The organism is Streptomyces daghestanicus, assembly GCF_020521275.1.
Classification (GTDB): Bacteria; Actinomycetota; Actinomycetes; order Streptomycetales; family Streptomycetaceae; genus Streptomyces; species Streptomyces griseoviridis.
The window spans coordinates 115,343-171,221 of the sequence record NZ_BNDX01000009.1; the positions used below are offsets into that span (position 1 = coordinate 115,343).

The 55,879-nt window shown below is 73.9% G+C and carries 50 protein-coding genes and 1 pseudogene (2 of these 51 cut by a window edge); 35 read left to right on the top strand and 16 right to left on the bottom strand.

Annotation, left to right across the window (positions count from 1 at the left end; all coding sequences use genetic code 11):
* The 9 genes from Sdagh_RS18620 to Sdagh_RS18660 all read left to right on the top strand — a co-directional run.
* Positions 1 to 751, top strand: partial view of a phytoene desaturase family protein gene (locus tag Sdagh_RS18620; protein ID WP_189418099.1) — the 3' portion only. It extends 659 nt beyond the left edge of the window; only the last 751 of its 1,410 coding nucleotides appear in the window; its start codon lies beyond the left edge, outside the window; the stop codon is at positions 749 to 751.
* Positions 748 to 1,278: an O-acetyl-ADP-ribose deacetylase gene (locus tag Sdagh_RS18625; RefSeq protein ID WP_189418101.1), complete on the top strand. Its 531-nt coding sequence runs from the start codon at positions 748 to 750 to the stop codon at positions 1,276 to 1,278. The genes Sdagh_RS18620 and Sdagh_RS18625 overlap by 4 nt, the downstream gene beginning before the upstream one ends.
* A 157-nt stretch (positions 1,279 to 1,435) precedes the next feature.
* The gene (locus Sdagh_RS18630; protein WP_190077194.1) at positions 1,436 to 3,031 is read left to right on the top strand and encodes an ABC transporter substrate-binding protein; all 1,596 of its coding nucleotides are present in this window, start codon (positions 1,436 to 1,438) and stop codon (positions 3,029 to 3,031) included.
* 20 nt (positions 3,032 to 3,051) lie between these two features.
* On the top strand, positions 3,052 to 4,020 hold the full coding sequence (locus tag Sdagh_RS18635) for an ABC transporter permease (RefSeq protein ID WP_189418530.1): 969 nt from the start codon (positions 3,052 to 3,054) through the stop codon (positions 4,018 to 4,020).
* A gap of 130 nt (positions 4,021 to 4,150) precedes the next feature.
* A complete protein-coding gene (locus Sdagh_RS18640; RefSeq protein ID WP_190077202.1) occupies positions 4,151 to 4,963 on the top strand; it encodes an ABC transporter permease in 813 nt (270 codons plus the stop codon).
* A 131-nt stretch (positions 4,964 to 5,094) separates the two neighbouring features.
* Entirely contained in the window at positions 5,095 to 6,024 is a 930-nt protein-coding gene (locus Sdagh_RS18645; RefSeq protein ID WP_189418527.1) for an oligopeptide/dipeptide ABC transporter ATP-binding protein, read from the top strand.
* On the top strand, positions 6,017 to 6,763 hold the full coding sequence (locus tag Sdagh_RS18650; RefSeq protein WP_190077193.1) for an ABC transporter ATP-binding protein: 747 nt from the start codon (positions 6,017 to 6,019) through the stop codon (positions 6,761 to 6,763). Before Sdagh_RS18645 ends, Sdagh_RS18650 begins: the two co-directional genes overlap by 8 nt.
* Positions 6,764 to 6,879: 116 nt before the next feature.
* On the top strand, positions 6,880 to 10,770 hold the full coding sequence (locus Sdagh_RS18655) for a glycoside hydrolase family 2 TIM barrel-domain containing protein (protein ID WP_190077192.1): 3,891 nt from the start codon (positions 6,880 to 6,882) through the stop codon (positions 10,768 to 10,770).
* 38 nt (positions 10,771 to 10,808) lie between these two features.
* Entirely contained in the window at positions 10,809 to 11,669 is an 861-nt protein-coding gene (locus tag Sdagh_RS18660; RefSeq protein ID WP_189418109.1) for a DUF72 domain-containing protein, read from the top strand.
* Here the strand turns inward: Sdagh_RS18660 and Sdagh_RS18665 are convergent.
* Complete coding sequence (locus Sdagh_RS18665) at positions 11,644 to 12,009, bottom strand: ArsR/SmtB family transcription factor (protein WP_189418110.1); 366 nt, start codon at positions 12,007 to 12,009, stop codon at positions 11,644 to 11,646. The two genes, Sdagh_RS18660 and Sdagh_RS18665, sit on opposite strands and share 26 nt — an antisense overlap.
* An 83-nt stretch (positions 12,010 to 12,092) precedes the next feature.
* Between Sdagh_RS18665 and Sdagh_RS18670 the strand changes: the two genes are divergently transcribed.
* From Sdagh_RS18670 to Sdagh_RS18685, 4 genes are all read left to right on the top strand, one after another.
* Complete coding sequence (locus tag Sdagh_RS18670) at positions 12,093 to 14,024, top strand: heavy metal translocating P-type ATPase (protein WP_190077201.1); 1,932 nt, start codon at positions 12,093 to 12,095, stop codon at positions 14,022 to 14,024.
* A 67-nt stretch (positions 14,025 to 14,091) separates the two neighbouring features.
* Positions 14,092 to 15,564, top strand: a complete 1,473-nt coding sequence (locus Sdagh_RS18675; protein WP_189418536.1) for an AlkA N-terminal domain-containing protein — start codon at positions 14,092 to 14,094, stop codon at positions 15,562 to 15,564.
* Between the two features lie 9 nt (positions 15,565 to 15,573).
* Positions 15,574 to 16,068 (top strand): methylated-DNA--[protein]-cysteine S-methyltransferase, encoded by a 495-nt coding sequence (locus Sdagh_RS18680; protein ID WP_190077191.1) that lies wholly within the window; start codon positions 15,574 to 15,576, stop codon positions 16,066 to 16,068.
* 290 nt (positions 16,069 to 16,358) lie between these two features.
* Positions 16,359 to 16,505 (top strand): hypothetical protein, encoded by a 147-nt coding sequence (locus Sdagh_RS18685; RefSeq protein WP_190077190.1) that lies wholly within the window; start codon positions 16,359 to 16,361, stop codon positions 16,503 to 16,505.
* Between the two features lie 110 nt (positions 16,506 to 16,615).
* Here Sdagh_RS18685 and Sdagh_RS18690 read toward each other — a convergent pair whose 3' ends face one another.
* Together Sdagh_RS18690 and Sdagh_RS18695 are read right to left on the bottom strand one after the other, a co-directional pair.
* Positions 16,616 to 16,990 carry a VOC family protein gene (locus Sdagh_RS18690; RefSeq protein WP_190077189.1) on the bottom strand — a complete coding sequence of 125 codons (375 nt, stop codon included), beginning with the start codon at positions 16,988 to 16,990 and terminating at the stop codon, positions 16,616 to 16,618.
* A 67-nt stretch (positions 16,991 to 17,057) separates the two neighbouring features.
* Positions 17,058 to 17,552: an NUDIX domain-containing protein gene (locus Sdagh_RS18695; protein WP_189418114.1), complete on the bottom strand. Its 495-nt coding sequence runs from the start codon at positions 17,550 to 17,552 to the stop codon at positions 17,058 to 17,060.
* A gap of 121 nt (positions 17,553 to 17,673) precedes the next feature.
* On the opposite strand from Sdagh_RS18695, the gene Sdagh_RS18700 reads away from it, so the two are divergent.
* Positions 17,674 to 18,825 carry a glycerate kinase gene (locus Sdagh_RS18700; RefSeq protein WP_226535420.1) on the top strand — a complete coding sequence of 384 codons (1,152 nt, stop codon included), beginning with the start codon at positions 17,674 to 17,676 and terminating at the stop codon, positions 18,823 to 18,825.
* Positions 18,826 to 18,990: 165 nt separating this feature from the next.
* Here the strand turns inward: Sdagh_RS18700 and pssA are convergent, their stop codons facing one another.
* The 9 genes from pssA to Sdagh_RS18745 form a co-directional block, all read right to left on the bottom strand.
* Positions 18,991 to 19,773 carry a CDP-diacylglycerol--serine O-phosphatidyltransferase gene (gene pssA / locus Sdagh_RS18705; RefSeq protein ID WP_189418541.1) on the bottom strand — a complete coding sequence of 261 codons (783 nt, stop codon included), beginning with the start codon at positions 19,771 to 19,773 and terminating at the stop codon, positions 18,991 to 18,993.
* Between the two features lie 70 nt (positions 19,774 to 19,843).
* Positions 19,844 to 20,500, bottom strand: a complete 657-nt coding sequence (locus Sdagh_RS18710) for a phosphatidylserine decarboxylase (RefSeq protein ID WP_189418116.1) — start codon at positions 20,498 to 20,500, stop codon at positions 19,844 to 19,846.
* Between the two features lie 173 nt (positions 20,501 to 20,673).
* Positions 20,674 to 21,879, bottom strand: coding sequence for an acyl-CoA dehydrogenase family protein (locus Sdagh_RS18715; protein WP_190010560.1), 1,206 nt, complete (start codon positions 21,877 to 21,879; stop codon positions 20,674 to 20,676).
* Between the two features lie 4 nt (positions 21,880 to 21,883).
* Positions 21,884 to 22,390, bottom strand: coding sequence for a MaoC family dehydratase (locus tag Sdagh_RS18720; protein ID WP_189418122.1), 507 nt, complete (start codon positions 22,388 to 22,390; stop codon positions 21,884 to 21,886).
* Positions 22,391 to 22,395: 5 nt separating this feature from the next.
* Entirely contained in the window at positions 22,396 to 23,358 is a 963-nt protein-coding gene (locus tag Sdagh_RS18725) for an HpcH/HpaI aldolase/citrate lyase family protein (protein WP_190077188.1), read from the bottom strand.
* Positions 23,355 to 25,406 carry an ethylmalonyl-CoA mutase gene (locus Sdagh_RS18730; protein ID WP_190077187.1) on the bottom strand — a complete coding sequence of 684 codons (2,052 nt, stop codon included), beginning with the start codon at positions 25,404 to 25,406 and terminating at the stop codon, positions 23,355 to 23,357. Before Sdagh_RS18730 ends, Sdagh_RS18725 begins: the two co-directional genes overlap by 4 nt.
* Positions 25,407 to 25,416: 10 nt before the next feature.
* Complete coding sequence (ccrA, locus tag Sdagh_RS18735) at positions 25,417 to 26,754, bottom strand: crotonyl-CoA carboxylase/reductase (protein WP_189418543.1); 1,338 nt, start codon at positions 26,752 to 26,754, stop codon at positions 25,417 to 25,419.
* 313 nt (positions 26,755 to 27,067) lie between these two features.
* Complete coding sequence (locus Sdagh_RS18740; RefSeq protein ID WP_189418545.1) at positions 27,068 to 27,868, bottom strand: TetR family transcriptional regulator; 801 nt, start codon at positions 27,866 to 27,868, stop codon at positions 27,068 to 27,070.
* A 139-nt stretch (positions 27,869 to 28,007) separates the two neighbouring features.
* A complete protein-coding gene (locus Sdagh_RS18745; RefSeq protein ID WP_190010558.1) occupies positions 28,008 to 29,813 on the bottom strand; it encodes a 3-hydroxyacyl-CoA dehydrogenase family protein in 1,806 nt (601 codons plus the stop codon).
* Positions 29,814 to 30,167: 354 nt separating this feature from the next.
* On the opposite strand from Sdagh_RS18745, the gene Sdagh_RS18750 reads away from it, so the two are divergent.
* A complete protein-coding gene (locus Sdagh_RS18750; RefSeq protein ID WP_189418132.1) occupies positions 30,168 to 30,743 on the top strand; it encodes an adenylosuccinate lyase in 576 nt (191 codons plus the stop codon).
* 204 nt (positions 30,744 to 30,947) lie between these two features.
* On the opposite strand, the gene Sdagh_RS18760 is transcribed toward Sdagh_RS18750, so the two are convergent.
* Together Sdagh_RS18760 and Sdagh_RS18765 are read right to left on the bottom strand one after the other, a co-directional pair.
* Positions 30,948 to 32,516, bottom strand: coding sequence for an alpha/beta hydrolase (locus Sdagh_RS18760; protein WP_190077186.1), 1,569 nt, complete (start codon positions 32,514 to 32,516; stop codon positions 30,948 to 30,950).
* Between the two features lie 148 nt (positions 32,517 to 32,664).
* Complete coding sequence (locus Sdagh_RS18765) at positions 32,665 to 33,696, bottom strand: Rv2578c family radical SAM protein (protein ID WP_189418547.1); 1,032 nt, start codon at positions 33,694 to 33,696, stop codon at positions 32,665 to 32,667.
* A 171-nt stretch (positions 33,697 to 33,867) separates the two neighbouring features.
* Here Sdagh_RS18765 and Sdagh_RS18770 point away from each other — a divergent pair, with 171 nt between their 5' ends.
* The 9 genes and pseudogenes from Sdagh_RS18770 to Sdagh_RS18810 all read left to right on the top strand — a co-directional run bounded on the left by Sdagh_RS18770 (position 33,868) and on the right by Sdagh_RS18810 (position 46,396).
* Entirely contained in the window at positions 33,868 to 34,311 is a 444-nt protein-coding gene (locus Sdagh_RS18770) for an SRPBCC family protein (protein ID WP_189418137.1), read from the top strand.
* A gap of 162 nt (positions 34,312 to 34,473) precedes the next feature.
* On the top strand, positions 34,474 to 36,867 hold the full coding sequence (locus tag Sdagh_RS18775) for an MFS transporter (RefSeq protein ID WP_190077185.1): 2,394 nt from the start codon (positions 34,474 to 34,476) through the stop codon (positions 36,865 to 36,867).
* A gap of 156 nt (positions 36,868 to 37,023) precedes the next feature.
* A pseudogene (locus Sdagh_RS18780) lies at positions 37,024 to 39,496 on the top strand (fused response regulator/phosphatase).
* 57 nt (positions 39,497 to 39,553) lie between these two features.
* Positions 39,554 to 40,279, top strand: a complete 726-nt coding sequence (locus tag Sdagh_RS18785; protein ID WP_189418141.1) for a class I SAM-dependent methyltransferase — start codon at positions 39,554 to 39,556, stop codon at positions 40,277 to 40,279.
* A gap of 490 nt (positions 40,280 to 40,769) precedes the next feature.
* Positions 40,770 to 41,603, top strand: coding sequence for a M55 family metallopeptidase (locus Sdagh_RS18790; protein WP_189418143.1), 834 nt, complete (start codon positions 40,770 to 40,772; stop codon positions 41,601 to 41,603).
* Positions 41,596 to 42,900: a M20/M25/M40 family metallo-hydrolase gene (locus Sdagh_RS18795; protein ID WP_189418144.1), complete on the top strand. Its 1,305-nt coding sequence runs from the start codon at positions 41,596 to 41,598 to the stop codon at positions 42,898 to 42,900. The genes Sdagh_RS18790 and Sdagh_RS18795 overlap by 8 nt, the downstream gene beginning before the upstream one ends.
* A 6-nt stretch (positions 42,901 to 42,906) precedes the next feature.
* Positions 42,907 to 44,871: a prolyl oligopeptidase family serine peptidase gene (locus tag Sdagh_RS18800; RefSeq protein WP_189418145.1), complete on the top strand. Its 1,965-nt coding sequence runs from the start codon at positions 42,907 to 42,909 to the stop codon at positions 44,869 to 44,871.
* The gene (locus Sdagh_RS18805) at positions 44,868 to 45,791 is read left to right on the top strand and encodes a S66 peptidase family protein (protein ID WP_189418146.1); all 924 of its coding nucleotides are present in this window, start codon (positions 44,868 to 44,870) and stop codon (positions 45,789 to 45,791) included. Before Sdagh_RS18800 ends, Sdagh_RS18805 begins: the two co-directional genes overlap by 4 nt.
* Before the next feature lie 44 nt (positions 45,792 to 45,835).
* Positions 45,836 to 46,396, top strand: coding sequence for a GNAT family N-acetyltransferase (locus tag Sdagh_RS18810; protein WP_189418147.1), 561 nt, complete (start codon positions 45,836 to 45,838; stop codon positions 46,394 to 46,396).
* 13 nt (positions 46,397 to 46,409) lie between these two features.
* On the opposite strand, the gene Sdagh_RS18815 is transcribed toward Sdagh_RS18810, so the two are convergent.
* The gene (locus Sdagh_RS18815) at positions 46,410 to 46,757 is read right to left on the bottom strand and encodes a VOC family protein (RefSeq protein WP_189418148.1); all 348 of its coding nucleotides are present in this window, start codon (positions 46,755 to 46,757) and stop codon (positions 46,410 to 46,412) included.
* Between the two features lie 69 nt (positions 46,758 to 46,826).
* On the opposite strand from Sdagh_RS18815, the gene Sdagh_RS18820 reads away from it, so the two are divergent.
* Positions 46,827 to 47,282, top strand: coding sequence for a phage holin family protein (locus Sdagh_RS18820; protein ID WP_190077184.1), 456 nt, complete (start codon positions 46,827 to 46,829; stop codon positions 47,280 to 47,282).
* 13 nt (positions 47,283 to 47,295) lie between these two features.
* Here Sdagh_RS18820 and Sdagh_RS18825 read toward each other — a convergent pair whose 3' ends face one another.
* A complete protein-coding gene (locus Sdagh_RS18825) occupies positions 47,296 to 48,246 on the bottom strand; it encodes an LLM class F420-dependent oxidoreductase (protein WP_190077183.1) in 951 nt (316 codons plus the stop codon).
* A gap of 581 nt (positions 48,247 to 48,827) precedes the next feature.
* On the opposite strand from Sdagh_RS18825, the gene Sdagh_RS18830 reads away from it, so the two are divergent.
* From Sdagh_RS18830 to Sdagh_RS18875, 10 genes are all read left to right on the top strand, one after another.
* Positions 48,828 to 50,684, top strand: coding sequence for a transketolase (locus Sdagh_RS18830; protein ID WP_190077182.1), 1,857 nt, complete (start codon positions 48,828 to 48,830; stop codon positions 50,682 to 50,684).
* The gene (gene ligD / locus Sdagh_RS18835; protein ID WP_190077181.1) at positions 50,681 to 51,619 is read left to right on the top strand and encodes a non-homologous end-joining DNA ligase; all 939 of its coding nucleotides are present in this window, start codon (positions 50,681 to 50,683) and stop codon (positions 51,617 to 51,619) included. The genes Sdagh_RS18830 and ligD overlap by 4 nt, the downstream gene beginning before the upstream one ends.
* 85 nt (positions 51,620 to 51,704) lie before the next feature.
* A complete protein-coding gene (locus tag Sdagh_RS18840) occupies positions 51,705 to 52,085 on the top strand; it encodes a gas vesicle protein GvpO (protein WP_189418157.1) in 381 nt (126 codons plus the stop codon).
* A gap of 57 nt (positions 52,086 to 52,142) precedes the next feature.
* Complete coding sequence (locus tag Sdagh_RS18845) at positions 52,143 to 52,565, top strand: gas vesicle structural protein GvpA (RefSeq protein WP_189418159.1); 423 nt, start codon at positions 52,143 to 52,145, stop codon at positions 52,563 to 52,565.
* Positions 52,562 to 53,332 carry a GvpL/GvpF family gas vesicle protein gene (locus Sdagh_RS18850; protein WP_189418161.1) on the top strand — a complete coding sequence of 257 codons (771 nt, stop codon included), beginning with the start codon at positions 52,562 to 52,564 and terminating at the stop codon, positions 53,330 to 53,332. The genes Sdagh_RS18845 and Sdagh_RS18850 overlap by 4 nt, the downstream gene beginning before the upstream one ends.
* A 5-nt stretch (positions 53,333 to 53,337) precedes the next feature.
* Entirely contained in the window at positions 53,338 to 53,601 is a 264-nt protein-coding gene (locus tag Sdagh_RS18855) for a gas vesicle protein GvpG (RefSeq protein WP_189418163.1), read from the top strand.
* The gene (locus tag Sdagh_RS18860) at positions 53,598 to 54,257 is read left to right on the top strand and encodes a DNA primase (protein ID WP_190077180.1); all 660 of its coding nucleotides are present in this window, start codon (positions 53,598 to 53,600) and stop codon (positions 54,255 to 54,257) included. Before Sdagh_RS18855 ends, Sdagh_RS18860 begins: the two co-directional genes overlap by 4 nt.
* Positions 54,254 to 55,489, top strand: coding sequence for an SRPBCC family protein (locus Sdagh_RS18865; RefSeq protein ID WP_190010547.1), 1,236 nt, complete (start codon positions 54,254 to 54,256; stop codon positions 55,487 to 55,489). Before Sdagh_RS18860 ends, Sdagh_RS18865 begins: the two co-directional genes overlap by 4 nt.
* Positions 55,486 to 55,845 (top strand): gas vesicle protein, encoded by a 360-nt coding sequence (locus Sdagh_RS18870; protein ID WP_190010546.1) that lies wholly within the window; start codon positions 55,486 to 55,488, stop codon positions 55,843 to 55,845. The genes Sdagh_RS18865 and Sdagh_RS18870 overlap by 4 nt, the downstream gene beginning before the upstream one ends.
* Positions 55,842 to 55,879 carry the beginning of a GvpL/GvpF family gas vesicle protein gene (locus Sdagh_RS18875; RefSeq protein ID WP_189418172.1) on the top strand. 745 nt of this gene lie beyond the right edge of the window, so only the first 38 of its 783 coding nucleotides appear in the window; the start codon lies at positions 55,842 to 55,844; its stop codon lies off the right edge, out of view. The genes Sdagh_RS18870 and Sdagh_RS18875 overlap by 4 nt, the downstream gene beginning before the upstream one ends.

Genomic DNA, 55,879 nt, shown 5'->3' on the forward strand with positions numbered 1-55,879 from the left:
CTCCGACGCGCTCACCGCGTACCTCACCGACCTCGGCGGCGCCGTGCACACCGACTACGAGGTCAAGCGGCTGGACGACCTGCCGCCCGCCCGCGCCTACGTCTTCGACACCTCGCCCACCGCGCTCGCCCGCATCGCCGGCTTCGGCCGGGCCTACGACGGCTACCGGTACGGCCCCGGCGTCTTCAAGATCGACTACGCGCTGGACGGCCCCGTCCCGTGGACCGCGCCCGAGGCCCGCGCCGCCGGCACCGTGCAGGTCGGCGCCGACAGCGCGGAGATCGGCACCGCCCTGCACGACGCCTCCCGCGCGGGCCGCGCGCCCGAGAAGCCCTTCCTGATCACGGTGCAGCCCAGCGTCGTGGACCCCACCCGCGCCCCGGCCGGCCGGCACGTCTTCTGGGTGTACGGCCACGTCCCGAACGGCTGGACCGGCGACCTCACCGAAGCCGTCGAACGCCAGCTGGAGCGGTTCGCCCCCGGCTTCCGCGACCGGGTCCTCGCCCGCGCCACCGCCGGCCCGCCCCAACTGGCCGCCCGCAACGCCAACTACGTCGGCGGAGACATCGCCTCCGGCGCGGTCTCCGGCCTCCAGGCCCTGCTGCGCCCCCGGCCCACCCTCTTCCCCTACGCCACCCCGCACCCGGCGGTCTTCCTCTGCTCCTCCGCGACGCCCCCCGGCCCCGGGGTACACGGCATGTCGGGACACAACGCGGCGAAAGCCGTCTGGCGAAGGCTGAGGCAGACATGACGGACCCGACCGGACCCGCGCCCGCGCTCACGCTGGCCCAGGGCGACATCACCCGCGAGCACGCCGACGCGCTCGTCAACGCGGCCAACTCCTCCCTGCTCGGCGGAGGCGGCGTCGACGGGGCCATCCACCGGCGCGGCGGCCCGGCCGTCCTCGCCGCCTGCCGCGACCTGCGCGCCTCCCGGTACGGCAGGGGCCTGCCCACCGGACAGGCGGTCGCCACCACCGCCGGCGATCTGGACGCGCGGTGGGTCATCCACACCGTCGGCCCGGTGTACGGCGCTCCCGGTGCCGATCCGTCCCTGCTCGCGTCCTGCTACCGCGAGTCCCTGCGGGTCGCCGACGAGCTCGGCGCCCGGACGGTGGCCTTCCCCGCCATCTCCACCGGCGCCTACGGCTGGCCGCTGGACGAGGCCGCGCGCATCGCCGTGGCGACCGTCCGGGCCACCCCCACCCGGGTCGAAGAGGTCAGGTTCGTCCTCTTCGACGACCGGGCCCACGCGGCGTTCGCCGCACAGCTGGACTGACCGGCCGACCGCGCCCCTCGCGCACGCCCTCTCACCGGCTCCTCCCGCCCGCAGGTGCGCTCCGCCCCCACCTCACGCTTTAATTGCGACTGATGCGCAACAGCGCAGCCATCTCAACAGATGCTTGGATCGCCATGTCGACAAGGGTGGGGGACACATGAGGACCCGTCGGATACGAGGCGCCGCCGTCGTGGCCGCGCTGGCCGTGGGCGCCGGCGCCTGCTCCGCGCCGGGAGGCACCGACGGCGCCGGCGCGGACGGGAAGGCGGGCGGGTCCGTCGTGATCGGGGTGGCCTCCGAACCGGACACGCTCAGCCCGCTGCTCGGCTACGGCAAGGACGGCAACTCCAAGATCTTCGACGGGCTGCTCGCCCGCGACACCGACCTGCGGCTCAAGCCCGCGCTGGCGAAGGCCCTCCCGGAGATCGGCGACGGCGGGCGGACGTACACCTACCGCCTGCGCGAGGGCGTGGAGTTCAGCGACGGCGAACCGCTCACCGCCGACGACGTGGTCTACACGTACGAGACGATCCTCGACCCGGCCACCAACACCACCGCGCGCAGCGAGCTGGACGCCGTCGAGAGCGTCCGGGCGGACGGCGACCACACGGTGGTGTTCAGGCTGAAGTACCCCTACGCGCCGTTCGCCGCGCGCACCGTGCTGCCCGTCGTGCCCGAGCACGTGGCGGGCCGGCAGGACCCCAACACCGGCTCCTTCAACACGAAGCCGGTCGGCACCGGCCCGTACACGCTCGTCGACTGGCGCAAGGGCGAGAGGCTCACCTTCGCGGCCAACCCGCACTACTGGGGCGGCGCACCGGCCGTGAAGTCCCTCACCATGGCGATCGTCGCCGACGACAACGTCCGCGCGACCCGCCTGCGCTCCGGCGACCTGGACGGCGCGGTCCTGCCGCCCGACCTCGCCGCGACCTTCGCCGACGACCGCGGCAGACGCACGTACGAGGCGAAGACCTACGACTTCCGGGCCGTCACCCTCCCCACCGCCGGCCCGGTCACCGGGGACCGGGCGATCCGCCGGGCGCTGGACGCCGCCGTGGACCGCCGGGCCATGGTCGACCGCATCCTCGACGGCGCCGGCCTCCCGGCGTACGGGCCGCTGCCCGCCGACGACCCCTGGTACACCGAGGACATCGAACGCGACCAGGACCTCGGTGCGGCCCGCCGCCTCCTGGACCGGGCGGGCTGGAAGGAGGGCGGCGACGGCGTCCGCGCCAAGGACGGACGGCGGGCCGCGTTCACCCTCTACTACCCCTCCGGCGACAAGGTCCGCCAGGACCACGCCCTCGCCTACGCCTCCGACGCCAGGAGGGCCGGCATCGAGGTGAAGGCGGAGGGCGCCACCTGGGAGGTCATCGAACCCCGGATGGGCCGGGACGCCGTCCTGGCCGGCTTCGGCAGCGTCGGCGACCCCGACTTCGGCCTCTACACCCTGCTGCACTCCTCCCTCGCCGGCGACGGCTTCAACAACATGGCCCGCTACGACGTCCCGGCCGTCGACAAGGCCCTCGACGCCGGCCGCCGCGGCCAGGACCCCGGCACCCGCCGCACCGCCTACGACACGGTCCAGCGGGCCCTCGTCGACGACCCCGGCTACACCTTCCTCACCCACATCGACCACCTCTACGTCCTCGCCGACCGCTGGGACGGCCCCAGCACCCAGCTCGAACCGCACGAGCACGGCTTCGCCAGCGGTCCCTGGTGGAACGTCGAGGAGTGGCGGCCCCGGGTATGAGCGCGCTCCCCTGGGGAGCGATGGCCCGGCTGACGGGGCGGCGGGCGCTGTCCGCCGCCCCCGTCCTGGCCGGCGTCACCTTCGGCGTCTTCGCCCTCGCCGCCGCCTCCCCGTTCGACCCCGTCAAGGCGTACGCCGGCACCGCCGCGCTCGGCGCCGACCAGGAGACCCTGGACCGGCTCCGCGCCAACCTCGGCGCCGACGAGCCCTTCGTCACCCGCTGGTGGGAGTGGCTGACCGCCGCGCTCGGCGGCGACCTCGGCCACTCCGGCGTGCTGCGGCAGCCGGTCGCCCAGGTCATCACCGAACGCCTCGGCTGGTCCGCGCTGCTGTGCGCGACCGCCTTCACCGCCGCCGTGCTCACCGGCACCGTGCTCGGCGTGCTGGCCGCCCGGCGCCCCGGCTCGCTCCTGGACCGGGCGGTGACCTCCCTCGCCTACGTCCTGGAGGCGGCCCCGGTCTTCTGGACCGGGCTGCTCGCCGTCTGGCTGTTCGCCCTCGAGTGGCCCCTCCTGCCGGCCGGCGGCCTCACCGACACGGCCGCCGGACACGTCACCCCCGCCCAGGTCGCGAGCCACCTCGTCCTCCCCGCGAGCGTCCTCGCCGTCTCCCAACTGCCCTGGTTCACCCTGTACGTCCGCCAGGGCGTCGGCGACGCCCTCGCGGAGGACCCGGTGCGCGGCGCCCGCGCCCGCGGCCTCGGTGAAGCCACCGTGCTGCTCGGCCACGCCCTGCGCTCGGGACTGCTGCCGGTGCTCACCCTCATCGGCTCCCGCGTGCCCGAACTCATCACCGGCGCCCTGCTGGTGGAGACCGTCTTCAGCTGGCCCGGCATCGCCTCGGCCACCGTCGAGGCCGCCACCGCCGTCGACTTCCCGCTGCTCGCCGCGCTCACCACCCTCGCCACCGCCGCCGTCCTCGCCGGAAACCTCCTCGCGGACCTGCTCTACGGACTCTTCGACCCGAGGGTGAGGCTCAGTGACCTCTGAGACCCCGACGACCAGGACGACCACCACGACCAAGACCACCACGACCACCACGACCAAGACGACCAAGGCGACCGCGGCTGCCGCCGGCGCCCTCACGGCGGCGGCCCGCGGTGGTGCCCGCCGCCGCACCCTGCGCCTGCGCGTCTCCGCCACGCTGCTCGCCGCGGCCGTGCTGGCCGTGCTGCTCGTCCCGCCGTTCGTCCGGCTCGACCAGCAGGCGGTCGACCTCGCGGCCGAGCTGCTGCCGCCGAGCGCCGCCCACCCCTTCGGCACCGACGACGTCGGCCGCGACCTGCTGCTGCGCTGCGTGTACGGGCTGCGCGTCTCCCTGCTGGTCGGGGTCGCGGCGGCACTCACGGCGACCGTCGTCGGCACCGCGGTGGGCGCCGCCGCCGGGGCGCTGGGCGGCTGGTTCGACCGGTGCGTCATGCGGCTGGTCGACGCCTTCTCCGCCGTACCGCACCTGCTGCTCGGGGTGTTCATCGTGGCGCTGTTCCGCCCCGGGGTGGGGCCGGTGGTCGTCTCGGTGGCGCTCACCCACTGGCTGTCCACCGCCCGTATCGTCCGCGCCGAGGTGCTCTCCCTGCGCTCCCGGCCCTATATCGACGCCGCCGTCTCCGGGGGCGCGTCCCGGTGGCGGGTGACGGTACGGCACCTGCTGCCCGGGGTGCTGCCGCAGGCCGCGCTGGCCGCCGTACTGATGGTGCCGCACGCCATGTGGCACGAGTCGGCGCTCTCCTTCCTCGGGCTCGGCCTGCCCACCCACCTGGCGAGCCTCGGCAACCTCATCCAGGACGCCCGCGGCTCCCTGCTCACCGGGCAGTGGTGGCCGACCCTCTTCCCGGGCCTGTTCCTCATCGTCCCCACCCTCGCCGTCGCGGGCCTCGCCGGGGCGTGGCGGGAGCGGATCAACCCCCGCCGCCGATCGGAGCTGATGCTGTGACGCCGCCCCAGCCACCCCAGCCGTCCCCCTCACCCGCGCCGGACGCGCCGGACGCGCCGGACGCGCCGGACGCGCCGGACGCGCCGACCGCCCCCGTCCTCTCCGTCCGCGGCCTCACCGTGCGGTTCCTGATGCCCGGCGGACGGCGCGTCGCCGCCGTCACCGACGTCCGCTTCGACGTGCGGCCCGGCGAGTGCCTCGCCCTGATCGGCGAGAGCGGCTGCGGCAAGTCCGTGCTGACCTCCGCCCTCCTCGGCCTGCTCCCCGGCAACGCCCGCACCACCGGCTCCGCCCTCCTCGGCGACCTGGACCTGCTCACCGCCGACGAGCGCACCCTCGCCCGCACCGTACGGGGCCGCCGGATCGGCCTGGTCCCGCAGAGCCCGGCCGCCCACCTCACCCCCGTCCGCACCGTCCGCTCCCACCTGTCGGAGACCGTCGCGGCCCTGACCGGCGTCCGGGGCCGTACCGCCCGCCGCGCCGCCGCCGAGGCCGCCGCCGCCCGTGCCGCGTTCCCCGCAGGGCACCTCGACCGCCACCCGCACGAACTGTCCGGCGGCCTCGCCCAGCGCGCCGCCACCGCCCTCGCCCTGGTCGGCGACGCGCCCCTGCTGCTCGCGGACGAGCCGACCACCGGCCTCGACCGCGACCTGGTGGACCACACCGTCGACGCCCTGCGCCGCCACGTCGACGCCGGTCCGGACGGCACCGGCCGGGCCCTGCTGATGATCACCCACGACCTGGCCGCCGCCGCCCGTGTCGCCGACCGCGTCGCCGTCATGTACGCGGGCCGCGTCGTCGAACTCGCCGACGCCGCCGCCTTTTTCGGCGCTCCCGGCCCCCGCCACCCCTACAGCCGGGGCCTGCTCCAGGCCCTGCCCGACCGCGCCTTCACCCCCATCCCCGGCCTGCCCCCGGAGCTGACCGACCTGCCCGCCGGCTGCGCCTTCGCCGCCCGCTGCGCCCGCGCCACCGACCGCTGCGCCACCCCGCCGGGACCCGCCGACCCGGTCGCCTGCCACCACCCGCACCCCGCCGCCCCGGAGGCCACCCGTGCTTGACCTGCGCTCGGTCACCGCCGGATACACCCGGGACGCCCCCGTCCTGCGGGACGTCTCCCTGACCGTCGCGCCCGGTGAGGCGGTCGGCCTGCTCGGCCCCAGCGGCTGCGGCAAGTCCACCCTCGCCCGGGTCGCCGCCCTGCTGCACCGGCCGGACGCGGGCACCGTCACCGTGGACGGCGAGCCGGTACGCCGCTGGCGGCACCGCGCGCCGCGCGACCTGCGCACCGCCTTCGGCGTCGTCTTCCAGCAGGCCCGGCAGGCCGCCGACCCCCGGCTCCGGCTGGCCGACCTGATCGCGGAGCCGCTGCGGGCCACCGGCCGCCGCGCCGAGGTGGCGCGGCGGGTCCCCGAACTGGCCGCCGCGGTCGGCCTCACCGGCGATCTGCCGGCCCGCCGCCCGCACGAGGTCAGCGACGGCCAGCTCCAGCGGGCCTGCCTGGCCCGCGCCCTGGTGCTGCGCCCGCGCTGGCTGGTGTGCGACGAGATGACCGCGATGCTCGACGCCTCCACCACCGCCGCGCTGGTCGCCGTGGTCGAGGAGTACCGCGCCGCCACCGGCGCGGGCCTGCTGGCGGTGGGCCACGACCGGGTGCTGCTGGAGCGCTGGTGCGACCGCACGGTCGACTGGGCGCCCGGCTGGACGGCCGCCGGGGCGGCCGACGGGACGCGGAACCAGTCTCCTCAAGACCCCACACATTCCGACAGGGTGATTGATTCGGTTGTGTCCGGGTCCTAGGGTGACCGTGTTTCAGTAACCGCTCCCTCACCGGCAGTCGCCATGCCCCACCACCGCAACTGCCGTTCGCGCACCGTGCGTTGAGCCGCCCCCCGAATCAACGGAAGGCCACGGTCATGCCGCACCCGCCTGTTTCCCCCGCCGCGCCGCCGGTCGTCAGCCGCCGCCGGCTGCTGGAGGGCGGCGCCGCCGTCCTCGGCGCGCTCGCCCTGTCGTCACCGGCCGCCCGCGCCGCCGCCCCCCGCGCGGCCGGCCCCGACGCCGCCCCGGAGTGGAACGACTTCGGTGTCTTCCGGGTCGGCACCGAGCCGCCGCACACCACCCTCATGCCGTACCGGGACGTCCGGCAGGCCCTCGCGGCCGACCGCACCGACTCCCCGTACCGCCTCTCCCTCGACGGCACCTGGAAGTTCGCCTACGCCGACCGCCCCGAGGACCGGGACGCGGACTTCCACCGCACCGACCTCGACGACGGCGACTGGGGCACCATCCCGGTCCCCTCGGTCTGGCAGCTGCACGGCCACGACCGCCCGATCTACCTGAACATCACCTACCCCTACTGGGGCCCCAACGGCCGGGGCGAGGAACCCCGCCCCCCGGCCGCGCCCACCCGGCACAACCCCGTCGGCCAGTACCGCCGTACCTTCAGCGTCCCCCGCGACTGGTCCGGCCGCCGCACCTTCCTCCACTTCGAGGGCGTCAAGTCCGCGCACTACGTGTGGATCAACGGCGAACTCGCCGGGTACGACGAGGACTCCTACACGCCCTCCGAGTACGACATCACCGACCACCTGAAGCCCGGCACCAACCAGATCGCCGTCGAGGTGTACCGCTACGCCGACGGCGACTGGCTGGAGGACCAGGACATGATCCGGCTGAGCGGCATCTTCCGCTCGGTCCACCTCTACTCCACCCCCGCCGTGCACCTGCGCGACTTCCGGCTGGACACCCCGCTGAACGACACCTACGACGACGCCGAACTCGCCGTCACCGCGCACGTCCGGGCGTACGGCGGCGCCGACGCGGGCCGGTACACCGTGGAGACCCAGCTCTACGACACCCGCGGCCACGCCGTCTGGTCCCGGCCGCTGACGGCCACCGCCGACCTCGCCACGGCCGCCGCCGGCCAGGACGTCACCGTCCGCTCGGCCAAGGCCGTCCCGGCGCCGAGACTCTGGTCGGCCGAGCACCCGTACCTCTACACGGCCGTGCTGCGGCTGCGCGATCCCTCGGGGAAGGTGACCGAGACCCTCTCCCACCGGGTCGGCTTCCGCGAGTTCGCCCTGCGGGACGGCCTGATGCGGATCAACGGCAAGCCGGTCTCCCTGCGCGGCACCAACCGCCACGAGATGCACCCCGACCGCGGCACCGCCCTCACCCGCGAGGACCTGGTGCGGGACATCACCCTCATCAAGCGGATGAACATCAACAGCGTCCGCACCTCGCACTACCCGAACAACCCCCTGTGGTACGAACTCGCCGACGAGTACGGCCTCTACCTCGTCGACGAGACCAACCTGGAGACCCACGGCATCCGCGAGGAGTACCCCGGCTCCCACCCCGAGTGGACCGCCGCGTGCGTGGCCCGCGCCCAGAACATGGTGCACCGCGACAAGAACCACCCCTCGGTGGTCATCTGGTCGCTCGGCAACGAGGCCGGCACCGGCTCCGCCTTCACCGCCATGCACGACTGGATCCGCTCCTACGACCCCACCCGCGTCATCCAGTACGAGGGCGACGACCGCCCCGGCATCAGCGACATCCGCTCCGAGATGTACGACACCCCGCAACGGGTCGAGCAGCGGGCGAAGGACACCTCCGACACCCGGCCGTACGTGATGATCGAGTACGCCCACTCGATGGGGAACTCGACCGGCAACTTCAAGAAGTACTGGGACGTCGTCCGCGCCCACGACGTCCTCCAGGGCGGCTGGATCTGGGACTTCGTCGACCAGTCGCTGACCTGGCCGGTCCCCGACCGCATCCTGCTGCGGGAGACCGGCCCCGGCCGGCTGCGCGGCGAGGTCGTCAACCCCAGCGGCACCTTCGACCCCGGCGCCGGCCTGTCCGGCGGCACCCTCTTCGCCCGTGATCCGGGCCTGGACCTCACCGGCTCCCTCACCCTGGAGGCGTGGATCACCCCGCGCTTCCTCGGCTACCACCAGCCGATCGTGGCCAAGGGCGACACCCAGTACGCCCTGAAGCAGAACGGCGGGACGCTGGAGTTCTTCCTCTACTCCGGCGGGCAGTGGATCACCGCCACCTGGGCGCTGCCGGACGACTGGACCGGCCGCGAGCACCATGTCGCCGGGGTCTTCGACGCCGGCGCGGGCACCCTCGCCCTGTACGTCGACGGCACGGTCCGCGCCACCCGCGCCACCACCCGGCGGCCCGAGGTGAACACCGCGCCGCTCGGGCTCGCCACCGACGCCGACAACCCGACCCGCGAGTTCAGCGGCACGATCCGCCGCGCCCGGGTCTACGCCCGTGCCCTGACCGCCGCCGAACTCGCCGCCGACGACCGCTCACCCGGCGACGACGGCGTGCGCTTCTGGTTCGACGCCGCCACCGCCGGCGCCGACCGGGAACGGCCCGAGGGGAAGACCTTCCTCGCGTACGGCGGCGACTGGGGCGACAACCCCAACGACGGCGCCTTCGTCGCGGACGGCCTGATCACCGCCGACCGCCGCCACACCGGCAAGGCCGCCGAGGTCAAACGCGTCTACCAGGCGATCGACGTACGGCGGCGGTCCGGCGGCCCCGGCGCGGTGACCCTGGTCAACGAGTACCTCTTCACCGATCTGCGCGAGTTCGGCGCCCGCTGGGAACTGGTCGCCGACGGCGAGGTCGTCCGGCACGGCCGGCTGACCCGCGACCAGCTCGCCGTCGCGCCCCTGAGCAGAAAGGACATCACCCTCCCGGTCCGGCTGCCGGACGGCCCGGCGCCCGGCACCGAGTACTTCCTCCAGCTCTCCTTCACCACCAGGGAGGACCTCCCCTGGGCGAAGGCAGGCTTCGAGGTGGCCCGCGTCCAGCTCCCCGTCGACGCGGCCGTCCCCGCCGTCACCCCCGTACCCCTGGACCGGGTGCCGGCCCTCGACCTCGACGAGGACGACGACGAGATCACCGTCGACGGCGAGGACTTCACCGTCACCGTCGACCGGCGCAGCGGCCTCATCACCGCCTACCGGGCGCGCGGCATGCGGCTGCTCACCTCCGGCCCCGTGCCCAACTACTGGCGGGCGCCCACCGACAACGACCACGGCAACGGGCAGCACACCCGCAACCGGACCTGGCGCGACGCGGGCGCCCGGCGCGAGGTCACCGGCGTCCGGGTCCGGACGACCGGCGACCGGGCCGTCGAGATCGAGGTCACCGGCACCCTGCCGACCACGACGGAGTCCGCGTACACCACCACCTACACGGTCTTCGGCAACGGCGAGATCAAGGTCGGCCACACCCTGCGCCCGGGCGCCGCGAACCTGCCGTACATCCCGGAGGTCGGCAGCCTGCTGTTCCTGCCGCGCCGCCTGGACCGGCTCCACTGGTACGGGCGCGGCCCCGAGGAGAACCACTGGGACCGCAACACCGGGACCGACGTGGGCCGGTACTCCGGAACCGTCGCCGGGCAGTGGTCCGGGTACATCCGCCCGCAGGAGAACGGCAACAAGACCGACGTCCGCTGGGTGGCGCTCACCGACCGCTCCGGTGCCGGACTGCTCGCCACCGGCGAACCCCTGCTGGAGGTCAACGCCTCCCACTTCACGCCCGAGGACCTCTCGGCCGGGGTGCGGCACGACTACCAGCTCACCCCGAGGGACGCGGTCGTCCTGCGCCTGAACCACCGCCAGATGGGCGTCGGCGGCGACAACAGCTGGGGCGCCCACACCCACGACGAGTTCAAACTCTTCGCCGACCGGGACTACGCCTACGCCTACCGGCTGCGTCCGATCACCGACGTACGGGAGGCGATGACGGCCGCCCGCCGGCCCACGGCCACCTCATAGCCGCATGAGGAGCGGGGAGTCCGGGCAGCCGGGCTCCCATGGGTGACGTACGGGTGGGAGCGTGTTCCTGGACGGACCGGCAGCTCGTCACGAGCGGCTGGTATCCACGCGGGCGACGGGACGCCGAGGGGCGGCTGCGGCACTACGCCTCCCGGCTGCCCGTCGTCGAAGTGGACTCCGGGTACTACGCGTTGCCCAGCCGCCGCAACAGCGAGCTGTGGGTGGAGCGCACCCCGGACGGCTTCCGCTTCGACGTGAAGGCGTTCTCGCTGCTGACCGGGCACCCCACCCGGCCCGAGGCGCTCCCCGCCGACCTGCGGGACGCCGAGCGGGGCCCGGCCCTCCTCGACGAGGTGTGGAAGCGGTTCGCGTACGCCGTCGAGCCGCTGCGCGCGGCCGGGCGGCTCGGTGCCGTGCTGTTCCAGTTCCCGCCCTGGTTCGCGCCCGGCGCCGGCGCCGAGGAGACCCTCGCGGAGTGCGCCGGGCGCACGGCCGGGTGGCCGCTCGCCGTGGAGTTCCGGCACCCGGGATGGTGGGCGGCGGACCGGGCGGACGCCACCGCCGCGCTGCTCACCCGCCTCGGCGCGAGCGCGGTCGGCGTCGATATGGCGCAGGACCTGCCCGGCTCGCTGCCGCCCGTCCTGCCGGTCACCGCCCGCTCCCTGGCCGTCGTCCGGTTCCACGGCCGCAGCCCGCAGTGGGGGAGGGGCAGCAAGGAGGACCGCTTCCGGTACGCCTACGACGTGAGCGAACTCGCCGCGTGGGTGCCCCGGCTGCGGCGCGCGGCCGGGCAGGCCGACGAACTGCACGTGCTGTTCAACAACTGCTGCGCGGACGCGGCCGTGCGCGCCGCCGAGACCATGCGCGACCTGCTCAGCGAGCCGGTTCCGAGTCGCTGATCCCCAGCCGCAGGTGCTCCACGTGGTAGACGGCCTGGTCGAGGAGTTCGGCCACGTGGTCGTCGTGCAGCGCGTAGACGACGGACCGGCCGCGCCGCTCGCCCACCACCAGGCCGAGGTTGCGCAGCAGCCGCAGCTGGTGCGAGCACGCCGACTGCTCCATGCCGACCTCCGCCGCCAACTCGGTCGCGGGCAGCGGCCCTTCGCGCAGCCGGGCCAGGATCAGCAGCCGGGACGGGGTGGACAGGGCCTGGAGCGTGGTGGCGACCTTGGCGACGTTGTCCGCGTCCAGACGCACGCGGGCGGCGTCCTGCGCGGTGATGGCGGCTCCGTGACCCATGCGGCCATCCTACGCACCACGTCCGGCCCGGCCGGGAACGCATGAACGAATGAACGAATGAATGAGTCTTCATGTGTTCCTGTATGGTGTGCGGCGTGTCCACCACCCTTGCCCCCACCGCGCCCGCGACGACGCCCCGCCGCCCGGCGCCCGGCCGCCGTACCCGCGTGCTCGCCCTGCCCGAGGCCCGCTGGGCGCTCGTCTCCCTGCTCGCGTTCCTGGCCGCCCTCACCCTCGACCTGACCGGCACCCCGGCCTGGGCCTACGGCCCGCTCTACGCCCTCGCCTACGCCGCCGGCGGCTGGGAACCCGCCCTGGAGGGCCTGCGGGCACTGCGCGAGAAGACCCTGGACGTCGATCTGCTGATGATCGTCGCGGCGCTGGGCGCGGCGGCCATCGGACAGGTCCTCGACGGCGCCCTGCTGATCGTCATCTTCGCCACCTCCGGCGCCCTGGAGGCCCTGGCCACCGCCCGCACCGCCGACTCCGTCCGCGGCCTGCTCGACCTCGCGCCCGCCACCGCCACCCGGGTCCGCGAGGACGGCACCGAGGAGACCGTCCCGACCTCCGGCCTCGCCGTCGGCGACCTGCTCCTGGTCCGCCCCGGCGAGCGGATCGGCGCCGACGGCACGGTCCTCGACGGCACCGGCGAGGTCGACCAGGCCACCATCACCGGCGAGTCCCTGCCCGTCCTGAAGACCCCCGGCGACGACGTCTTCGCCGGCACCCTCAACGGCACCGGCGCCCTGCGCGTCCGCGTCGGCCGCGACCCGGCCGACTCGGTCATCGCCCGGATCGTCGCCCTGGTCGAGGAGGCGTCCCGCACCAAGGCGCCGACCCAGCTGTTCATCGAGAGGATCGAGCAGCGCTACGCGGTCGGCGTGGTCCTCGCCACCCTCGCCGTCTTCGGCGTCCCGCTCGCCTTCGGCGCCTCCCTCGCCGACGCCCTGCTGCGCGCCATGACCTTCATGATCGTCGCCTCGCCCTGCGCGGTCGTCCTCGCCACCATGCCGCCGCTGCTGTCCGCCATCGCCAACGCCGGCCGGCACGGCGTCCTGGTGAAGTCGGCGGTCGCCATGGAACGGCTCGGCGAGATCGACGCCACCGCTCTGGACAAGACCGGCACCCTCACCGAGGGCACTCCCGAGGTCACCGCCGTACGCCCGCTGCCCGCCGCCGGCCTCGACGAGGACGCCCTGCTCGCGCTCGCCGCCGCCGCCGAGGTGCCCAGCGAGCACCCGCTGGGCCGCGCCGTCGTCGCCGCAGCCCGCGCCCGCGGCCTCACCCTGGCTCCCGCCGGGGACTTCACCGCCACCCCCGGCCGCGGTGTGACGGCCACCGTCGCCGGCCGCACGGTGGACGTGGGCCGGGCTCGGACCGCCGCCGACGACGCCACCACCGTGACGGTCACCCGCGACGGCGTCCCCGTCGGCACCCTCGTCCTCACCGACCGGCTGCGCCCCGACGCCGCCGGGGCCACCGCCGCGCTCACCGCCCTCACCGGCACCGCCCCGACCCTCCTGACCGGCGACAACGCCCGCGCCGCCGCCCGCGTCGCCGAGGCCACCGGCCTCACCGAGGTCCGCGCCGACCTCTTCCCCGAGGACAAGGTCACCGCCGTACGCGGCCTCCAGGAGGCCGGCCGCAAGGTGCTGTTCGTCGGGGACGGCGTCAACGACGCGCCCGCCCTGGCCGCCGCCCACGCCGGCGTCGCCATGGGCCGCGCGGGCTCGGACCTCGCGCTGGAGACGGCGGACGCGGTCGTCGTCCGCGACGAGCTGACCGCCGTACCGGCCGTCGTCCGGCTCTCCCGCACCGCCCGCCGGCTCGTCCGGCAGAACCTGGTCATCGCGGGCACCTGCATCACCGTCCTGGTGCTGTGGGACCTCATCGGCCACCTGCCGCTGCCGCTCGGCGTCGCGGGACACGAGGGATCGACCGTCCTGGTCGGCCTGAACGGGCTCCGCCTGCTGCGCGAGTCCGCCTGGCGATCCGGAACACCGCAGGAAGCGTGAGCGCGATGTCGGATTCCCGCCAGAACGGCCGGGCGCGGTGCGTGATGCTGGACCCATGCGAAGGGGAATGCACACCGACACCGAGCGCTGTGTCCGCGCCGTGCGGTCCAAGGACGCGCGGTTCGACGGCTGGTTCTACACGGCCGTCCTGACGACCGGCATCTACTGCCGACCGAGCTGCCCGGTGGTGCCGCCGAAGCCGGAGAACATGACCTTCCTGCCGAGCGCGGCCGCCTGCCAGCAGGCCGGCTTCCGGGCCTGCAAACGCTGCCGCCCCGACGCCGCCCCCGGCTCACCGGAGTGGAACCGGCGCGCCGACCTCACCGCCCGCGCCATGCGGCTGATCGCGGACGGGGTGGTCGACCGCGAGGGCGTGCCCGGCCTCGCCGCCCGGCTCGGCTACAGCACCCGGCAGATCGAACGCGAACTCCTCGCCGAGCTGGGCGCGGGCCCCCTCGCCCTGGCCCGCGCCCAGCGCGCCCAGACCGCCCGCCTGCTGATCGAGACGACGGCACTGCCGATGGCCGAGATCGCCTTCGCCGCCGGGTTCGCCTCGATCCGCACCTTCAACGACACCGTCCGCGAGGTCTACGCCCTCACCCCCGGCGAACTGCGCGCCCGCGCCCCCGGGCCCGGCACCGGCCGGGGCGCGGGCGGCGCCCTCACCCTGCGCCTGCCGTTCCGCACCCCGTTCACCCCGGACAACGTCTTCGGTCATCTCGCCGCGACCGCCGTCCCCGGCGTCGAGGAATGGCGGGACGGTGCCTACCGCCGCACCCTCCGCCTCCCGCACGGCCACGGCATCGCCGCGCTGACCCCCGCCCCCGGCCACATCGCCTGCCGCCTCACCCTCACCGACCTGCGCGACCTGCCCGTCGCCATCAGCCGCTGCCGCCGGCTGCTCGACCTGGACGCCGACCCGGCCGCCGTCGACGGCCAGCTGCGCACCGACCCGGTCCTCGCCCCCCTGGTCGACAAGGCACCCGGCCGCCGCGTGCCGCGCACCGTCGACGAGGCCGAGTTCGCCGTCCGCGCCGTCCTCGGCCAGCAGGTCTCCACGGCCGCCGCCCGCACCCACGCCGCCCGCCTGGTCACCGCCCACGGCGACCCGGTCGACGACCCCGAGGGGGGCCTGACCCACCTCTTCCCCGTCCCGGAGGCGCTCGCGGACGTCGACCCCGCCACCCTCGCCATGCCCCGCACCCGACGCGCGACCCTCACCACCCTCGTCCGCCACCTCGCCGGCGGCACCCTCACCCTCGGCGTCGACAGCGACTGGCCGGCCACCCGGGCACGGCTCCTCGCCCTGCCCGGCTTCGGCCCCTGGACCGCCGACGTCATCGCCCTGCGCGCCCTCGGCGACCCCGACGCCTTCCTCCCCACCGACCTCGGCGTCCGCCGCGCCGCCCAGGCCCTCGGCCTGCCCTCGACCCCCGCCGCGCTCACCGCCCGCGCGGACCGCTGGCGGCCCTGGCGGGCGTACGCCGTCCAGTACCTGTGGGCGACCGACGACCACCCCATCAACGTCCTGCCCGTCTGAGGAGCCGGCATGAAACAGCACACCGTCACCGACAGCCCCTACGGCCCCCTCACCCTGGTCGCCGACGACGGCGTCCTGTGCGGCCTCTACATGACCGGCCAGCGCCACCGCCCGCCCGAGGAGACCTTCGGCGTCCGCGACGCCACCCCGTTCGGCGCCGTCCTCGACCAGCTGGAGTCCTACTTCGCGGGGACCCTGAAGGAGTTCACCGTGCCCCTGCGCCTGCACGGCACACCCTTCCAGCGCACCGTCTGGGACCACCTGCGGACCATCCCCTACGGCGAGACCCGCACCTACGGCGAACTGGCCGCCGCCCTCGGCAACCCCGCCGCCTCCCGGGCCGTCGGCCTCGCCAACGGCCGCAACCCGGTCGGCGTCATCGTCCCCTGCCACCGGGTCATCGGCGCGAGCGGCGGGCTCACCGGCTACGGCGGCGGCCTCGACCGCAAGCGCCGGCTCCTCGACCTCGAACGCGGCGGACCGGAACCGGCGGCCCTCTTCTAGCGGCCTGAGCCGGAGATTCGTCGCCGGCCGGGCCTGAGAGGCCGCGTCACGCACTCCACACCGAGGACGGCGAGACAGACGGCGGTGGTCGCGCGGGTGCACGGTCCTTCCACCGGATCACTCGCCGAGGCGTGTCGGGCACGTCCGGACATGGGTGAACGGGTGAACGGGCGGTTCGTCCGGTACTTCGGGCAGCGGGGCCGCCCGGAGCGCCCCGCGCCGCGCCGCGGAGCGTGAGACTGAGACCGCCCGGAGCGCCCTCCCGGGACCCCTGACGAAAGGACACGGACATGCGCACCACTCGCCGGAAGCTCGGCGCCCTCATCGGCGGTCTCGTCGCGGCGGCCCTCGCCGTCGGCGCGGTGGCCACGGTGGCCGTCATCGACAACCCCGGGTCGAAGACCCCCACCGCCGCGTACACGCCGAGGCCCTACTAGCGGACGCGGCGCGCCAGGAACGGATCACGCGTTCGAGTGCCTGGACGGAGCGGTGGACGCGTGAGCTCGGCGCACCACCGCTCCACCGAGCCCAGCCATGGCGGACTCGGCTAGGCCGTGGCGGCGCGCTCCGCCTCGCTGCGCTCCACGCAGAACTCGTTGCCCTCGGGGTCGGCGAGCACGGCCCAGCCGGTCCCGTCGGGGTTGCGGCGGTCGTCGACCAGCCGGGCGCCCAGGGCGAGCAGCCGCTCGACCTCCTCGTCCCGGGTGCGGTCCTGGGGCTGGAGGTCGAGGTGCACGCGGTTCTTGGCCGTCTTGGGCTCGGGCACCGTCACGAACAGCAGCCCGGCACCCGCGATCAGGACCTCCGGATCACCTGGGAGATCCTCCGGCTGCAAGGGCTGCCCGAGCACCTCGGACCAGAAGAGGCCGAGACGGTAGGCGTCGGTACTGTCGATGGTCGTGTGGCGTATCGCTGAGGTCATGCCGAGGATTGTGGGCCACCCGGCGGCCTCCCGCACCGGGTTTACGGCGGCCCCGCCGCCCGGCCCGTCAGCGGTCGACCCGGCGGCCGTTCTCCAGCTCCGCCGTGCCCGAGCCGTCCGCGAGGACGTCCAGCGCCGCCAGCACCCGGCCGAGCGTGGCGCCGAGCAGATGCGCGGACAGCTCCTCCCGGGGCACCAGCCGCCAGGACAGCAGCTCCTCCTCCTGGAGCCGGATCGCCTTGAGGTCGTCCTCGGTGAGGACCCCGCCGTCGTACAGGTACGCCACGATCGGCGGCCGGTCCGTCCCGTGCACCCAGTCCACCGCGAGCAGCCGGCCCAGGGTGACGTCGAGGCCGATCTCCTCGGCCGTCTCCCGGCGCGCGCCCTCCCGGGGCGTCTCCCCCTCGTCGGACTCGACGGTCCCGCCGGGCAGCGCCCAGCCCTCGCGGTAGTTGGGCTCGACGAGCAGGACCCGTCCCCCGGCGTCCCGGAACAGGGCGGCGGCACCGGCCAGGACGCGGGGGAGACCGGCGATGTACGTGGCGTAATCCATGGTGGTCATCCCCCGCAGGGTAGCGGCCGGGGGCATGACGGGGAGGGCACGGGCCGGTTAAGGTCACTGCGGCGCGACTGCCTTGACGTGCGCTGACGTGCGCAAGGCCCGAGAGCAAGGGGAGTGCAGGGTGGCTGACGCTGCTGTGGACGGGAACCGGCGGGTCCTCGTCGCCGCGGACAAGTTCAAGGGGTCGCTGACGGCCGTCGAGGTCGCCGAGCGGGTGACGGCGGGGCTGCGCCGCGTCGTCCCCGGCGTGCGGGTCGAGGCGCTGCCGGTGGCCGACGGCGGGGACGGCACGGTCGCCGCGGCGGTCGCGGCCGGGTTCGAACGCCGGGAGGTACGGGTCGCCGGGCCGCTGGGCGCGGAGGTGACGGCGGCGTTCGCGCTGCGCGACGGCACCGCGGTCGTGGAGATGGCCGAGGCCAGCGGGTTGCAGCGGCTGCCGGCCGGTGTCTTCGCCCCGCTGACGGCGTCCACGTACGGCTCCGGGGAACTGCTGCGGGCCGCGCTGGACGCGGGGGCCCGCACCCTCGTGTTCGGGGTCGGCGGCAGTGCCACCACGGACGGCGGCGCGGGCATGCTGTCGGCGCTGGGCGCGCGGTTCCTGGACGCGGGCGGGGAGCCGGTGACGCCGGGCGGCGGCGGGCTCGGCGAGCTGGCCTCCGCCGACCTGTCCGGCCTGGACCCCCGGCTCGCCTCAGTGGAGCTGGTCCTCGCCAGTGACGTCGACAATCCGCTGACCGGCCCGAAGGGCGCCGCCGCGGTCTACGGGCCGCAGAAGGGTGCCTCGCCGGACGACGTGGCGACGCTGGACGCGGGCCTCGCGCACTTCGCGAAGGTCCTGGAGGAGGCCGTGGGCCCGCGGGCCGCCGAGTACGCGGGGGCGCCGGGGGCGGGCGCTGCGGGCGGCATCGGATTCGGGGCGCTGCTGCTGGGGGCCGGGTTCCGGCCCGGCATCGAGGTCATGCTGGACGTGCTGGGCTTCGCGCCGGCGCTGGAGCGGGCGGACCTGGTGATCACCGGCGAGGGCTCGCTGGACGCGCAGACGCTGCACGGGAAGGCACCGGCGGGGGTCGCGGCGGCGGCCCGGGCCGCGGGGCGCGAGGTCGTCGCGGTGTGCGGCCGGCTGGCGCTGGCGCCCGAGGCGCTGGGACGGGCGGGCATCCGGCGGGCGTACCCCCTGACGGACGTCGAGCCGGACGTGGCGACGTGCATCGCGGATGCCGGGCCGATCCTGGAGAGGGTCGCGGAGCGCATAGCCCGCGACTTCCTGAGCTGACCCCCGGCCCTCCGCCCACCCACCCACCCGCCTGTGACGGCACGCTTCCAGCCGACCGTCACAGGCGGGTGGGCGGGAAACGCGGACTCGGCAGTGGCGCCGGGCAACGGAAAAGGGGCCTCGAACCGACCCCCGGTCCAAGGCCCCCAAAAAACCTCCGCGCCGCTACGGCAATTGCGCTGCCCGCGCCTCCCGCCGATTGTCCCGGAAGTTGTTCACCCGCCGAGCCGTCGCGAACAGCGGAATCACCGCGCCCATGACCAGCTGCAACGCGCAGCCCGTCTGGAGCAGCAGCTGTCCGCTCGGCGCGTCGAACGCCCAGCCGGCCAGCAGACCCATCGACAGCACGATCCACGACAGCATCGCCACCGCGAGACGCCCCCGCGGCTTCGGGTACTCCACCCGGCTCACCATCAGCCAGGCCGTCCCGACGATCGCAAGCACCGTCGCCACGAACGGCAGCTCCAGCAGCACGATCGACACGACCGTCAGTGCCCCGAACGGCGACGGCATGCCCTGGAAGGTGCCGTCCTTCACCGTCACGCACGAGAATCTCGCCAGCCGCAGCACCACCGCCAGCAGCACCACGATCGCCCCGACCGCCGCCAGCCGCTGGTGCGCGTCGTCCGCGACCATGCCGTAGACGAGGACGAAGTACGCCGGTGCCAGGCCGAAGCTGATCAGGTCGGAGAGGTTGTCCAGCTCCGCGCCCATCGGCGAGGACCGCAGCTTGCGCGCGACCAGGCCGTCGAACAGGTCGAAGACCGCCGCGCACAGCATCAGGATCACGGCGGTCGCGGCGCTGTGCCGCGCCATGCCGGTCTCCTGGCTGCCCTGGAGGTGCGGGATGAGGATGCCGGTGGTGGTGAAGTACACCGCCATGAACCCGCACGTGGCGTTGCCGAGGGTGAGGGTGTCCGCTATCGACAGGCGCAGCGAGAGCGGCATCTCCTCCTCTTCGAACACCTCGTCGACCTCGTCGGCGGCCTCCGGCACCCAGCCGGCCTTGGTATCCGGATCAATCACGGTCAATGCGAGTCACCCCAGCCACGGTCTTCTGACCGACCTCGACCGCCACCTCCACACCCTCCGGCAGATAGAGGTCGACGCGCGAGCCGAACCGGATCAGACCGATCCGCTCACCCTGCTCGACCTTGGTGCCCTGTGGCACATAGGGGACGATGCGGCGGGCGACCGCGCCGGCGATCTGGATCATCTCGATGTCGCCGAGCTCGGTGTCGAAGTGCCAGACGACGCGCTCGTTGTTCTCGCTCTCCTTGTTGAAGGCGGGAACGAAGCCACCGGGCACGTGCTCGACGGAGGTCACGGCACCGGCCAGCGGGGCGCGGTTGACGTGCACGTTGAGCGGGCTCATGAAGATGGCGACGCGGGTGCGGCCGTCCTTCCACGGCATGATGCTCTGCACCACGCCGTCGGCGGGCGAGACGACCCGGGCCCGGGTGATCTCACGCTCGGGGTCGCGGAAGAACCACAGCATCCCCGCCGCGAGCGCGGTGGCGGGGACGGCGACGGCCTTGGCGACGCCCGAGCGGCGGGCGCGGACCAGGCTGACGGCCGCGGTCGCGACAGTGGGCAGGAGCCACGGCGATGCTCCGCGCGCGAGGCGTACGCCGGCGAGGCTGTCGCGAGGTGCAGAGGTTTGGCTGTGGGGCATGGATGACCTTCGTAGCGGATGATGCCGCGCTTCGGAAACGGGGGACGGCGGCTTTCTCGCGATCGTAGCGGCTCTCACCGACAACTGGGTAAGCCAGGAAGCCGAGTCGGAGGCCGGGACACGCCTACGGGGTGTGATCTTCTTCTCCAAGAAAACACCCCGTATCCGGACATCTAGCCCTGGAATCGATAGTCCTCGAGCAGTCTGCGGCCGATGATCATTTTCTGGATCTCGGCGGTGCCTTCACCGATCAGCAGCATCGGCGCCTCCCGGTAGAGGCGCTCGATCTCGTACTCCTTGGAGAAGCCGTACCCGCCGTGGATCCGGAAGGCGTCCTCCACGACCTCTTTGCAGTACTCCGACGCGAGGTACTTGGCCATCCCCGCCTCAAGGTCGTTTCGTTCGCCCGAGTCCTTTTTGCGTGCAGCGTTCACCATCATCGCATGCGCGGCCTCCACCTTGGTAGCCATCTCGGCCAGCTTGAACTGAATGGCCTGATGCTGGGCGATCGGCTTGCCGAAGGTGTGCCGCTGCTGGGCGTACCGGACCCCCAGCTCGAAGGCGCGCTGGGCGACGCCGCAGCCCCGGGCCGCGACGTTCACCCGGCCCACCTCGACGCCGTCCATCATTTGGTAAAAACCCCGGCCGGTGGTGCCGCCGAGCACCCGATCGGCCGGAATGCGCACTCCGTCCATGATCAGCTCGGTGGTGTCGACGCCCTTGTAGCCCATCTTGTCGATCTTCCCGGGGATGGTCAGACCGGGCCGGACCTCACCGAATCCGGGTTCCTTCTCCACCAGGAAGGTCGTCATCGACCTGTGCGGGGCGGTGCCCTCCGGGTGACCCTCGTCACTCCGGACGAGCACGGCCACCAGGGAGGAGGTGCCGCCGTTGGTCAGCCACATCTTCTGGCCGGTCAGGACGTACTCGTCACCGTCCCGGACCGCCTTGGAGGTGATCGCCGACACGTCCGAGCCGAGCGCCGGCTCCGACATCGAGAAGGCGCCGCGGACGTCACCGGCGGCCATCCGGGGCAGGAAGTGGTCCTTCTGCTCCTGGGTGCCGTGCTGCTTGAGCATGTACGCCACGATGAAGTGCGTGTTGATGATGCCGGAGACGGACATCCAGCCGCGGGCGATCTCCTCCACGCACAGCGCGTACGTCAGCAGCGACTCGCCCAGGCCGCCGTACTCCTCGGGGATCATCAGCCCGAACAGGCCCAGCTCCCGCAGGCCGTCGACGATGGCCTGCGGGTACTCGTCGCGGTGCTCCAGCTCGGTGGCGACCGGGATGATCTCCTTGTCCACGAAGTCCCGGACGGTGGCGAGGATCTCCTTCTGGACGTCGGTGAGGCCGTGGGTCTGGGCGAGGCGTGCCATCGGGTCAGCCCTCCTGAAGCTCGGGGCGGCCCGGCTGCTCGCCGCCGCGCGCCGTGATGTAGGTCTCGGTGGGCACCATCACCTTGCGGCGGAAGACGCACACCAGCGTGCCGTCCTGCTTGTAGCCCTTGGTCTCCACGTACACGATCCCGCGGTCGTCCTTGGACTTCGAGGGCCACTTGTCCAGCACGGTGGTCTGGCCGTAGACCGTGTCGCCGTGGAAGGTCGGTGCCACGTGCCTGAGCGACTCGATCTCCAGGTTGGCGATGGCCTTCCCCGAGACGTCCGGCACCGACATGCCCAGCAGCAGGGAGTAGATGTAGTTGCCCACCACCACGTTCTTGCCGAAGTCGGTCGTGCTCCCGGCGTAGTTGGCGTCCAGGTGGAGCGGGTGGTGGTTCATGGTGAGGAGGCAGAAGAGATGGTCGTCGTACTCGGTGACCGTCTTGCCGGGCCAGTGCTTGTAGACCGCGCCGACCTCGAACTCCTCGTAGGTGCGTCCGAACTGCATGGCCCTCAGTCCTCCGGGATCTCGAACGCCGAGGTGCGCTTCATGCCGGCGGCGCGGCCCTTGCCCGAGATGACCAGCGCCATCTTGCGGCTGGCCTCGTCGATCATCTCGTCGCCGAGCATCGCCGAGCCCTTCCTGCCGCCCGCCTCGGACGTGTAGTAGGCGTACGCGTCCAGGATCAGCTCGGCGTGGTCGTAGTCCTCCTGGGAGGGGGAGAACACCTCGTTGGCCGCCTCCACCTGGCCCGGGTGGAGCACCCACTTGCCGTCGAAGCCGAGGGCGGCGGCGCGGCCGGCGACCTCGCGGAAGCCGTCCACGTTCTTGATCTGGAGGTAGGGGCCGTCGATCGCCTGGAGGTCGTTGGCGCGGGCGGCCATCAGGATCTTCATCAGGATGTAGTGGTAGGCGTCCGCGCCGTAGCCGGGCGGCTGCTCGCCGACGACCAGTGACTTCATGTTGATGGACGCCATGAAGTCGGCCGGGCCGAAGATGATGGTCTCGATCCGGGGGCTGGCCTCGGCGATCTCGTTGACGTTGTTCAGCCCGCGGGCGTTCTCGATCTGCGCCTCGATGCCGATCCTGCCGACCTCGAAGCCCATCGTCTTCTCGATCTGCGTCAGCAGCAGGTCCAGGGCGACGACCTGCCGGGCGTCCTGCACCTTCGGCAGCATGATGCAGTCCAGGTTCGGGCCCGCGCCCTCGACCACCGTGACGACGTCCCGGTACGTCCACTCGGTCGTCCAGTCGTTGACGCGCACGACGCGGGTCTTGCCGGTCCAGTCGCCCTCGTTGAGGAACTTGACGATGGTGTGCCGGGCCTCGGGCTTGGCCAGCGGCGCGCAGGCGTCCTCCAGGTCGAGGAAGACCTGGTCCGCCGGGAGGCCCTGGGCCTTCTCCAGGAAGCGCGGGTTGGAGCCGGGGACCGCGAGGCACGAGCGCCGGGGACGGAGACGGTCGACGGTTGTCATGCGGGGACCTCCAGGGGGTCGAGCTTGTTCGCGAGCCGGATCTCGTCCACGATCCGGCCGATGATGCCGGTGATGTCGAAGTCCTTCGGGGTGAAGACCGCGGCCACTCCGGCTGCGCGCAGCGCCGCGGCGTCACTGCTGGGGATGATGCCACCGGCGATCACCGGCACCTCTGTGGCACCGGCCACACGCAGCCGGTCCAGCACGTCGGGGACGAGCCGCGCGTGCGACCCGGAGAGGATGGACAGCCCGACCGCGTGCACGTCCTCGGCCAGCGCCGCGTCCACGATCTGCTCCGGGGTCAGCCTGATGCCCTGGTACACCACCTCGAAGCCGGCGTCCCGCGCCCGTACGGCGATCTGCTCGGCGCCGTTGGAGTGGCCGTCCAGGCCCGGCTTGCCGACCAGGAACCGCAGCTTGCCGACGCCCAGGTCACGGGCGGTCACCTCGACCCGGCGGCGGACGTCCGCGAGCGCGGAGCCCTCCTCGGCGGGGACCGCCACCGGCGCGGAGGACACCCCGGTGGGTGCCCGGAACTCGCCGAACACCTCGCGCAGCGCCCCGGCCCACTCGCCGGTGGTGACCCCGCAGCGGGCGCACTCCAGGGTGGCCTCCATGAGGTTGCCGGTGCCGCGCGCCGCCTCCTTCAGCCGGTCCAGCGCCGAGCTGCACCGCGGGTGGTTGAACGGCGGCTGCCAGCGGGTCTCCCGCCACTCCCGGACCGCGGCGACGACCCTCTCCTCCACCTCCGGGTCGACCGTCTGGATGGCGGTGTCCAGGTCGGCGGTGAGCGGGCTGGGCTCGGTGGACTCGAAGGCGTTGACGCCGATGATCTTCTCCTCGCCGGACTCGATACGGGCCCGGCGGGCGGCGTGCGAGGCGACGAGCTGGGACTTCAGGTAGCCGGACTCCACGGCGGCCATGGCGCCGCCCATCTCCTCGATGCGGTCCATCTCGGCGCCGGCCCGCTCGACCAGCTCGGCCACCTTCGCCTCGACCACCGTCGACCCCTCGAACAGGTCGCCGTACTCCAGCAGATCGCTCTCGTAGGCCAGCACCTGCTGGATGCGCAGCGACCACTGCTGGTCCCAGGGGCGGGGGAGCCCCAGCGCCTCGTTCCAGGCGGGCAGCTGCACGGCCCGCGCGCGGGCGTCCTTGGAGAGGGTGACGGCCAGCATCTCCAGCACGATCCGCTGGACGTTGTTCTCCGGCTGGGCCTCGGTCAGGCCGAGCGAGTTGACCTGGACGCCGTAGCGGAAACGGCGGTGCTTGGGGTTCTCGATGCCGTACCGCTCGCGGGTGACCCGGTCCCAGATGCGGCCGAAGGCGCGCATCTTGCACATCTCCTCGACGAAGCGGACGCCCGCGTTGACGAAGAAGGAGATCCGGCCGACCACGTCGCCCATCCGCTCCTGCGGCACCTGGCCGCTGTCGCGGACGGCGTCCAGGACGGCGATCGCGGTGGACATCGCGTAGGCGATCTCCTGCACCGGCGTGGCGCCGGCCTCCTGGAGGTGGTAGCTGCAGATGTTGATCGGGTTCCACCTGGGCAGGTGGGTGACCGTGTACGCGATCAGGTCCGTGGTCAGGCGCAGGGAGGGGCCCGGGGGGAAGACGTGCGTCCCCCGGGACAGGTACTCCTTGACGATGTCGTTCTGCGTCGTGCCCTGGAGCCGGGTGAGGTCCGCGCCCTGCTCCTCGGCGACGACCTGGTAGAGCGCCAGCAGCCACATGGCGGTGGCGTTGATGGTCATGGAGGTGTTCATCTGCTCCAGCGGGATGTCCTGGAGCAGCCGGCGCATGTCACCGAGGTGGGCGACCGGCACCCCGACCCGGCCGACCTCGCCGCGGGCGAGGACGTGGTCCGGGTCGTAGCCGGTCTGCGTCGGCAGGTCGAACGCCACCGACAGACCCGTCTGCCCCTTGGCGAGGTTGCGCCGGTACAGCTCGTTGGACGCCTCGGCGGTGGAGTGGCCGGCGTAGGTCCGCATGAGCCACGGCCGGTCCCTTTCCTTCCGCGCCGACGGCGCGGTCTGACGCTCTGTCATCTGCGAACCCTCAGACGTTCCGGAAGCGGTTGATGGCGTCGATGTGCCGGTCGCGTGTCTCGGGGTCGCGCACGCCGAGGCCCTCCTCGGGGGCCAGGCACAGCACACCGACCTTGCCCTGGTGCAGGTTGCGGTGGACGTCGTACGCCGCCTGGCCGGTGTCCTGGAGGGCGTACACCTTGGAGAGGGTGGGGTGGATCTTGCCCTTGGCGATGAGGCGGTTGGCCTCCCACGCCTCGCGGTAGTTGGCGAAGTGGGAGCCGATGATGCGCTTCAGGGACATCCACAGGTAGCGGTTGTCGTAGGTGTGCTCGTAGCCGGAGGTGGAAGCGCAGGTGACGATCGTGCCGCCCTTGCGGGTGACGTAGACGGAGGCGCCGAAGGTCTCGCGGCCGGGGTGCTCGAAGACGATGTCGACGTCCTCGCCGCCGGTCAGCTCGCGGATGCGCTTGCCGAACCGCTTCCACTCGCGCGGGTCCTGGGCGTGCTCGTCCCGCCAGAAGCGGTAGTCCTCGGCCGAGCGGTCGATGATCAGCTCGGCGCCCATCCGGCGGCAGATCTCGGCCTTCTTCTCGCTGGAGACGACGCAGATCGGGGTGGCCCCGCCGGCCAGCGCGAACTGGGTGGCGTACGAGCCGAGTCCGCCGCTCGCGCCCCAGATCAGCACGTTGTCGCCCTGCTTCATCTGGGCGCCGTTGCGGGAGACCAGCTGGCGGTACGCCGTGGAGTTGACCAGGCCCGGCGCGGCGGCCTCCTCCCAGCTGAGGTGGTCCGGCTTGGGCATCAGCTGGTTGGACTTCACCAGGGCTATCTCGGCGAGACCGCCGAAGTTGGTCTCGAACCCCCAGATGCGCTGCTCCGGGTCGAGCATCGTGTCGTTGTGCCCGTCGGACGACTCCAGCTCGACGGACAGGCAGTGGGCGACCACCTCGTCGCCCGGCTTCCAGGAGTTGACGCCCGGTCCGGTGCGCAGGACGACGCCGGCGAGGTCGGAGCCGATGATGTGGTACGGCAGGTCGTGGCGCTTGGCCAGGTCGTTGGTGCGGCCGTAGCGCTCCAGGAACCCGAAGGTGGAGAGCGGCTCGAAGATCGAGGTCCACACCGAGTTGTAGTTGACCGAGGAGGCCATCACGGCGACCAGGGCCTCACCGGGGCCCAGCTCGGGCACCGGCACCTCGTCCAGGTGGATCGACTTGCGGGGGTCCTTGTCGCGGGTGTCGAGGCCCGCGAACATCTCCGTCTCGTCCTTGTGCACGGTGATCGCGCGGTACGACTCGGGGAGCGGGAGGGCGGCGAAGTCGGCCGGGGTCGTCTCGGGCGACTGGATCGCGTCCAGGATGTCCTTCACGGTCACGGTGTTGCCTCCGGCGGTGCGGTGCTGCTGCTGAGGGTCGGGGGGAGGGGCGTGGCAGCGCTTGTGGCGCGGAAGTATGCCTGTGACGCAGGCGTCCGGGACGCGGGGCGACGCCCTGCGGGGACTGCCCGGACCACTTCAACGTATGGCACGGCGTGTCACCCCGCAAGGCACTGGGTGCCAGAAATTGATCTCAGATGAAAAGTTTCCGTATCAGATGAGCGATGATCGATCGTTCCGGGGGCGGATACGGAAAAAACGGCCACCCGGAGGTGGCCGTTGTCACAGAGGAGAGGGGGAGGCGGCGTCAGCGTTCCTTGAGCGCCTGCTCGATGGCGCGCATGACCTCGTCCAGCGGGGCGTCGGTGCGGGCGACCGTCACCAGCACCTCGCCCTCGGCGGAGGCCGTGGCCGCGGGCGGAGCGGTGCGGCCGGCGCCGATGCCCGTGCCGAAGGTCTTGCGGACGATGGCGAAGGCGTGGTCGAGCTGGGCCTCCAGGTCGCCCTGCCCGGCCGCCCGCAGCCAGCGCCGCAGCACGTGGTTGTGGGCGGTGACCACGGCGGAGGCGGCGACCTCCGCCAGCAGCGGGTCGTCGTTGGCGTCGTCGGCGTGGACGTGCTCGTCGAAGTGGCCCAGGAGATAGCGGGTGAACAGGCGCTCGTAGCGGGCCACCGACGCGATCTCCGCCTCGCGCAGGGTGGGCACCTCGCGGGTGAGCTTGTAGCGGGCCACCGAGATGTCCGGGTGGGCCGCGTACATCTTCATGACCTCCTTGATGCCCCGGCACACCGTGTCCAGCGGGTGCTCGTGCGCGGGGGCCGCGTTGAGCACCGCCTCCGCGCGGACCAGGGTGTCGTCGTGGTCGGGGAAGATCGCCTCTTCCTTGGAGCGGAAGTGGCGGAAGAAGGTGCGGCGGGCGACCCCGGCCGCCGCCGCGATCTCGTCGACGGTGGTGGCCTCGTAGCCCTTCGTCGCGAAGAGTTCCATCGCGGCGGCCGCCAGTTCCCGGCGCATTTTCAGCCGCTGGGCGGCGGCTCGGCCACCGGCGGCGCTCTCCGGCGCGTCGGACGCGGCTGGGGTACGTGTGGACTTGGCGGGCTGGGACATGAACATGAACGTACTGCATGTGCCCAGCTCGGTGCGCGGGACCGGGGCGTCCCCCGCCCCGCGGGGCGGGGGAGCGTCCGCCGGGTCCAGCAGCCCGCCCCAGTCCTCGCGGGGCGGGAACCAGCCGTCGGGGCGGGGCTCAGCGCCGGGCATGTTCGCGGAAGCCGCGGCCCGACTTGCGGCCGAGGCAGCCCGCGGCCACCAGGTGCTCCAGCAGGGGCGCGGGGGCCAGCCCCGGGTCGCGGAACTCCTGGTGCAGCACCCTCTCGATGGCCAGCGACACATCCAGCCCGACCACGTCGAGCAGCTCGAAGGGGCCCATCGGGTAGCCGCCGCCCAGCTTCATCGCGGCGTCGATGTCGTCCAGGGTCGCGTAGTGCTCCTGCACCATCTTCACCGCGTTGTTGAGGTACGGGAACAGCAGCGCGTTCACGATGAACCCGGCCCGGTCGCCGCAGTCCACGGCGTGCTTGCGGATCTTCCCGCACACCTCCCGGACGGTGGCGTGCACGTCGTCCGCGGTCAGCACCGTCCGCACCACCTCGACCAGCTTCATCGCGGGCGCCGGATTGAAGAAGTGCATGCCGATCACGTCCTGGGGGCGCGAGGTGGCACGGGCGCAGGCGACGACGGGCAGGGAGGAGGTGGTGGTGGCGAGGACCGCGCCGGGCTTGCAGACCTTGTCCAGGGCGGCGAACAGCTGCCGCTTGACCTCCAGGTCCTCCGCGACCGCCTCCACCGCCAGGTCGACGTCGGCGAAGTCGTCGTAGGCGCCGGTCGGGGTGACCAGGTCCAGGGTGCGGGCGGCGGCCTCGGCGGTCAGCCGGCCCTTGTCGACGGAACGGGCCAGGGACTTGGCGATCCGGGCCTTCGCGGCCTCGGCCTTCGCCGCGCTGCGGGCGGCGAGCACGACCTCGTACCCGGCCTTGGCGAAGACCTCCGCGATGCCGGAGGCCATGGTGCCGGACCCGGCGACGCCGACCGCGCGGACGGGACGGCCGGGGACGGCGGTGGTGTCCTCCCGCGGGGTGAGCGGGTCCGGGACGACGGTCGCGCCGCCCGGACCGTCGTAGGTGTAGAAGCCGCGGCCGGCCTTGCGGCCGGTCAGGCCCGCCTCGCTGAGCTGCCGCAGGACCGGCGCGGGGGCGTGCAGCCGGTCGTGGGAGGCGGCGTACATGGCCTCCAGGACGGTGCGCGCGGTGTCGATGCCGATCAGGTCGAGCAGGGCGAGCGGGCCCATGGGCAGGCCGCAGCCCAGCCGCATCGCGGCGTCGATGTCCTCGCGGGAGGCGTAGCGCGCCTCGTACATCGCCGCCGCCTGGTTGAGGTAGCCGAACAGCAGCCCGTCGGCGACGAAACCGGGCCGGTCGCCGACCGCGACGGGCTCCTTGCCGAGGTCCAGGGCGAGATCGGTGACCGCCGCGACGGCGGCCGGCGCGGTCAGCACCGAGGAGACGACCTCGACCAGCTTCATCGCCGGAGCCGGGTTGAAGAAGTGCAGGCCCAGCACCCGCTCGGGACGGGCGGAGTCGGCGGCCAGCCGGGTCACGGACAGCGCGTTGGTGCCGGTCGCCAGGATCGTGTCCGGCCGCACGACGCCGTCCAGCTCACGGAAGACCCGCTGCTTGACCTCGTACGACTCCGGTGTCACCTCGATCACCAGGTCGGCGCCGGCCGCGTCGCCGAGGTCGGTGGAGACCCGGACCCGGGCGAGCACGTCGGCACGCTCGGCCTCGGTCAGCCGGCCGCGGGCGACGGCCCGGGCGGTGGAGGTCTCCAGCGCGGCGAGGGCACGGGCGGCCTGCGCCTGGCTGATGTCGATGCCGACGACCGTGCGGCCGGCCCGGGCCAGCACGTCGGTGATGCCGGTGCCCATGGTGCCGAGGCCGACCACGGCGACGGTCCGGAGCGGGGACAGGGAAGAGGCGGAGCGGGGAGCGGCCATCGCGGGACTCCAGGAGGGTGACGGCGGAGAACGCGCCCGGCCGCCGGCGGCGGCGCACGGGCGCGCGCGGAAGGTGAGGTGCGGGACGCGCGCGGGCCGGAGCCCGGACGCGCACGGTGCGAAGCGCGGGGGGTGCCGGGCTCACTGGCGCACACGCCCGGTGGAACCGACCGGCCCTGTCCCCGGGGCCGGGTCGCACGGCTCCCGCGCCGGCCGCGTCACCAGACCGCCGCGAGAGGAACACGAGTGGGTCACTCGCTCGAATGAGCTTAACCGGCGGGTAACGAGCGCGCCAGCCCCCCGTGTTGGTGATGTACGTCCCACCGCGCCGGGCACGGTCCTAACCTCGGGTGCATGGACGAAGAGTTGCGCGCCCTCACGGAGCGTTCACGGGCGGAGGCGGGGGACTCGCCGGCGTTCCGCCGTCTCGTGGCGGCCGAGGACCACGACGAGCTGGCCGAGGTGCTCACCCGGCCCGGACAGCCGCTGTGGGCCCGCGAACTGGCCGCGTTCCGGCTGGGACTCGCGGGGGACCGGCGGGCCTTCGAGACCCTGGTACTGCTGCTCAACCACCGTGACCCGCCGCGCTGCGCCACCGCCGCGTACGCCCTCGCCCGGCTCGGCGACCCCCGCACCGCCCGCGCCGCCGCCGCCCTCGCCACCAACGAACTGCGCGTCGCCTACGCCCTGCACCCGGTCCGGCTGCTCACCGCGCTGCGCGCCCCGGAGTCGGTCCCCGCGCTCGTCACCACCCTCCGGCGGCGCCTGCGCCCGCACGACCCCTACCGCCGCGTGGCACTCGCCTGCGTCGAGGGCCTCGGCACCCTGGCCGACCCCCGCGCGAGGGACGTCCTCACCGACGCCCTCGCCCACCCGGCGCTGGCCGAGGCGGCGGCCCGCGCCCTGAGACGCCTGCCCGCGCGGGGGTGAGCGGTCGGCCGGCCACGACCGCCGGAGCCCCGACCTCCGTCAGGAACTCCGGACGCGCCAGGGCGGCGACCTGGACCGCGGAGGAGGCGGGACGACGGTCGTCGGGCAGGTGGGCGGCACGGGACGCGCCAAGTGCCGGCACGGGGGCCGTGTCCGTGACGGAGTACGTCGGTTCCAGCACGTCGGCGGCCCGCCCCCGCGGGCTCAGCGGCGGAAGCCGAGCAGGCCGTGCAGGGCCGAGCCGCGGGCGGACGAGGACGCCGCCTTCGAGGTCAGCGGTTCGGGATCGGGGAGGGCCGGGCAGACCGCGTCGGCCCCGCCGCCGTCGCCGCGGGGCACCGTGCCGTCGGTCAGGTACGCCGCGAGATGGGCGTCGAGGCAGGCGTTGCCGCTCAGCGTGACGCCGTGGTTGCCGCCGCCCTCCTCGACGACCAGGCGGGCGCCGCGCAGGAGGCGGCGCGTGGTGACGGCACCCTCGTACGGGGTGGCGGCGTCCCCGGTGGCCTGGAACAGCAGGGCCGGCGGCAGCCCGGCGTTGGCCACGTCCACCGGGCGCCGGGAACCGGTCGGCCAGAACGCGCAGGGCGCGTTGTACCAGGCGTTGTTCCAGGTCATGAAGGGCGCCTTCGCGTACACCGCCCAGTTGTCCTTCCGCCACCTCTCCCAGTCCCGGGGCCAGCCCGCGTCGCGGCACTGCACCGAGGTGTAGACGCTGTACCCGTTGTCGCCCTCGGCGTCCACGGCGCCGAAGTCCTCGTAGGCCTCCACCAGCGGGCCGCTCTCGCCGTCCTCGGCGTACGCCGCGAACGCCTCCGCCAGATAGGGCCAGTAGCCGTTGTAGTAGGCGCCCGGCAGAAAGGTGTCCTCCAGTTCGGCGGCGCCCACCGTGCCGCCCGCCGGCTCCCTCGCCAGCGCCGTGCGCATCGCGTACCAGCGCTCCTCGACCCGCCCCGGGTCGGTCCCCAGGTGGTAGGCGGTGTCGTGCGCGGCGACCCAGGCGAGGAACGCGCGGTGGCGGTCGTCGAAGGCCAGGTCCTGGCGGAGGTTGGCCTCGTACCAGACCTCGTCGGGGTCGACCACGGAGTCCAGCACCAGGCGCCGCACCCGTTCCGGGTGGAGCCGGGCGTAGACCGCGCCGAGGTACGTGCCGTAGGAGTAGCCGAAGTAGCTGATCCGCTCGGCACCCAGGGCCGCGCGGATCACGTCCAGGTCCCGCGCGGCGCTGACCGTGTCCAGATACGGCAGCATGCGCGCGTACTTCCCGCCGCAGGCGTCGGCGAAGGACCTCGCGCGCGCCAGGTTCGCCTTCTCCGCCGCCGGTGTGTCCGGCAGGGGGTCGGGCCGCACCGGGGCGAAGTGGCCGGGCCGGCAGTCCAGGGCGGGCTCGCTCGCGCCCACCCCGCGCGGGTCGAAGCCGATGACGTCGTACCGCGCGGCCACCTCCTTCGGCAGCGAGGACGCCACGAAACCGGCCAGCGTCCGGCCGCTGCCCCCCGGCCCGCCCGGGTTGACCAGCAGCGGACCCTGGTACGAGCGGGCGGTGTGCGGCACGCGGGAGAGTGCCAGCGTGATCGTCCCGCCCGCCGGGCGGCCGTGGTCCAGCGGCACGGAGACCGACGCGCACTGGAGCGTCGGGTGGTCGCTCGTGCCGCACTTCTCCCAGACGGGCGGCGCGGCGGGAGCGGCGTCCCCGGCCGTCGCGGCGGGAGCTGCGGTGAGGGACCCGGCCAGGAGCGCGGCGGTGGCGCACAGCACGGCTGCGCGATGACTCATGGAGTCCTCCCAGGGGCGAGGGGCGGGGGGCCGCGCAGACCGTGGCCCACGCCGCATCGTCCCGGCCGGCACTCCCGAACGAACGTACCCGGTCGGTACGTGACCCGATTGGGTCGCTTCTTGCCCTCGAACGATCCCGGTGGCGCTCTTACAGCAGCGTGAGCTGGGTCGGCCCGGGTTCCACCGCGGGAGCCGGTTCTGGTGTCCGCCGGGAGGCGCCCGCGCGGGCCGGGCCGATGCCGTACTCCCGCGCCAGGTCGTGGACCTGGCGGGTGATCCGGCGCTGGTACCACTTCGGGGCGTAGGCCCCCTCGGCGTACAGCCGCTCGTACCGGCGTACCAGGTGCGGGTGGTGCGCGGCCAGCCAGGACATGAACCACTCCCGCGCGCCGGGCCGCAGGTGCAGCACCAGCGGCGTGACGGAGGTGGCCCCGGCGGCGGCGATCGCGCGCACCGTCGCCCGCAGCTGGGCCGGGTCGTCGCCGAGGAAGGGGATCACCGGTGCCATCAGCACCCCGCAGCCGATGCCGCGCTCGCCGAGCGCCCGGACGACGTCGAGCCGCCGCTCCGGCGCGGGCGTGCCCGGCTCCACGGTGCGCCACAGCGCGGGGTCGGTGAAGCCCACCGAGACCGAGATGCCGACGTCCGTCACCCGGGCCGCCCGGGCCAGCGCGTCCAGGTCGCGCAGGATCAGCGTGCCCTTGGTCAGGATCGAGAAGGGGTTCGCGTGCTCGGTGAGGGCGTCGATGATGCCCGGCATCAGCCGGTAGCGGCCCTCCGCCCGCTGGTAGCAGTCGACGTTGGTGCCCATCGCGATGTGCTCGCCGTGCCAGCCGGGCGAGGACAGCCTGCGGCGCAGCAGCTCGGGCGCGTTGACCTTCACCACGATCTGGCTGTCGAAGCCGAGGCCCGTGTCCAGGTCCAGATAGCTGTGCGTCTTGCGCGCGAAACAGTAGACGCACGCGTGGGTGCAGCCCCGGTAGGGGTTCACCGTCCATTCGAACGGCATCCGCGAGGCGCCCGGCACCCGGTTCACGATCGAGCGGGCCCGCACCTCGTGGAAGGTGATCCCGGCGAACTCCGGCGTGTCGAAGGTGCGGACGGTGACCGCGTCCGCGTCGAACAGCGCGGCGTCGGACGCCCGTGTGTGACCGGGCTCGGAGAGGTTCTCCCAGCGCATGGCGCCTCCTCGGTAGTACTGCGCCACAGAATAGAACATACGTTCCCTTGATCGTGCGGGCCTGCCCGCCGGCCGCCCCGCCGGGCCGCCCGGCGCCCCCGGATTTGGTGGCCGGGCGGCGGGGTGGTTGGCTTGCCCCGACCCCGTAGATCCAGGCCCTGGAGGTATCCGATGGCGCAGGTCGAGGCCACGACGGAGCGGATCGTCGCCGCCGACGCGGAGACGGTGTTCGACGCGCTCGCCGACTACAGCGGCACCCGCGCGAAGCTGCTCCCCGAGCAGTTCAGCGAGTACGAGGTCCGGGAGGGCGGTGACGGCGAGGGCACCCTCGTCCACTGGAAGCTCCAGGCCACCAGCAAGCGCGTCCGCGACTGCCTGCTGGAGGTGACCGAACCCTCCGACGGCGAGCTGGTCGAGAAGGACCGCAACTCCTCCATGGTCACCACCTGGCGGGTCACCCCGGCCGGGGACGGCAAGGCGCGCGTCGTGGTCACCACGGTGTGGAACGGCGCCGGGGGCATCGGCGGCTTCTTCGAGAAGACCTTCGCCCCCAAGGGCCTCGCCCGGATCTACGACGCCGAGCTGGCCAGGCTCGCCGCCGAGGTCGAGAAGTAGTCAAGGGCCTTGAGTGAGGCGGCCGTTGGCGGACCGCCTCACCGGTTCGAGTGAACCGCGCTCGTCCTGGCCGGACGCCGTAACCCCGTGCGGTACTTCGCAGTTGTCGCCTGAGCGAGATGGTGTGCTCAGGCGACAAACTGTGGCAAAGGGGAACGGTACGTGGGTGGGATCACTCTGGTGCAGGACGAGCCGGCCGTCGTCGCGCCGCCGGAACCGCCGGCGACCGACCCCGAGCCGGCCCCCGCGCTGAGCCCGCGCCGGGTCCGGCTGGTCTTCATCGGGCTGATGCTCGCGCTGCTGCTCGCCGCGCTGGAGCAGATGATCGTCGCCACCGCGCTCCCGAAGATCGTCGGTGAGCTGCACGGCCTGGACAAGATGTCCTGGGCGATCACCGCCTACCTGCTCACCTCCACCGTCGGCCTGCCGATCTACGGCAAGCTCGGCGACCTCTTCGGCCGCAAGGGCGTCTTCCAGTTCGCCATCCTGGTCTTCGTCGTCGGCTCCGCGCTGGCCGGCCGGGCCGGGACCATGGATCAGCTCATCGCCTACCGCGCGGTCCAGGGCGTCGGCGCGGGCGGTCTGATGATCGGCGTGCAGGCGATCATCGCGGACATCGTGCCGCCCCGCGAACGCGGCCGGTTCATGGGCCTGATCGGCGCCGCCTTCGGCCTCGCGTCCGTCGCCGGACCGCTGCTCGGCGGCTACTTCACCGACCACCTCTCCTGGCGCTGGTGCTTCTACATCAACGTCCCCTTCGGCCTGGTCACCATGGCCGTCGTCGCCCTCGTCCTGAAACTGCCCAAGCCGCGCGTCCGGGCCCGCCTCGACATCCTCGGCGCGCTGCTGCTCGCCGCCGCCTCCACCTGCGCGGTGCTGCTGACCACCTGGGGCGGCGTCGAGTACGACTGGGGCTCGAAGACCATCCTCGGGCTCGGCGCCGGCGCGGTCGCGGCCGCCCTGCTCTTCCTCGTCGCCGAGCGCTTCGCCGCCGAACCCCTCATCCCGCTGCGTCTGTTCCGCGACTCCGTCTTCAACGTCACCGGCCTGGTCGGACTCGTCGTCGGCGTCGCCCTGTTCGGCGCCGCCAGCTACCTGCCGACCTTCCTCCAGATGGTCGACGGCGCCTCCGCCACCGAGTCCGGACTGCTGATGCTGCCCATGATGGGCGGCATCGTCGGAGCCTCGGTGGTCTCCGGACAGCTCATCACCCGCACCGGCCACTACAAAATCCACCCGATCCTCGGCAGCGCCCTGTCCGTCGTCGGCATGTGGCTGCTCTCCCGCCTCGACGCGGACACGCCCCGCGCGCAGTACAGCGTCTGGATGTTCGTCCTCGGCGCCGGCATCGGGATGGTGATGCCCGTCCTGGTCCTCGCCGTGCAGAACTCGGTGCGACCCGCCGACCTGGGCACCGCCACCAGCGCCAACAACTACTTCCGGCAGATCGGCGGGAGCGTCGGCGCGGCGATCTTCGGCACCCTCTTCGCGGACCGGCTCACCGACGCCCTCGCCGAGCGGCTGCCCGCCTCCGCCGGCTCCGGACTGCCCCCGGCCGACGCCATCACCCCGCAGCTCGTCCACTCCCTGCCGCCCGCGCTGCGCGACGCCTATATCCAGGCGTACGCCGACGCCATGCCGCGCATCTTCCTGTATCTCGTGCCGGTGCTCGTGCTCGGCCTGTTGCTCGCCTTCTTCCTCAAGGAGAAACCCCTCGTGTCCCACAACGCGCCCGTGACCGAGACGGAGACCGGCCGGGCCCCGGCCCCCGTCCCGCCCGCCCGCACGCCGTACCCCGGCGGCGTCCCGGTCTGCGGCACGGTGCAGCACCCCGACGGCACCGTCGTGCCCCGCGCGGCGCTCACCCTCATCGACGCCGGCGGACAGCAGATCGGACGCGGCGCCAGCGGCGGCGACGGACGGTACGCCCTGGCCACCCCCGGGACCGGCGCCTACGTCCTGATCGCCGCCGCCGGCGGCCACCAGCCGCAGGCCGTCTCCGTCACCGTCGGCGAGCGCCCCGTCGAGCTCGACGTCGTGCTCGGCGGCGCCGGACGCCTCGCCGGCCTGGTCACCACCGCCGACGGCACCCCCGTCCGGGACGCCACCGTGACCCTCACCAACGTCCACGGCGAGGTCGTCGCCAGCACCCGCAGCGGACGCGAGGGCGGCTACGTCATCACCGAACTCGTCGCCGGCGAGTACACCCTGGCCGGCAGCGCCCCCGCGTTCCGTCCGGCCGCCCTCCCCGTCACCGTCCAGGCGTCCCGCGAGACCCGGCAGGACATCGAACTCGCGGGTGGCGCCGTGCTCAAGGGCACCGTCCGGGCCGGCGGCGGACGGCCCGTGGAGGACGCCCGGGTCACCCTGCTGGACGCCGCCGGGAACGTCGTCGACACGCTCACCACCGGAGCCGACGGCACCTTCCGCTTCGTCGACCTCTCCTCCGGCGAGTACACCGTCATCGCCGCCGGCTACCCGCCGGTCGCCACCGTGCTCCAGGTGGCCGGCGGCGGCCGGACCGAACGCGACCTCCAGCTCGGTCACGAGGACTGACCGACGGGGACGTACCACCGGCGCGCGCGGCGTGCGCCGGTGGTGTTCGAATGCCGCCGATTTCCCGTTCCCCGCACATCCCGTCCGGCTTCGCCCCTACGGTGGTGAGGGCGGCACAGATCTTGCCGAGCCGCGGGGGAGAGAGGGCCTGACGCCATGGACCGTGGCACCGAGCAGCCCGCGCCCGGCCGCATCCCGCTGGCCGTGGCCGTGGTGGACCGCGACGGGCTGGTCTCCCACTGGAGCCGGGGCGCGCGCCGCCTGTTCGCCCTCCCCGAGGAGGAGGCCCTCGGCCGCCCCGCCCTCGACCTGCTGCCCGTCTCCGGCGCCCTGCCCGACGCGGACGACCTCTCCCCGTCCGGCCCGTACGCCGCCCATGACGGCCTCGGCCCGGACCTGGAATCCTCCCCCGGCGGGCGGCTCTCCCGCCCGGCCTCCGGCCGCGCCCGGCTCACCGTCACCGGCGGTGACCGCGTGGACGTCCTGTGGTGGGCGTACCCCCTGTTGGGGCCCGGCAGGGAACGGCTGCTGGTGCTGGCGGCCGACGCGGGCGCGCTGCCCCCGGCCGACCCCGGCAAGGCGGCCGTACCGGAGCGGATCGCCCCCGGATTCGCGCCGCGCGCCGACTTCCCCGGCGCCGAGGAGCTGGCCCGGCGGCTCCCCGAGATCCTGCCCGGCATGAGCGTCGGCGAGAGCGCCCGCATGGTCGCCCGGATCCTCGAACTGGGCTGTCCCGTGCTGGAGTTCAGTCAGGACCACCGGGTGCCGGTCTTCCCCGACCGGGGGGTGTGCCGGCGGGCCGTGCGGCGGCGCGCGGCACACGGGGAGCCGCCCCCGGGCGGGCCGCGCCGCGACGGACCACCGCCCGACGAGGCGCCGGACCTGGAGTACGCCGCCGTCCGGGAGCGGCTGGAGTTCCTCAACGAGGTCAGCGACCGGACCGGCACCTCCCTCGACCTGACGGAGACCGTCGCCGAGGTCGGCCGGGCCCTCGTCCCCCGCTTCACCGACGTCGCCGGCACCTACCTGCGGGAACAGGTGGTGGCCGGGGAGGGGTTCCCGGACGGCGTGCCCGACACCACCACGCTGTGGCACCGGGTGGCCCTGGAGCACACCGGCGAACCCGGCCGCTGGGACGACGTCGTACCCGTAGGCGAGGCCATGCCCTTCCCGGCGCACACCCCCTTCTTCCAGTGCATGACCACCGGCGAACCCGTCCTGGTGCCCCGGATCACCGAGGAGGCGGGGCACGCCGTCGCCGCGCAGTGCGAGAAGCGGGACATCCGGCCGCTGATCACCGGCCGGTCCATGCTGGTGGTGCCGCTCAAGGCCCGCCGGGCCGTGCTCGGCTTCATGATCCTGCTGCGCCGTCCGGAACGGGCCGTCTTCGACGACATGGACCGGGCCACCGGCGCCGAACTGGCCGCCCGCGCCGGGCTCGTCCTCGACAACGCGCGCAGGCACACCCGTCGGGAGACGCCGCCGAGACGCTCCAGGACAGCATGCTGGCGCACATATCGGCCCGGCTGACGGGCTGCGGCATCGCCACCCGCTGCCTCCGCGGCACGCTGCCCGGCCGGGTCGGCGGCGACCGGTTCGACGCGGTGAGACTGCCCGGGGCCCGCACCGCGTTCGTCGTCGGCGACGTCGTGGGCCACCGCCTGAACTCGGCGGCGACGACGGGCCGGCTGCGCACCGCCGTCCAGACCATGGCCGCTCTCGACCTGCCGCCCGCGCACCTGCTGAGGGGCCTCGACGACCTCGCCCAGCGGCTCGGCGACACCTACCTCGCCACCTGCCTGTACGCCGTCTACGCCCCGGTCGCCGGTGAGCTGCGCCTCGCCGGCGCCGGGCACGTCCACCCGTCCTGGGCCGCGCCGCGGACGGGCGCGGCGAGCTGATGGACCTGCCCACCGGTGCACCGATCGGTGTCGGCGGGGTGGCGTTCGAGGCGGTGCGGGTGCCGGCGTCCGCCGGTGACCGGCTGGTGATGTGCACCGACGGACCGGTGCGGGTGCGCGCCGAGGACATCGGCGTCGGACTGGCCACGCGCCGCGCGTCCGCCGCGCACCCGGCGGCCTCCACGGACGACGCCTGCGACACCATCGCCCGTACGCTCGCCACGCGCGGCGGGCGCGAGGACGACGCGGCGCTGCTGATGGCCCGGCGCGAAGGGCTGGGTCCCGACGCCGCCGCCGAGTGGCGGCTCGGCGGCGGACCGGCCCGGGTCCGCCGGGCCCGCGCCGTGGTCCGCGAACGGCTCCGCGCCTGGGACCCGGGCCGGCTCGTGGACCCGGCGGAGCTGCTGGTCAGCGAGCTGGTCACCACCGCCGTACGGCATGCCCGCCGCCCCGTCGTGCCGCGGCTGGTGCGCGGTGACACCCTGCTGTGCGAGGCGGACGACGACCACGGACCGCCCACCCTGCCGGACGCCGGGCCCGAAGCCGCGTCCGGGCGCGGACTGCTGGTGGTGGGCACCCTCGCCCGCGAGTGGGGCACCAGCCGCACGGCGACCGGCAAGACCGTCCGGGCCGAACTGGCCCCGCCCGTCCCGCCCGGCGGTGAAGGCCCTCGGAGGGGGCGTGAAGGTACCGGTGGGCCGCTTGTGGGGCGGGCCGGCGCGCGGTAGACCGTACTGGCCCGTCACTCGCGACGGGCCGGACCGTCGCACCCTGGGGGGTCGGGCATGAGCGTGACGAGACAGTACCGGGACGCCTGGGAGGGGTTCTGGCGGGAGGCCCCCGAAGCGCCGCACGCGGTGTTCTGGGACGCGGAACCGGCGCTGACCGCCGGCCGTCATCTGGCCCTCTTCGAACCGCACCTGACCGACCCCGGCCTGCCGATGGTGGACCTCGGCTGCGGCAACGGCACCCAGACCCGCTACCTCGCCTACCGGTTCGCCCGGGTCGTCGGCGCCGACCTGTCCGCCGCCGCGCTCGACCGGGCCCGCCGCGCCGACCCCGCCGGGCGGGCCGCCTACCGGCAACTGGACATCACCGACAAGGGCGAGGTGCAGAGCCTGCACGCCGAACTCGGGGACGCCAACGTCTACCTGCGGGGCGTCCTGCACCAGACGGCGCCCGACGACCGGCAGCAGGTGGCCGACGCGCTCGCCGCGCTGCTCGGCAGGCGGGGCCGGGCCTTCCTGGTCGAGCCGGCCGAGGCGGCGGTGCCGGTCCTGGCCGGTCTCGCCGAGGACCCCGGGGGGCCGCCGCCGAAGCTGGAGCCGGTCCTGCGGCACGGCATGGCGCCCGGCACCCTCGTGGACGACGCGGTGCCGGACCATGTGCGGGCGGCCGGTCTGGAGGTGCTCCGGCAGGGGGAACTGCCGCTCGTCACCACGGAGTACCGGCCCGACGGCACCCGGATCGAGCTGCCGTCGATCTGGCTGGTCGTCGGGCCGGCGGGCTGACGTACGGCCGGTCCGCCGGCCGCGCTCCCGGCGGCGGACCGGACCGGGGGGCAGCCGCCGCGGGGCGGGCGCGGCGGTACAGGACCCGGCCGGCGACCGCGAGCGCGGCGGTCCCCGGCACGGTGACGCCGGTGGACGCGAGGCTGCCGCCGGCCGGGGGTGCCGTGCCGCCGCTGCCGGGGGTGGTGGTGGCGCTCGGGCCGGGGCGGGGCCGGTGTCCACCGGGCCCTGGCCGGTGACGCTCACCGGGACCCTCACGCCCCGGGTGCGGTCGCCGGAGCGGGTGCGGCCGGCGCCGACCGCCGCGTCGTCGCCCTGGAGGACGGGGTCCTCCTCGGCTCCGGCCCGCGCACCCCGCTGGTCGTCGGCCTCCTGGTGGACCGCGTCCACCGCGCCCGAGCGCCACCGGCCCCCGAACGCCCGCGCGGGGTCCAGGCGGGTGTCCGCGCTCGCTGGTCGGTTCCTCCCGCGGCGCGTAACGTGACGGACCATGAAGATCCTGATCAGCGCCGACATGGAGGGCGCCACCGGCGTGACCTGGCCGGCCGACGTGCTGCCGGGGACGCCGCAGTGGGAGCGGTGCCGGTCGATGTTCACCTCGGACGTCGACGCCGCCGTACGGGGCTTCTACGACGGCGGCGCCGACGAGGTCCTGGTCAACGAGGCGCACTGGACCATGCGCAACCTGCTCCTCGAAGACCTGGACGAGCGCGCCCAGATGCTCACCGGACGGCACAAGGCCCTCTCCATGGTGGAGGGCGTCCAGTACGGCGACGTGGACGGCGTCGCCTTCGTCGGCTACCACGCGGGCGCCGGCACGGAGGGCGTCCTCGCCCACACCTACCTCGCCAACCAGATCACCGGCGTCTGGCTGAACGGCGTACGGGCCAGCGAGGGCCTGCTCAACGCCCACGTCGTCGCCGAGTACGGCGTCCCCGTGGTGCTGGTCACCGGTGACGACGTGGCCTGCGAGGACGCCCTCGGCTACGCGCCCGAGGCGCTGAAGGTCGCCGTCAAGGACCACGTCTCGCGGTACGCGGCCGTGTGCCGCACGCCCGCCCGGACCGCCGCCGGGATCCGGGCCGCGGCCAAGGAGGCGGCGGCGCTGGCGGTGCGGTACGAACCGGTGCCCGGCGGTCCGTTCACCGTCGCCGTCGAGTTCGACGCCGAGCACCTGGCGGCGGCCTCGACCGTGGTGCCCGGCGTCGAGCGCACCGGGGAGCGGAAGGTGGCGTACACCTCCGGCACCATGTACGAGGGCATCAGGACCTTCAAGGCGGTCACCACGATCGCCTCGGCCGCCGTGGAGGAGACCTATGGCTGACGGACAGGCACTCGACGAGGTCGTCCGCTTCACCTCCGAGCTGATCCGCATCGACACCACCAACCGGGGCGGCGGCGACTGCCGGGAGCGCCCCGCCGCCGAGTACGCCGCCGCCCGCCTCGCCGAGGCCGGTCTCGAACCGGTCCTGCTGGAGCGCACCGAGGGCCGCACCAACGTGGTGGCACGGGTGCCGGGCACCGACCCGTCGGCGGACGCCCTGCTGCTCCACGGTCACCTCGACGTCGTCCCCGCCGAGGCCGCCGACTGGAGCGTGCACCCCTTCTCCGGGGAGGTCCGCGACGGTGTCGTCTGGGGGCGCGGCGCGGTCGACATGAAGAACATGGACGCGATGATCCTCGCCGTCGTCCGCGGCTGGGCCCGCCAGGGCGTCCGGCCCCGGCGGGACGTGGTGATCGCCTTCACCGCCGACGAGGAGGCCAGCGCCGAGGACGGCTCCGGGTTCCTCGCCGACCGGCACCCCGGGCTGTTCGAGGGCTGCACCGAGGGGATCAGCGAGTCCGGGGCGTTCACCTTCCACGACGGCACCGGCCGGCAGCTCTACCCGATCGCGGCGGGCGAGCGGGGCACCGGCTGGCTGAAGCTCACCGCGCGCGGCCGGGCGGGCCACGGCTCCAAGGTCAACCGGGAGAACGCGGTCACCCGGCTCGCCGCCGCCGTCACCCGCATCGGGGAACACACCTGGCCGCCGCGCCCGACCCCCACCGTCCGCGCCGCCCTCACCGCACTCGCCGCGCTCTACGGCATCGACCCCGACCTCGACGACGTCGACGCCCTCCTGGAGAAACTCGGACCCGCCGCCAGGCTGGTGGAGGCGACCGTCCGCAACAGCGCCAATCCGACCATGCTGGACGCCGGATACAAGCTCAACGTCATCCCCGGCGAGGCGACCGCGTACATCGACGGACGCTTTCTGCCGGGCGGTGAGGAGGAATTCCGGACCACCCTGGACCGGCTCACCGGCCCGGACGTCGACTGGGAGTTCGACCACCGCGAGGTCGCGCTCCAGGCACCCCTCGACTCGCCGACGTACGCGCGGATGCGGGCCGCCGTCGAGGCGTTCGCGCCGGAGGGCCACGTGGTGCCGTACTGCATGTCGGGCGGCACGGACGCCAAGCAGTTCTCGCGGCTGGGGATCACCGGCTACGGCTTCACCCCGCTGCGGCTGCCCGAGGGCTACGACTACCAGGCCCTCTTCCACGGGGTGGACGAACGGGTCCCCGTGGACGCCCTGCACTTCGGGGTGCGGGTGCTCGACCGGTTCCTGCGGACGGCCTGACGGCGGATGGGGGAGACAGTGCGGACCCTGGCGTACGGAGCGTGGCCCTCGCCGATCGACGCGGCGCTCGCCGCCGCGCACGACGGGCGGCCCGACGACGTGGCCTTCGTCGGTGACGAGGTGTGGTGGACCGCGCCCCGGCCCGCCGAGGGCGGCCGGCGCACCCTGGTGCGGCGGCGCGCGGACGGCGGTGAGGAGGCCCTGCTGCCCGCGCCGTGGAACGTGCGCAGCCGGGTCATCGAGTACGGCGGCCGGCCCTGGGCGGCGACCGTCGACGGGGACGGGCCGCTGGTGGTGTTCGTGCACTTCGCCGACCAGCGGCTGTACCGCTGGCGGCCGGGCGGCGAACCCGTCCCGCTCACGCCGGTCTCGGCGGTCGGCGGCGGCCTGCGCTGGGCCGAGCCGCAGCCGCTGCCCGCGCGCGGCGAGGTCTGGTGCGTCCTGGAGGAGTTCACCGGCGGGGGACCCACCGACGTACGCCGGGTCCTGGCGGCCGTACCGCTGGACGGCTCGGCGGCCGGGGACCGGGGCGCGGTGCGCGAACTCACCGGCGAGCGGCACCGGTTCGTCACGGGTCCCCGGCTCGCCCCGGACGGCCGGCGCGCGGCCTGGCTGGCCTGGGACCACCCGCGGATGCCCTGGGACGGCACCGAGCTGCTGGTCGCCGAAGTCGGCGACGACGGCGTGTTCGGACCGCCCCGCACGGTCGCGGGCGGCCCCGAGGAGTCGATCGCGCAGGCCGACTGGGACCGCGACGGCCGGCTGCTGCACGTCTCCGACCGCACCGGCTGGTGGAACCTGTACCGGGACGGCCGGCCGCTCTGCCCCCGCGAGGAGGAGTTCGGCGGGCCGCTGTGGAAGCTGGGCCTGCGCTGGTTCGCCCCGCTGGACAACGGCCTGGTCGCCGTCGTGCACGGCCGCGGCGCCGGCGCTCTCGGCGTCCTCGACCCCGAGACCGGCGAGGTCGTCGACGCGGCCGGCCCGTGGACCGAGTTCGCCGCCGGGATCGCCGCCTACGGGGAGCGGATCGCCGCCGTCGGCGCCAGCCCGCGCAGCGCCCACGAGGTGGTCGAGCTGGACACCCGCACCGGCCGGGCCCGGGTGATCGGCGCCGCCCACGACGACGCCGTCGACCCCGCCTACTACCCCGAGCCGCAGATCCGCACCTTCACCGGACCGGACGGACGGGACATCCACGCGCACGTCTACCCGCCGCACCACCCGGACTGCGCCGCCCCCGCCGGCGAACTGCCCCCGTACGTCATCCGGGCGCACGGCGGACCCACCAGCCGGTCCCCGCTCGTCCTCGACCTGGAGATCGCCTACTTCACCTCCCGGGGCATCGGCGTCGCCGAGGTCGACTACGGCGGCTCCACCGGCCACGGCCGCGCCTACCGCGAGCGGCTGCGCGGGCAGTGGGGCGTGGTCGACGTCGAGGACTGCGCGGCCGTCGCCCTCGCCCTCGCCGACGAGGGCACCGCCGACCGCGCCCGGCTCGCGGTGCGCGGCGGCAGCGCGGGCGGCTGGACCGCCGCCGCCTCCCTCGCCGGCACCGACGTGTACGCCTGCGGCACGGTCCTCTACCCCGTCCTCGACCTCACCGGCTGGGGCGCCGGGGAGACCCACGACTTCGAGTCCCGGTACCTGGACTCCCTGATCGGCCCCTACGACGAGGTCCCCGCCCGGTACGCGGAACGCTCGCCCGCCGAGCACGCCGACCGGATCACCGCGCCGTTCCTGCTGCTCCAGGGCCTGGACGACGTGATCTGCCCGCCCGCGCAGTGCGAACGGTTCCTCGCCCGGATGGCGGGCCGCCGGGTCCCGCACGCCTACCTGGCCTTCGAGGGCGAGGGGCACGGCTTCCGCCGGGCGGAGACCATGGTGCGCGCCCTGGAGGCCGAACTCTCCCTGTACGCCCAGGTGTTCGGACTCGACACGCCCGGCGTCCCCACCCTGGAGCTGACCGAGTGAACGACCTGACCCGGCCCCGACGCCTCGCCCCCGGCGCCCGGGTGGCCGTCGTCGCGCCCAGCGGCCCCGTCCCCGAGGAGCGGTTGCAGGCGGGCCTCGACGTGCTGCGCGGCTGGGACCTCGACCCGGTGGTCGCGGCGCACGCCCTGGACCGGCACGGCACCTTCGGCTACCTCGCCGGCACCGACGCCGACCGGGCCGCCGACCTCCAGGCGGCCTGGTGCGACCCGGCCGTCGACGCGGTCCTGTGCGCCCGCGGCGGCTACGGCGCCCAGCGCGTGGTGGACCTGCTCGACTGGGACGCGCTGCGCGCCGCCGGCCCCAAGGTCCTCGTCGGCTTCAGCGACATCACCGCGCTGCACGAGGCGTTCGCCGTCCGGCTCGGCCTGGTCACCCTGCACGGGCCGATGGCGGCCGGCGTCGACTTCCTGAAGAACGCCCGCGCCCAGGAGCATCTGAAGGCCACCCTGTTCGCGCCGGAGACGGTCCGCACGCTCACCTCCGGCGGCGCGGCGCTGGTCCCGGGCCGGGCCCGGGGCGTCACCCTCGGCGGCTGCCTCTCCCTGCTCGCCGCCGACCTGGGCACCCCGCACGCCCGGCCCGGCGCGCGCGGCGGGCTGCTGTGCCTGGAGGACGTGGGGGAGGAGACGTACCGCCTGGACCGCTGCCTCACCCAGCTCCTGCGGGCCGGCTGGCTGGACGGCGTGCGCGGCGTGCTGCTCGGCTCCTGGGAGGACTGCGGGACCCCGGACCGGGTCCGCGCGCTCCTCGCCGACCGGCTCGGCGGCCTCGGCGTGCCCGTCGCCGAGGAGTTCGGCTTCGGGCACTGCGCGGGCGCCCTGACCGTCCCCTTCGGCGTGAGCGCCGAACTCGACGCGGACGCCGGGACGCTGACCCTGGACGAACCGGCGCTGCGCTGACCGCCACGGGAGGCGCCGCGCCGGCCGCGGCGTAAGGTGACCGCATGCCGCACCCCGCACCCCGCTACCTCGCCGAGGGCCCCCGCGTGGGCATCCGGCACTTCACCCCGGAGGACGGGCCGGAGTTCACCGCCCGGGCCCGGGAGAGCAAGGACCTGCACCATCCGTGGCTCTTCCCGCCGGACAGCGCCCCGGCGTACGCCCGGTACGTGGGCCGGCTGATCGAGGACCCCACCAAGGCCGGGTTCCTGGTGTGCGAGAAGGACGGCCCCGCGGCCGGGGCCCTCGCCGGGTTCATCAACATCAACAACATCGTCGAGGGCGGCTTCCTCAGCGGCGCCCTCGGCTACGGCGCCTTCGCGCACGCGGCGGGCCGGGGGCTGATGCGCGAGGGCCTCGGCCTCGTCGTGCGGTACGCCTTCGGACCGCTGCGGCTGCACCGGCTGGAGATCAACGTCCAGCCGGGCAACGCCGCCTCGATCGCCCTGGCCCGCGCCTGCGGCTTCCGGCTGGAGGGCTTCTCCCCGAAGATGCTCTACGTCGACGGGGACTGGCGGGACCACGAGCGGTGGGCGATCACCGCGGAGACGGTGACCTCCGGGTGACGCCGGCCGGTGCTCAGGCCCGGCGGTCGGCGTACTCGTACACCGCGCCGTCCGGGTGACGGGCGATCAGATTGCGGCCCGCGGGCGTCGGGACGGGACCGGCGATGACCTCGCCGCCCAGCTCGCGGACGACCCGAGCCGTCTCCTCCACATCCGTCACGGCGATCGTGGCGACCACCTTGCGCAACACCTCCAGCTGCGCCTCCGGCCCGCTCATCAGCAGGAAGCAGCCGACCGCCGCCACCTGGACGCCGCCGCGTTCGAACCGCAGGGCCCGCCCGCCGGCCAGTCCCTCGTAGAAGGGGATCGCCTTGTCCAGGTCGTCGACGTAGATGCGCAGCGTGGCGCCGAGAATCTCCATGCGGAAAAGCCTAGTTGGCGCGGACGGTGGTCCGCCCATGGACCGCCCGGCCGGGGGTACCCGGACGGCATGGACCGCTTGGAGCATCTGGAGCATCTGGACAAGCACCTGGTCGACGAACTGGCCCAGGTGGCCCGCGAGACCATCCGTGAGGAACTGCGCGAACAGACCCGCAAGCAGCGCCGCAGGGCCGCGCTGTACGCGGCGTCCGGCGCAGCCGCGCTCTACGCGGGCGCGGCCGTGGCGCTCGCCGTGGGGCTGGCGCTGGCCGTCGGGCTGCCCGGCTGGGCGGCGGCGCTGATCACGGCCGTGCTGCTCGCCGTCACCGCGTTCGCGCTGCGCCGCGCGGCGAAGCCGTCCGGGCCCGGGGCCGCCCCGGTGCGCGCGGCCGGCGGCGAGGCGCGCCCGCAGGACGGTACGGGCCCCGCCGGGCTCGGCACGCGGGTCCCGCCGGTGCCGCGCACCGCGCCCGGGACGCGCCGCGACGACACCGGCACCGGTCCCGGCATGACGCGGGACCGGTGACGGCGGGCCGCGCTCACAACCGCGGCAGCACCTCGGTGCGGTAGAAGTCGAAGAAACCGCGGACGTCGGGGCCGATCTGGTTGACGTAGACCCGGTCGAACCCGGCGTCCGCGAACTTCGCCAGCTCGGTGACGTGCGCGTCCGCGTCGGCGCCGCACACCCGGTTCGCGCGGACCATGTCCTCGGTGACCAGCGTCTGCGCCTGCTCGAAGTGCTTGGGCGAGGGCAGCACCTGGCCCAGTTCGCCGGGGAGCAGCTCATTGGCCCACAGCCGGTGCGCCGTCCTGACCGCCGCGTCCGCGTCGGTGTCGTAGCAGACCTTCGTACCGCCGCTGACCGGCTTCCCGGCACCGCCGCCCTCGCGGTACCGCTCCACCATGGACGCGTCCGGCATCATCGTGATGTAGCCGTCGCCGACGCGGGAGGCGAGCCGGGTGGCCGCGGGGCCGAAACCGGAGACGTCGATCGGGACCGGCTCGTCCGGCACCGTGTACAGGCGGGCGTTCTCGACCGTGTAGTGCGTGCCGTGGTGGTTGACCTCCTCGCCCGAGAACAGCCGGCGCATCACCTGGACCGCCTCCTCCAGCATCTCCAGCCGGATGTGCGCGGGCGGCCAGGGACCTCCGACGATGTGCTCGTTGAGCGCCTCGCCGGTGCCCACCCCGAGCCGGAACCGGCCCCCGGTCAGCACCGCGCTGGTCGCCGCGGCCTGCGCCACCACCGCCGGGTGCATCCGCACGGTCGGGCAGGTCACCGCCGTCTCGATCGGCAGCGACACCGCCTCGGACAGGGCGCCGATCACCGACCACACGAACGGGCTCTGGCCCTGGGCGTCGTTCCAGGGGTGGTAGTGGTCGGAGATCCACAGCGCCCGGAAACCGGCCTGCTCGGCCATCCGGGCCTGTTCGATCAGCTCGGCCGGACCGTACTGCTCGCAGGAGAGGAAGTAGCCGTACTCGGGCATGGGCGGGCCTTTCGGGGGCGGGGTGTCCGATCCGGCGCCGGGTACCCGCCCGCGGGGCCGGAAACCGGCGCCGAGCCTGGTGCGGACACGTTTGGGTGCCCTGGTCAGGGGGACGCGAAAGGCGCCATGCGCAGACGACGGCCCGGGGCGGACCACGGGGAGCGGGGGCCGGGTGCCGCGAGGGGGCCGACCAGTGAGGGGCACGCGGTGACCGGAACGGAGGAGACGGGCGGGCCGGCGGCCGAGCCCGCCAGGGCCCGGCCGGGCACGGAGCCCGCGCGGGTCCGGCCGGGCGGGGAGCCCGCGAAGAGCCACCCCGGTGGGGAGCCCGCGGAGAACCTCGGCGGAGAGCCCCCGAAGAGTCATGCCGGGGAGCGCGCGCGGAAGCAGGGCGGAGGAGCCGCCGTACGCCGCTCCGGCGAGGCGCGGCCCGGCGGCGCGCGGTCCGGCCGTGCCGTCGAGCCCCCGCCGGGCCGGCCCCCGCCCGGTCCCGGCGTCGCCTCCGGTCCCGGCGTCGCTCCCGGCCCCGTCCGGCGTACCGACGGCCCCGACCATCCCGACGACCCCGCGGAAGGAGACACATGAACACCGAGGAACTCGTCGAACTGGGACAGCAGTTGCGTGTCGACAGCATCCGGGCCGCCGACGCGGCCGGGTCGGGACACCCCACGTCCTCGATGTCCGCAGCCGACCTGATGGCCGTACTCCTGGCCCACCACCTCCGCTACGACTTCGAGCGCCCCGCCCACCCCGGCAACGACCGCTTCGTCCTCTCCAAGGGACACGCCTCCCCCCTCCTCTACGCGGCCTACAAGGCGGCCGGCGTCCTCGACGACGAGGAGCTGCGCACCTTCCGCAAGCTGGGCAGCCGCCTGGAGGGCCACCCCACGCCGCGGCGGCTGCCCTGGGTGGAGACCGCCACCGGCTCGCTCGGCCAGGGACTGCCCGTCGGCGTCGGCATCGCCCTGGCCGGCGCCCGCCTGGACCGCACCGGCTACCGCGTGTGGGTGATGTGCGGGGACAGCGAGCTGGCCGAGGGGTCGGTCTGGGAGGCGGCCGAGCACGCCGGGTACGAGCGGCTCGACAACCTGACCGTCGTCGTCGACGTCAACCGGCTCGGCCAGCGCGGCCCCACCCGGCACGGGCACGACCTCGACGCCTACGCGCGCCGCTTCCGGGCCTTCGACTGGCACACCATCGAGATCGACGGCCACGACGTGGACGCCGTCGACCGCGCCTACGGCGAGGCGCTCTCCACCCGGGGCCAGCCCACCGCGATCATCGCCCGCACGCTCAAGGGCAAGGGCGTCACCGCCACCGAGGACCTGGAAGGGCTGCACGGCAAGCCGGTCAAGGACGCCGACGAGGCCGTCGCCGAACTGGGCGGGCCGCGCCGCCTCACCGTCCACGTGCAGGAACCGGTCACGCGGTCCGCGCAGGCACCGCCCGCGGACGGTGGCCGGCCGCTGGAGCTGCCGCGCTGGGAGAAGGGCGAGAAGGCGGCCACCCGCGACGCCTTCGGACAGGCGCTGACCGCGCTCGGCACCGCCCGCGAGGACGTCGTCGTCCTCGACGGCGAGGTGGGCGACTCCACCCGCGCGGGACTCTTCGCCGAGGAGCACCCCGACCGGTACTTCGAGTGCTACATCGCCGAGCAGCAGCTCGTCGCCACCGCCGTCGGCATGGCGGCGCGCGGCAGGCTGCCGTACGCCTCCACCTTCGCCGCGTTCCTCACCCGCGCCCACGACTTCATCCGGATGGCCGCCGTCAGCGGCTCCGGGATCGTCCTCAACGGCTCCCACGCGGGCAGCGCCATCGGTCAGGACGGACCCAGCCAGATGGGCCTGGAGGACCTCGCGATGATGCGGGCCGTGCACGGCTCGACCGTCCTCTACCCGTGCGACGCGAACCAGACCGCGCGCCTGGTCGCCGGGGCGGCCGGCCTGGAGGGCATCCGCTATCTGCGCACCTCCCGCGGCGGCAGCGAGGTGATCTACGGCCCCGACGAGGAGTTCCCGGTCGGAGGCAGCAAGGTGCTGCGCACCGCCGGCGCCGACGACCGGCTCACCCTCGTCGCGGCGGGTGTCACCGTGCCGGAGGCGCTGGCCGCCGCCGACGCCCTGGCCGCGGAGGGCATCGCGGTCCGGGTGATCGACCTGTACTCGGTCAAGCCCGTCGACCGGGACACCCTGCGCCGCGCCGCCGAGGAGACCGGCTGCCTGGTCACCGTCGAGGACCACCACCCCGAGGGCGGCCTCGGCGACGCCGTCGCGGATGCCTTCGCCGACGGCTCGCCCGTGCCCCGGCTGGTCCGGCTCGCGGTGCGCACCATGCCGGGCTCGGCCGCCCCGGACGAGCAACTGCACGCGGCCGGCATCGACGCCGAGGCGATCGCGGCCACCGGCCGGCTGCTGGTGGAGCAGGCGATGGTGCCGTGAGCCCGGGCGCCGCACGCACCGTGCGGGCCGGCCGGCGCACCGTCGAGGTGCACCGGCCGGACAAGGTCCTCTTCCCGGCGCGGGAGGGGCAGCCCCGGCTCACCAAGGGCGACCTGGTCGACTACTACCGGTGCGTCGCCCCGCACCTGCTGCCGCAGCTGCGGGGCCGCCCGCTGATGCTGGAACGCCGGCCGGACGGCATCGACGGCTCCGGGGCGTTCATGCAGAAGAACACGCCGGACCACTACCCGGACTGGGTGCGCCGCGTCGAGCTGCCCAAGGAGGGCGGCACGGTCCGCCACACGGTCTGCGACGACACCGCCACCCTGCTGTACCTCGTCGACCAGGCCGCGCTCACCCTGCACCGCTGGCTCTCCCGCGCCGACCGGCCGGACCGGCCCGACCGGATGGTCTTCGACCTCGACCCGGGCACCGACGACTTCGAGACCGTCCGCGAGGCCGCCCGGCTCCTGGGCGAGCTGCTGGACTCCCTGCGGCTGCCGTCGGCGCCGATGACCACCGGCTCCCGGGGCCTGCACGTCGTCGTGCCGCTGCGCCGGGGGCCGGACTTCGACGAGGTGCGGGACTTCGCCCACCACGTCGCCGGGACCCTCGCCGCCGCCCACCCCGGCCGGTTCACCACCGCCGCCCGCAAGAAGGACCGGGGGGACCGGCTCTACCTCGACGTGCAGCGCAACGGCTACGCGCAGACCGCCGTCGCGCCCTGGACCGTGCGCGCCGCGCCCGGCGCCCCCGTCGCCGCCCCGTTCGCCTGGGAACAGCTCGACGACCCCGCCCTGCACGCCCGCCGCTGGACCGTCGCGGACGCCGTCGAGCAGGCCCGCACCGATCCGTGGGAGGGCCTCCTGAGCCGCCCCCGGGCCCTGGGTCCGGCCCGGCGCCGGCTGGCGGCGCTCTCCGGGCGGCCCGTCTGACCTGCTCCGGGTTGCGGGAAACAGACGGATGTGCTCGTGGAGGTTTGGCGAACACGCTTGCGGCCACACGGAGGGGGAGGTGGCCATGTCGAACACGAAGAACACGTCCGATTCGCAACCCGAGCAAGAAAGTTCACAGAGTTCACAGAAAACCCAGAAGTCCCAGGAGTCGCATTCTTCCCAGGAGTCACGCCGGCCCCGCCCGATGGAGGTGCTGCGCGAAGCGCGCGCCCAGCTCGCGGAGTTGACCGGCATGACCGCCGAGTCCGTCTCGTCCTTCGAGCAGACGGAGGACGGCTGGGCCTTGGAGGTCGAGGTGCTCGAACTGGAACGGGTGCCGGACACCATGAGCCTGATGGCGAGCTACCAGGTGGAGCTGGACTCCGAGGGAATGCTCACCGGCTACCGCCGGGTCCGCCGCTACGAGCGCGGACGCTCCGACGGACGCCGGTCCGGGGGCCGCTGAGCGGCCCGCCCGGACCCCTATCCACACACCCGCAGACACAAGGAGGGATCACCCGGCATGAGTGTCGTACCGGCACAGCAGACCGGCGGCGGAGGCGGCAGCAGCGGCCTCTACGACGTGCTTGAGCTTGTCCTTGACAGGGGTCTCGTCATCGACGCGTTCGTTCGCGTGTCGCTGGTCGGCATCGAGATCCTCAAGATCGACGTGCGCGTGGTCGTCGCCAGCGTCGACACCTACCTGCGCTTCGCCGAGGCGTGCAACCGCCTCGACCTGGAGTCGGGGCCGCGCAAGGACCCGGGCCTGCCCGACCTGGTCGGCACGATGACCGAGTCCGGCGCCCGCGGCAAGTCCAAGGGCGCGCTGTCCGGCGCCGCCGAGACCATCTCCGACGCCTTCAAGCAGGCCCGCGAGGGCGAGCCGGAGTCCCGGCCGCGCGCCCGCAGGTCGACGTCCTCGCGCCGTAAGGAGGAGCAGGAGTGAGCACGTACGTCTACGGCATCACCGCGAGCGCGCCCGCCGCGCTCCCGGACGGCCTCACCGGCGTCGGCGAGCTGCCGGTGCGGGTGCTGACCGAGGGCGACCTCGCGGTCGTCGTCAGCGACGCCCCGGAGAACCTGCGCCCCAAGCGCAAGGACCTGCTCGCCCACCAGAACGTCCTCGCCGAGGCGGGCACGGCCGGCTGCGTGCTGCCCATGCGGTTCGGCAGCGTCGCCCCCGACGACAAGGCGGTCACCGGGGTCCTCGCCGAGCGCGCCGACCACTACAAGGAGCGGCTGCGCGCCCTGGACAACCGGGTCGAGTACAACATCAAGGCCAACCACGTGGAGGAGGCCGTCCTCCACCACGTGATGGCCGAGAACGCGGAGATCCGCGCGCTGGCCGAGTCCAACCGGCAGCAGGGCGGCGGAAGCTACGAGAGCAAGATCCAGCTCGGCGAGATGGTCGCCGCGGCCGTCCAGGCCCGGGAGGCCGAGGACGCCGCGGCCCTCCAGCGGCTCCTGGAACCGGAGGCGGACGCGGTCAGCGTCGGCCCCGAGTCCACCGGCTGGCTGGCCAACGTGTCGTTCCTGGTCGACCGGGAACAGGCCGAGACCTTCCTGGCGGCCGTGGAACGCGCCCGCCGGGACCTGCCGCACCTGGAGGTGCGGATCAACGGCCCGCTGCCGCCGTACAGCTTCGTGGAGCCCGGCCCCGCCGAGCCCGCGGGCACCGCGGCGGGCGGCGGGGCCGACACCGGAGCGGAGTGAGGGAAATGGGCCTGATCTCAGAGGTGCTGCTGCTGCCGTTCGCCCCGGTGCGCGGCAGCGCCTGGGCCGTCAGACAGGTACTCCAGGAGGCCGAGCGGATCTACTACGACCCGGCCACCGTACGGGCCGAACTGTCCCGGCTGGAGGAGCGGTTGGAGGCCGGCGAGATCACGGAGGAGGAGTTCGACGTCCAGGAGGACGCCCTCCTGGACCGGCTTGAGGAAGCTTCGCGCCACAGCGCGGGAACGGGCAACGGGACGACACCATGAATCGAGTGGGACTCGGCCTAGCGGTAGGGGCCGGCTATTTCCTGGGCCGCACCAAGAAACTGAAACTGGCGATCGCCGTGGGGACGGCGGTGGCCGGCAAGCGGATGAACCTCACCCCGCGCGGCATCGCCGACCTGGTCTCCACCCAGCTGCAGAACAACCCGCAGTTCAAGGAGATAGGCGACCAGCTCCGGCAGGACCTGCGCGGAGTGGGCAAGGCGGCCACGGGAGCCATGGTCGAGCGGCAGCTCGACGGTCTCGCCAGCCGGCTGCAGGACCGGACCTCCCAGGTCCGCGACCAGCTCTCGGGGGCCGCCTCCCGGGTGCCGGGCACCGGCGAGGACGACCGGGACGACCGGGACGACCGCGACGGGTACGACGAGGACGCGTCCGACGACGCGGACGACGACCGGGACGACCGGGACGAGCCCGAGCGGGACGCCGCCCCGCGCCGCGCCCGTACGGCGAAGAAGGCGCCGGCGAAGAAGGCCCCGGCCGGCGAGGGCGCGGCAGGGAAGACGGCCGCCAGGAAGACCGCCGCGAAGAAGACCGCCGGCAAGAAGGCGGCGCCCGCCCGCAAGACGGCGGAGAAGACGACGCAGGCGGCCCGGCGGACGGCCCGCGGCGGATCGCCGAAGGGAGGCGGTGAGCGATGAGCGACACCCTGGGTTCGGCGGCCTCCAAGGCGGGTGGCGCGGCCAAGCACAACCCGCTCGCCGACGTGGCCCGCAGCGAGGCCGCCGACCGGCTCAAGGAAGAGGTGCAGCAGTACCTCGCCGCCCAGGCCCAGCGCATGCTGGTCGGCGTCGGCCGCAAGCTCGGCGAGACCACGGTCAAGCTGAACGACATCGCCGACGGCAACAGCCCCGGCTTCGCCAAGCTCGCCCTGGAGGGCGGCCGCAAGATCGCCGAGGGCAAGGGCCCGATGCGCACCGCGGTGGAACTGGGCGCCGGCCGGCTGAAGGACAACGTGGTCGGCGCCTTCAAGAACCTCGGTGGCGGCAAGGGGCGGCGCAAGGGCGGCTCGGGCCAGAAGCCGACCGTCATCATCGAGTACGCCGACGTCGGCGTGCCCTTGCGCACCGCCTACGACCAGTGGACGCAGTACCAGGACTTCAGCACCTTCGCCAAGGGCGTCAAGAGCGCGAACCGCGCCGACGACACCAGCTCCGACTGGCAGCTGAAGGTCTTCTGGTCCAACCGCAGCTGGAAGGCGAAGACCACCGAACAGGTGCCGGACGACCGGATCTCCTGGACCTCGGAGGGCGCCAAGGGCACCACCAAGGGCGTCGTCTCCTTCCACGAGCTGGCGCCGAGCCTGACCCGGGTCATCGTGGTCGTCGAGTACTACCCCAAGGGCCTGTTCGAGAAGACCGGCAACATCTGGCGCGCCCAGGGCCGCCGGCTGCGGCTCGACCTCAAGAACTACGTCCGTTTCATCACCCTCAAGGGCGAGGCGGACGACGGCTGGCGCGGGGAGATCCGCGACGGTGAGGTCGTCCGCAGCCACGAGGACGCGGTCGCGGAGGAAGAGGCCGCGGAGTCGGAGACGGACACGGACGCCGAGCCGGACGGCCGGGAGCAGGAGGACGACCGGCAGGAGGACGACGGGACCGAGGACGCCGACGCGGAGGTCTACGACGAGGAGGAAGCGGAGGAGGACGGCTACGAGGAGGAGCCCCGGGAGGAGTACGACGAGGAGACCGGGGCCGAGGCGGAGGAGGAGCCCGAGGACGAGCCCGAGGACGCGTACGAAGAGGACGTGCCCGAGGACGAGTACGACACCGAGGCCGAGGACGAGGACGAGGTGGCCGAGGGCAAGGGCGACGGGGACGACGCGTACCGTGCGGAGGACGACGAGTACGCCGAGCACGGGGGCCGTCGATGACGACTGCCAGCCGTATGCCCGAACCCTTCGGCCAGGGGCAGGGCGCCAACCTCGCCGACATCCTGGAGCGGGTGCTGGACAAGGGCGTCGTCATCGCCGGCGACATCCGCATCAACCTGCTCGACATCGAGCTGCTCACCATCAAGCTGCGGCTCATCGTCGCCTCCGTCGACAAGGCGAAAGAAATGGGCATCGACTGGTGGGAGAGCGACCCCGCGCTCTCCTCGAACGCCAAGCACAAGGAACTCGCCCGGGAGAACCGGGAGCTGCGCGAGCGGCTGGCAGAGCTGGAATCGGCCCGCACCCCGCTGGAGCGGGGTGCGGGCCGCGCCCGGAGGGAGGACGAGTCGCCATGACCGGACTGCGGTACGTCTACGCCGTCTGCCGTCC

Bases quoted from the DNA above. Each gene is read 5' to 3' on its own strand.
- Sdagh_RS18860 (WP_190077180.1), top strand. From the start codon at position 53,598: ATGAATCGAGTGGGACTCGGCCTAGCGGTAGGGGCCGGCTATTTCCTG.
- Sdagh_RS18760 (WP_190077186.1), bottom strand. From the start codon at position 32,516: ATGAGTCATCGCGCAGCCGTGCTGTGCGCCACCGCCGCGCTCCTGGCC.
- Sdagh_RS18695 (WP_189418114.1), bottom strand. From the start codon at position 17,552: ATGACCACCATGGATTACGCCACGTACATCGCCGGTCTCCCCCGCGTC.
- Sdagh_RS18725 (WP_190077188.1), bottom strand. From the start codon at position 23,358: ATGACAACCGTCGACCGTCTCCGTCCCCGGCGCTCGTGCCTCGCGGTC.
- Sdagh_RS18815 (WP_189418148.1), bottom strand. From the start codon at position 46,757: ATGGAGATTCTCGGCGCCACGCTGCGCATCTACGTCGACGACCTGGAC.
- Sdagh_RS18855 (WP_189418163.1), top strand. From the start codon at position 53,338: ATGGGCCTGATCTCAGAGGTGCTGCTGCTGCCGTTCGCCCCGGTGCGC.
- Sdagh_RS18810 (WP_189418147.1), top strand. From the start codon at position 45,836: ATGCCGCACCCCGCACCCCGCTACCTCGCCGAGGGCCCCCGCGTGGGC.
- Sdagh_RS18655 (WP_190077192.1), top strand. From the start codon at position 6,880: ATGCCGCACCCGCCTGTTTCCCCCGCCGCGCCGCCGGTCGTCAGCCGC.
- Sdagh_RS18795 (WP_189418144.1), top strand. From the start codon at position 41,596: ATGGCTGACGGACAGGCACTCGACGAGGTCGTCCGCTTCACCTCCGAG.
- Sdagh_RS18685 (WP_190077190.1), top strand. From the start codon at position 16,359: ATGCGCACCACTCGCCGGAAGCTCGGCGCCCTCATCGGCGGTCTCGTC.
- Sdagh_RS18625 (WP_189418101.1), top strand. From the start codon at position 748: ATGACGGACCCGACCGGACCCGCGCCCGCGCTCACGCTGGCCCAGGGC.
- Sdagh_RS18680 (WP_190077191.1), top strand. From the start codon at position 15,574: ATGAAACAGCACACCGTCACCGACAGCCCCTACGGCCCCCTCACCCTG.
- Sdagh_RS18645 (WP_189418527.1), top strand. From the start codon at position 5,095: ATGCCCGGCGGACGGCGCGTCGCCGCCGTCACCGACGTCCGCTTCGAC.
- Sdagh_RS18865 (WP_190010547.1), top strand. From the start codon at position 54,254: ATGAGCGACACCCTGGGTTCGGCGGCCTCCAAGGCGGGTGGCGCGGCC.
- Sdagh_RS18870 (WP_190010546.1), top strand. From the start codon at position 55,486: ATGACGACTGCCAGCCGTATGCCCGAACCCTTCGGCCAGGGGCAGGGC.
- Sdagh_RS18740 (WP_189418545.1), bottom strand. From the start codon at position 27,868: ATGTCCCAGCCCGCCAAGTCCACACGTACCCCAGCCGCGTCCGACGCG.
- Sdagh_RS18670 (WP_190077201.1), top strand. From the start codon at position 12,093: ATGGTGTGCGGCGTGTCCACCACCCTTGCCCCCACCGCGCCCGCGACG.
- Sdagh_RS18825 (WP_190077183.1), bottom strand. From the start codon at position 48,246: ATGCCCGAGTACGGCTACTTCCTCTCCTGCGAGCAGTACGGTCCGGCC.
- Sdagh_RS18785 (WP_189418141.1), top strand. From the start codon at position 39,554: ATGAGCGTGACGAGACAGTACCGGGACGCCTGGGAGGGGTTCTGGCGG.
- Sdagh_RS18690 (WP_190077189.1), bottom strand. From the start codon at position 16,990: ATGACCTCAGCGATACGCCACACGACCATCGACAGTACCGACGCCTAC.
- Sdagh_RS18665 (WP_189418110.1), bottom strand. From the start codon at position 12,009: ATGGGTCACGGAGCCGCCATCACCGCGCAGGACGCCGCCCGCGTGCGT.
- Sdagh_RS18820 (WP_190077184.1), top strand. From the start codon at position 46,827: ATGGACCGCTTGGAGCATCTGGAGCATCTGGACAAGCACCTGGTCGAC.
- Sdagh_RS18840 (WP_189418157.1), top strand. From the start codon at position 51,705: ATGTCGAACACGAAGAACACGTCCGATTCGCAACCCGAGCAAGAAAGT.
- Sdagh_RS18710 (WP_189418116.1), bottom strand. From the start codon at position 20,500: ATGCCCCACAGCCAAACCTCTGCACCTCGCGACAGCCTCGCCGGCGTA.
- Sdagh_RS18790 (WP_189418143.1), top strand. From the start codon at position 40,770: ATGAAGATCCTGATCAGCGCCGACATGGAGGGCGCCACCGGCGTGACC.
- pssA (WP_189418541.1), bottom strand. From the start codon at position 19,773: ATGCCGCTCTCGCTGCGCCTGTCGATAGCGGACACCCTCACCCTCGGC.
- Sdagh_RS18630 (WP_190077194.1), top strand. From the start codon at position 1,436: ATGAGGACCCGTCGGATACGAGGCGCCGCCGTCGTGGCCGCGCTGGCC.
- Sdagh_RS18765 (WP_189418547.1), bottom strand. From the start codon at position 33,696: ATGCGCTGGGAGAACCTCTCCGAGCCCGGTCACACACGGGCGTCCGAC.
- Sdagh_RS18720 (WP_189418122.1), bottom strand. From the start codon at position 22,390: ATGCAGTTCGGACGCACCTACGAGGAGTTCGAGGTCGGCGCGGTCTAC.
- Sdagh_RS18845 (WP_189418159.1), top strand. From the start codon at position 52,143: ATGAGTGTCGTACCGGCACAGCAGACCGGCGGCGGAGGCGGCAGCAGC.
- Sdagh_RS18750 (WP_189418132.1), top strand. From the start codon at position 30,168: ATGGACGAAGAGTTGCGCGCCCTCACGGAGCGTTCACGGGCGGAGGCG.
- Sdagh_RS18660 (WP_189418109.1), top strand. From the start codon at position 10,809: ATGGGTGACGTACGGGTGGGAGCGTGTTCCTGGACGGACCGGCAGCTC.
- Sdagh_RS18770 (WP_189418137.1), top strand. From the start codon at position 33,868: ATGGCGCAGGTCGAGGCCACGACGGAGCGGATCGTCGCCGCCGACGCG.
- Sdagh_RS18715 (WP_190010560.1), bottom strand. From the start codon at position 21,879: ATGGCACGCCTCGCCCAGACCCACGGCCTCACCGACGTCCAGAAGGAG.
- Sdagh_RS18800 (WP_189418145.1), top strand. From the start codon at position 42,907: ATGGGGGAGACAGTGCGGACCCTGGCGTACGGAGCGTGGCCCTCGCCG.
- Sdagh_RS18635 (WP_189418530.1), top strand. From the start codon at position 3,052: ATGGCCCGGCTGACGGGGCGGCGGGCGCTGTCCGCCGCCCCCGTCCTG.
- Sdagh_RS18745 (WP_190010558.1), bottom strand. From the start codon at position 29,813: ATGGCCGCTCCCCGCTCCGCCTCTTCCCTGTCCCCGCTCCGGACCGTC.
- Sdagh_RS18675 (WP_189418536.1), top strand. From the start codon at position 14,092: ATGCACACCGACACCGAGCGCTGTGTCCGCGCCGTGCGGTCCAAGGAC.
- Sdagh_RS18830 (WP_190077182.1), top strand. From the start codon at position 48,828: ATGAACACCGAGGAACTCGTCGAACTGGGACAGCAGTTGCGTGTCGAC.
- Sdagh_RS18730 (WP_190077187.1), bottom strand. From the start codon at position 25,406: ATGACAGAGCGTCAGACCGCGCCGTCGGCGCGGAAGGAAAGGGACCGG.